The sequence below is a fragment of the Acidithiobacillus ferridurans genome, from assembly GCF_003966655.1.
Taxonomy (GTDB): Bacteria; Pseudomonadota; Gammaproteobacteria; order Acidithiobacillales; family Acidithiobacillaceae; genus Acidithiobacillus; species Acidithiobacillus ferridurans.
In genome coordinates, this window is record NZ_AP018795.1 from 1567501 (window position 1) to 1622949 (window position 55449).

Genomic DNA, 55449 nt, shown 5'->3' on the forward strand with positions numbered 1-55449 from the left:
AAGCATGCTGGAGGTATCCGAAGTGCGAATGCTGACATGAGTAGCGATAAAGGGTGTGAAAACCACCCTCGCCGTAAGCCCAAGGGTTCCTGCGTCAAGTCAATCTGCGCAGGGTGAGTCGGCCCCTAAGGCGAGGCCGAGAGGCGTAGCTGATGGGAAATCGGTTAATATTCCGATACTGTTACAAGATGCGATGGAGTGACGGAGAAAGGTAGCTCAGCCGGGTGTTGGATGTCCTGGTTTAAGCGTGTAGGGAGTCTTCTTTGGCAAATCCGGGAAGGCAATCTCAAGGCGTGATGACGATCCTCTACGGAGGAGAAGTGAGTGAACCTACGCTTCCAGGAAAAGCTTCTAAGCTCTAGTCTTGTGATGACCGTACCCCAAACCGACACAGGTGGGCAGGAAGAATATTCCAAGGCGCTTGAGAGACCTCGGGTGAAGGAACTCGGCAAATTGACACCGTAACTTCGGAAGAAGGTGTGCCCTGATAGGTTGTACTCCCTTGCGGAGGAAGGCCGAAGGGGTCGCAGAGAATCGGTGGCTGCAACTGTTTAACAAAAACACAGGGCTCTGCAAAGACGAAAGTCGACGTATAGGGTCTGACGCCTGCCCGGTGCCGGAAGGTTAAGTGAGGGGGTGCAAGCTCTTGATCGAAGCCCCGGTAAACGGCGGCCGTAACTATAACGGTCCTAAGGTAGCGAAATTCCTTGTCGGGTAAGTTCCGACCTGCACGAATGGCGTAATGATGGCCACACTGTCTCCACCCGAGACTCAGCGAAGTTGAAGTCGCTGTGAAGATACAGCGTTCCCGTGGCAAGACGGAAAGACCCCGTGCACCTTTACTACAACTTAGCATGGGACCTTGAGATGATTTGTGTAGGATAGGTGGGAGGCTGTGAAACCGGGACGCTAGTTCTGGTGGAGCCGTCCTTGAAATACCACCCTGGTGATCTTGGGGTTCTAACCTCGGTCCGTGATCCGGATCAGGGACAGTGTTTGGTGGGTAGTTTGACTGGGGCGGTCTCCTCCCAAAGAGTAACGGAGGAGCACGAAGGTACCCTCAGCGCGGTCGGAAATCGCGCAGTGAGTGCAAAGGCACAAGGGTGCTTGACTGCGAGACAGACAAGTCGAGCAGGTGCGAAAGCAGGTCTTAGTGATCCGGTGGTTCTGTATGGAAGGGCCATCGCTCAACGGATAAAAGGTACGCCGGGGATAACAGGCTGATTCCCCCCAAGAGTTCACATCGACGGGGGAGTTTGGCACCTCGATGTCGGCTCATCGCATCCTGGGGCTGTAGCCGGTCCCAAGGGTATGGCTGTTCGCCATTTAAAGCGGTACGCGAGCTGGGTTCAGAACGTCGTGAGACAGTTCGGTCCCTATCTGCCATGGGCGTTGGAGATTTGAAGGAAGCTGCTCCTAGTACGAGAGGACCGGAGTGGACGTACCTCTGGTGTTCCGGTTGTTCTGCCAAGGGCATTGCCGGGTAGCTATGTACGGTCGGGATAACCGCTGAAAGCATCTAAGCGGGAAGCCCATCCTAAGATGAGATCTCCCGGGGCTTAAAGCCCCCTGAAGGGCCGTGGAAGACTACCACGTTGATAGGCTCTCTGTGGAAGCGCAGTAATGCGTGTAGCTAAGGAGTACTAATCGCCCGTGCGGCTTGACCATATATCACCCAAGCATCCAACTGAAAACCTTCCCTTCTGATACACCCTGAGACCAAATCTCAGGCAGACCAGTTTAACCTTGTCTGGCGGCCATAGCGCAGTGGAACCACCCCTTCCCATCCCGAACAGGACCGTGAAACGCTGCAGCGCCTATGATAGTTGGGGGTCTCCCTCCGCGAAAGTCGGTCACCGCCAGACACCTATTCCCATAACCCCGCCTCCGCATCATCGAGGCGGGGTTGTTTTTTGACGCGATCCTGCGTATGATGCGCCAAAAAGTGGGCCAAGTGCCCACTTTTTGTTTCTGTGCAGGGAATGGTGAACGTGGAAGATCGACTGTATGAAGGAATTGCGCAACAAGCCGGGATTGCGGGATGCGCCCTGGTAGACGCACGCATGGTGCGCACGGGGCGCGCAGTGGCGTTACAGGTCTTCATAGAAAAGAATGAAACCACTGCGGTTACCATTGAGGATTGTGCGGCGGTGAGTCGCCAGCTCAGCCTGTGGCTCGATGTGGAAAATCCGATCCATGGCGCCTACCGCCTCGAAGTTTCCAGCCCCGGCCTGGATAGGCCGCTAAAAAATTTACACGACTTTGAACGATTTAAGGGGTCTCAGGCCGAGATTCATCTGCACGGGTTGACGCAAGGGCGGCGCCGCTTGCAGGGTGAGCTGCTGGGCGTTGAAGATCAGAAAATTGTATTAAAAAATACCGAAGGGCGCTGGACCTTCGCCCTGGATGATATCCACAAGGCAAGGCTGGTTCCGCAATGGTGAGTCGACGGAACATGCAGAGAGGAGCAGGTCAATGAGTCGTGAACTTCTTTATCTGGCGGATGCCGTCGCCCATGAGAAGGATGTGGACCGGGAAGTCATTTTCCTGGCGCTGGAGGCATCTCTGGTTTCCGCATCCAAAAAGAAATACGGACAGGACTGGCATATCGCGGTGGATGTGGATCGTAAGACCGGAGATTATGTAACCCGCCGGCTATGGGAAGTAGTTGCGGATGATGTCGCGGATTATGACGCGGATCAGCAGATCCGTCTGAGCGATGCCCGGAAAACCCGTCCCGATGTGGAGCTAGGCGGCTACCTCGAAGAAGTGTTGCCACCCGTCGAATTTGGGCGGATCGCGGCACAAACGGCCAAACAGGTGATTGTGCAGAAAGTGCGGGATGCCGAGCGCGACCGGATCGTATCGGACTTTGCGATACGCAAGGGAGATATCGTCAGCGGTCTGGTCAAACGCATGGAAAAAGGCAACGCCATCGTCGACATGGGGCGCGCCGAGGCCATTCTGCCAAAAGAGGAGATGATGCCGCGTGAGGCCATTCGCCCCGGTGATCGGGTGAAGGCACATCTTCAGGATGTACGCCGTGTGCAGCGGGGGCCGCAGCTATTTTTGTCGCGGACCAGTCCTGAGTTGCTGATCAAGCTGTTCGCCCAGGAAGTGCCGGAAATCGGGAACGGGATGATCGAAATCATGGGTGCGGCGCGTGATCCGGGACTACGGGCGAAACTGGCCGTGCGTTCCAATGACCCGCGTGTGGACCCCGTGGGGGCTTGTGTGGGTCTGCGCGGCAACCGGGTACAGACGGTTATCAATGAGTTGAAAGGCGAGCGGATTGACATTGTGATCTGGGCAGCCGATCCGGCCAGCTATGTGATCAACGCCCTTTCACCCGCGGAAGTGTCCAGCATCGTGGTCGACGAGAACACGCACAGTATGGATGTGGTGGTCGGACCGGAGCACTTGTCCCAGGCCATCGGGCGGGCCGGGCAGAATGTACGGCTGGCGACGCAGTTGACGGGCTGGACCATCAACATTCTGACCGAGGAAGAGGCTCAGGCCAAGCGGGAAGAGGAAGAGTCGACCTTTCTCAACCACTTCATCCGGGATCTGGGCGTGGATGAGGACTTGGCCGCCCTGTTGGTCAGCGAGGGTTTTACCTCCATTGAGGAGGTGGCCTATGTTCCGGTTGCCGAAATGATGGAAATCGAGGGTCTGGACGAAAACCTCGTCGGCGAATTGCGGCGCCGTGCGCGTGACGTCCTGCTCAATAAGGCCATTGCCCAGGAAGAGCAGGTGGCGCTCAGTGAACCCGCGGAAGACTTGTTGTCCCTGAAGGGTATGGATAAGGGTTTAGCGCACTTACTGGCCAGTAAAGGTGTTGTCACTTCCGAGGACCTGGCGGAACTGGCTGCGAGCGAGCTATGCGAGATGGTCGGTGTGGATGAAGAGCGGGCCAAAGCTCTCATTCTGGAGGCGCGTGCGCCCTGGTTTGCTTGATACAGACCCTGGCCCGGCGATGTATGTCGCGGGGTAGCGGTTTCGGAGAATGAGGATTATGACGGTAACTGTCGCCAATTTTGCTGCTGAATTGGGTGTAACGAATGCTCGGTTGTTGGAGCAGTTGAACGCTGCGGGCATTTCCAAGAATGCGGCCGAGGATGTGGTCACTGAGGACGACAAACATCGTCTTCTGGCTTCGTTGCGCAGTGCGCACGGAGAGGGTGGCGGTGAACCGCGCCGTATTACGCTCAACCGCACCAGTACCACCGAAATCAAACAGTCCGTAGGCGCAGGCAAGTCGCGCACGGTACAAGTGGAAGTGCGCCGCAAACGGACTTACGTCAAACGGGAAGCGATAGCCGAAGAGGCCACCGAGTCTGCTATACCGGAACAGTTGCCGGTCGATGCTCAGGTGGCCGCTGCTTTGCAGGAATTCGCGCCGGCCGTGGAAGCGGTCGCTGCAGGCGGCCCCGCGACGGTTTCTGGGGAGTCGGAGCCTGCGGAGGAGGTTGTCGATCAGCCGCAGCAGGTGCCGTACGATGCGACGGCCGCGAGCGAAGAGGTGGCGGCGGTACAAGAGGCGCCACGTTCCGAAGTGAAGCTTGCGGCAACTCCCTCACGCATTCCCGAGCGACCTGCCCTGGATCGTGGCAGGACATCGGCGGTCGGCACGGATCGTGCGCGTCCCACAGCACCGCCGGCTAGCAGAGCGCCCGCGGCAGCGCCGCCGCCAAAAGGCAAAAAAGCGGGGCCGACGGGGCGCGGCGACGACGACGCCCGCCGTGGCGGTGCTGCCCGGCGGGGCGGGCGGCGTAGTGAAGACGGTGGCAATGCCGATGCCCTGGCTCTGGCACGGCGCCGTAAGTCCGCAGACAAACGAAACCGCGGCAGGGGTGGTCCTGCGGTCAGCGAGTGGGCGGTGGCACCGGTCATCCGCGAAGTGGCGCTCCCGGAAACGATCACCGTGGGTGAACTGGCCAGCCGGATGGCGATCAAGGCTACCGATGTGATCAAAACGATGATGAAGATGGGCGTGATGGCCACCATCAATCAGGTGATCGATCAGGAAACCGCCGCAATCGTCGTGGAAGAGTTGGGACACAAGGTGAAGCTGGTGGGAATCACCAGCCCCGAGGCTTTTTTGACGGAAGAAGGGGCGGCAGAGACGCCGGTCATGGGCCGTCGGCCCCCCGTGGTGACCGTCATGGGACATGTGGATCATGGTAAAACGTCGCTGTTGGACCGAATTCGCTCTACCCAGGTAGCGAGTGGTGAGGCCGGGGGTATTACCCAGCACATCGGTGCCTACCACGTGGAGACGCCCAAGGGCATGGTGACCTTCCTCGATACGCCTGGCCATGAGGCGTTTACGGCGATGCGGGCCCGCGGCGCGCAGGCGACGGATATCGTCGTGCTGGTGGTGGCGGCCGATGACGGGGTGATGCCCCAGACGATCGAGGCGATTCACCACGCCAAGGCGGCCAAGGTGCCCATTGTGGTGGCCGTCAACAAGATCGATAAACCCTCCGTGGATCCGGAACGCATACGCCAGGAACTCGCCGGCCATGAAGTGGTGCCCGAGGAGTGGGGCGGTGACGCGCAATTTGTGAATGTTTCGGCAAAGACCGGGTTGCATATCGATGATCTGCTGGACGCCATTTTGTTGCAGGCGGAGATGCTGGATCTGGATGTGCAGATCAACGGTCCGGCGAAGGGCGTGGTCATCGAGTCCCGGCTGGATCGTGGACGTGGTGTCGTGGCATCGGTGCTGGTCCGTCAGGGCACCCTGCATACGGGTGATATGCTTCTGGCCGGCGCGCAATTTGGACGTGTCCGGGCGCTGGTGGATGATGCCGGGCGACCTACACAATTGGTGGCTCCGGGCATGCCGGCAGAGGTGCTCGGGCTGGGAGATGTTCCCCAGGCCGGTGATGAGGTGGTCGTGGTGGCGGATGAACGCAAGGCTCGCGAAGTGGCGCTCTTTCGCCAGGGCAAGTTCCGTGATGTACGTCTGGCGAAGAGTCAGAAAGCGACGCTGGAGAGCCTGTTCGAGGCGGCAGCGGATGGACAGTTGCAGCAGTTGAATCTGCTGATCAAGGCGGACGTACAGGGTTCCGCCGAGGCTTTGACCACTACCTTGGAACGCCTTTCCACCGCAGAGGTCAAGGTCAATGTCATCCACTCCGGGGTCGGTGGAATCACGGAGTCCGATGTGAATCTTGCCGCGGCGTCACAGGCGGTTATCATCGGCTTCAACGTGCGTGCGGAAGCTCCGGCGCGGCGCCTGATCGAACATAGCGGGGTGGATGTTCGTTACCACAGTATCATTTACGACGCGGTGGACGAGGTGAAGGCCGCCATGAGTGGTATGCTCGCGCCGGAAATCCGTGAGCGTATCCTGGGTCATGCGCAGGTGCGTGAGACATTCCGGGTGCCCAAGGTGGGCATGGTCGCGGGTTGTATGGTTACCGACGGCCTCCTGCGGCGCAGCGCGAAGGTTCGGGTGATCCGTCAGGATGTGGTCATCTATTCCGGAGAAATGGACTCACTGCGGCGTTTCAAGGAAGACGTCAAGGAAGTGCGTGAAGGCTTTGAGTGTGGTGTGGGTATCCGCAACTTCAATGACCTGAAGAATGGTGACATCATCGAGGTGTTTGAAACCACTGAAGTGGCGCGAACGGTCTAGGAGGCAATGTTGCACGGTTCTCATCGCCCCTACCCGCGCGGCGCCAGGGTGGCTCATTTGCTCCGGGAAGAGATAGCGGCGGTGTTGCCGCGTCTGCACGGCATGTCTTCCGGGTTGTCTCCGCTACCCCCCAGCATCACGATGGTGGATTTGCCGACGGACATGCGCTCGGCAACCGTATATTTTTCGTTGATGGATGGCCCCGATCGGGCCGATACGGTGCGCAAAACTCTGCAGGACCATGCCGGCGAGATCCGGCAGATGCTGGGAAGGCGGTTGGCGTTGAGGCGCATCCCACCACTGCAATTTGTCTACGACGCGCGTTTTGACCGTGGTGCGGAAATGGCGGAACTCCTGGCCCATCTTCCGCCCGCGCCGGAGGACCTGCCATGAGTTGTCAACATGGTCTGCTGCTCCTCGACAAGGCGGCGGGTCTGACATCCAACGCCGCTCTGCAACGGGCCAAGCGTCTGCTCGGCCTAAAAAAGGGCGGGCATACGGGAAGTCTCGACCCCATCGCCACCGGACTGCTGGTCCTGCTCTTTGGCGAGGCCACCAAGGTCTCGGATTATATTCTCAATGCGGACAAGTCCTATCGGGCGACCCTGCGGCTGGGCCAGACCACGACCACCGGCGACAGCGAAGGCAGTGTGCTGGAAGAACGGCCTGTTGCGGTCAGCGAAGCGCAGGTGCGCGCGGTGCTGCCGCAGTTTCTCGGAGAGATTGCGCAGATTCCGCCCATGTATTCGGCGATCAAGCAGGGGGGCAGGCCGCTTTACGAATTGGCGCGCAAGGGGCTGGAGGTGGAGCGGGCGCCACGCCAGGTACGCATCGACGCCCTCGACCTGGTTTCCCTGGACGGTGACCGTTTGGTGCTGGACGTGCGCTGTTCCAAGGGTACCTACATCCGCAGTCTGGCGGAGGACATCGGTGCGGCTCTGGAGTGCGGTGCGCATGTGGAAGAATTGCGGCGCACGTCCACCGGTCCTTTCGATGTCGCGCAGGCGCTGACCCTGGAAGGGCTCGCCGACGTGCTCGGACGGGGCGAGTGCCCCCTCAAGGCCATGGATCTGGCTCTGGAATATTTACCGGCGGTGACCCTGACGGAGAACACCGCCTATTATCTGCGTCAGGGGCAGGGGGTCGTGGTCGCCCATGCGCCTCCTCTCGGGCGCATTCGTCTCTACGGGCCGGGGGAGCAGTTTCTCGGTCTGGGAGAGGTGATGGACGATGGAAAGGTGGCGCCTCGCCGCCTCATGAGCGTAAACTAGGGGTTTATATTTTTCAGAATTTCCAAGGAGTAGGAATTATGGCGTTGTCTCATGATGTCAAAGCAGAAGTTGTCCAGGGTTATGCCACCCATGTGGGGGATACGGGTTCTCCGGAAGTGCAGGTTGCCCTGCTGACCACCCGAATCGAAGGGCTGACAGATCATTTCAAGGTAAACAAGCATGATCACCATTCCCGTCAGGGGCTTCTGCGGATGGTCGGCCAGCGCCGCAAGTTGCTGGACTACCTGAAGAAGCGGGATGTGAATCGCTATCGCACGCTGATCGAACGTCTGGGTCTGCGCAAGTAAGGAGAGAGTTTTGACCATGATTCGGAAAGAAGTAGATTTTGGCGGCCGCCGCCTGCAACTGGAGACGGGCCGCATGGCGCGTCAGGCGGACGGTGCGGTGCTGGTTTCCAGCGGAGACACGGTCGTTCTGGTGACGGCAGTGGGCCGCCGGGAGATGAAGCCGGGCCAGGATTTCTTTCCGCTGACGGTCAACTATCAGGAGAAGGCCTACGCCGCGGGCAAAATTCCCGGTGGTTTCTTCAAGCGGGAAGGGCGCCCCACGGAAAAGGAGACGCTGACGTCGCGTCTGATCGATCGCCCTATCCGGCCGCTCTTCCCCAAGGGCTTCATGAACGAAGTGCAGGTGATCGCTACGGTGGTGTCGGTGGATCGAGATAACGATCCCGATATTCTGGCACTGGTGGGTGCCTCGGCGGCTCTGGCAGTTTCCGGTATTCCGTTCAGTGGCCCGATCGGCGCGGCCCGGGTGGCTTACATCGACGGGCAATATGTGCTCAACCCCAGTTACGCACAACTGACTACTTCGCAACTGGATCTCGTGGTGGCGGGAACCCGGCAGGCCGTACTCATGGTCGAGTCCGAGGCGCAGCAGTTGTCCGAAGAGGTCATGCTGGAAGCGGTGATGTTCGGTCACGCGCAGTTCCAGCCCGTCATCGACACCATTGAAGCGCTGGCGCGCGAGGCCGGCAAACCGCGCTGGGAGTGGGTGGCGCCGGTGGCCGATGAAGCACTGGGTGTGCAGGTGCGCGAGAAAGCCACACCGCTTCTGCAGGAGGCCTATGCGCTGACGGAGAAGCAGGCGCGCAGCAAGCGGCTGGAAGAGGTGCAGCAGGCCATGGCGATCGAGTTTGGCGGTGACGATGCCGGACGCGGAGACATGGTTCGCGGATTTTTGAAAAAAATTGAAACCGGCATCGTGCGTGGACGTATTCTGGATGGCGCGCCCCGCATCGATGGCCGGGACAGCAAGACCGTGCGGCCCATCACCATCGAGGCGGGTGTGTTGCCGCGGACCCATGGTTCGGCGCTCTTCACCCGGGGGGAAACCCAGGCTCTGGTGGTGGCGACGTTGGGTACCAAGGGCGACGAGCAGATCATCGATGCCCTGCAAGGCGAAAGCCGTGACCGCTTTTTGCTGCATTACAACTTCCCGCCCTTCTCCACCGGTGAAACGGGTATGGTGGGTTCGCCCAAGCGCCGGGAGATCGGGCACGGGCGTCTGGCGAAGCGGGCGATAGCCGCGGTCCTGCCGACCGAAGGCGAATTCCCGTACAGCCTGCGGGTTGTTTCTGAAGTGCTGGAATCCAACGGCTCTTCCAGTATGGCGACTGTCTGTGGCGCCTCCCTGGCACTGATGGACGCGGGCGTACCCCTCAAGGCGCCGGTGGCGGGCGTGGCCATGGGCCTCATCAAGGAAGGAGAGCGTTTTGCCGTCCTCACCGACATCCTGGGCGATGAAGATCATCTGGGTGATATGGATTTCAAGGTGGCGGGCACGGTACAAGGGGTGACCGCCCTGCAGATGGATATCAAGATCGACGGGATTACCCGGGAAATCATGGCGCAGGCGCTCAAGCAGGCGCTGGCGGGGCGGCTGCATATCCTCGGACTGATGAATGGCGTGCTGTCCAGGGGGCGTGGCGAGTTGTCCGACTACGCACCGCGCATCATTACCATCCAGATCAATCCGGATCGCATCCGCGACGTCATCGGACCGGGCGGTAAAGTCATACGCGCCCTGACCGAAGAAACCGGCGCGACCATCGATATTCAGGACAACGGCACGGTAACCATCGCCTCGGTGGATGGTGAAGCCGGCGCCGCCGCGAAGCGACGTATCGAGTTGCTGACGGCGGATGTGCAGGTCGATGTCATTTACGACGGAAAGGTGGCCAAGATCATGGATTTTGGCGCCTTTGTGACGATTCTGCCGGGACGCGACGGTCTGCTGCACATTTCCCAGATCAGCAACGAACGGGTCAGCGATGTCCACGACCATCTCAAGGAAGGGCAAGCGGTGCATGTCAAAGTTCTGGAAGTGGATCGCCAGGGCAAGATCAAGCTGAGCATGAAGGGTATCCCGCAATAATCCGTCTACCGACATCCTTATCGACGTCGTTGAGCGCCAATGGCGACACAGGTGGACCGGTACGGTCCACTTTTGTTGTTGTCTCCTGACATGACGCGCGCCGTCGAACCTCTATGCACGACGCTGGATAACGGTGTGACCGTGATCAGCGAGCGACTGCCCGGGCGTCGGAGTGTGGCTTTGTCCCTGACCGTCGGCAACGGCAGCCGGGATCAGGCCCCGGACGAAAACGGCTTTGCCCATCTGCTGGAGCATATGCTCTTCAAAGGCAGCACGGAGCGCGATGGCGATGCGCTCAATGCGGCCATGGAGTCGCTGGGCGGTACCATCAATGCGTTTACAGATCGGGAAAGCACGGTGTTTCACGGGACGGTACTGGCGGAGGATGCCGCTGACGCCTTCACGCTGCTGACCGAGCTGTTGACGAAGCCGCGCTTCGACCACGCCGATCTGCGCCTGGAAAAGCGCGTGGTTGCTCAGGAAGCGGCCATGGCGGCAGAGGATGTGGAGGATTGGGCTCAGGAGCGCGCCCTCGCGGAAATCTGGGGAACCCATCCCCTGGCCTGGCCGGTGCTGGGGAATGCACGATGCATCCGGTCCGCCAGTCGCAAGCGCCTGCAAGCCTATCACCAGCGGATCCTCGCCGAATCGCCGCTGATCATTACCGCCGTCGGAGAAGTGGAGCATGGGGCGCTCTGCACCTGGGCGCAGGCCGCCTTCCGGGGGCGCGTGGGGCGGGCTCGTAGCGCAGCGCCCGCCCCACGGTTTCATGGCGGACAGAAACGGCTGCGCCGCGCCCAGGCGCAGCAGGCGCACCTGATCTGGATGGCGCCTGGGTGCAGCGTCGCCGCGGAGGACTATCTGGCCCATGTGGTGGCCAACGCCATACTGGGCGGTGGTACGGCCTCCTATCTGTTCCGCGAGTTGCGTGAGAAGCGCGGGCTGGCCTACCAGGTATTCTCCCATCTTGATCCCCTCCGTGACTGCGGCGAATGGACGCTCTATGCGGCCGCGCCGGGCGCGCAGCACGTTCAGGCGGCAGCGGCGATGGCAGAGGTCCTGGCGATGTTGCTGGAGCATGGACCGACCGTAGCGGATATGATCTGGGCCAAGCGCAGCCTACGGATTCAGCTCCTCCTCGGGCAGGAGGATGCGGAAATTCGCATGAGCCGCCTGACGCGGCAATGGCTCTACCTAGGGCGTCTGGTCCCGGCGGAAGAGTCTCTCCGGACCCTTGCGGCGGTGGACGCCGACGCCGTCCTGCGGGTTTTGCGCAAGGCCTGGACCGAGCGTTTCGAGGGGTTGTGCCTGCCGGCGCGGCGCTGATCTCAGGAAAAGTGGTCTTTCCAGCGGCGCAGGGCGCTGAAGACGCGGACAGGGTCGTCCCCCGTAGCAGGATCGAAGACGTTGGCGCTGCGGATCAGAGCGGGCTCGCGGCACCGCAGAAAAGGGTTGCTGGCGCGTTCCAGGGCCATGCCGGAGGGTAAGGTGGGTTCGTTGCGCGCGCGCTGTGCGATGGCTTCCTGCTGGCGCTGCACTATGACCGGATTGTCCGGGTCGGCCTGGGCCGCGAAGTGCAGATTCGTGAGGGTGTATTCATGGGCGCAGTAGACGGCGGTGTGATCAGGTAGCGCCGCGAGGCGTTGCAGACTATGAAACATCTGCGCTGCGGTACCCTCGAAGAGGCGCCCGCAGCCTGCGGCGAAGAGGGTGTCTCCGCAGAAAAGGACATTTTTCCACCAATACGCGATATGATCGCGGGTATGGCCGGGCACCTCCAGCACCGTGAGCATCTCCGCATCCAGCGTCAGGCGACCCTCGGCCACGGCATGGGTCAGCCCCGGAATGCGCCGGTTGGCGCCGTATACGGGAATACCGAAATGCTGCGCCAGCGCTTCCACGCCTCCGGTGTGATCCGCATGATGGTGGGTACAGAGAATGGCGCTCGGGCGGAGCGTATGTTCAGCGCACCAGTCAAGGACGGGTTCCGCGCAACCGGGGTCGATAATCCACGCCCCTTCGGGCGTTTCGGCGACGTAGATGTAGTTATCCGTAAAGGCGGGAATAAAATGAACAGGCATTTTTGCATCTCCCTTCGGGCAAGGTACCATAGGCCCATTATGGCATTGAAGCGGGGTGGTGGACGTTAGTGTTTTCCTTTTTCGCCGCCGCAAGGCTCTTGCGCTGATATGCAACATCCAGGATGCCAAAGTCGACCACGGCAACAACGCGCCGCCGTCTGGTGGAATGGCCGCAGCGGCCGCCTTCTGCTCGACCGTGCCCGGGATATGCTGCCGCACTGGATAGAACGCCTGCAGCCGGAGACCATTCTGCAGCTCGGACAACCCGTTTTCTGGGGACTGCCGCCCGAACGCGAGCATACTTGGGTATTGCTCAATGACGGCTTTGCCCTGCCTTCCGACGAGTATCTGCAGGCCTACGGTGTCTGTGAAGCGATGCCTTTCGCGGCCATGCGTTTCGACCTGGTGATCGTCCCCTTTTGTCTGACCCGCATGGCCAATCCGCAGGCGGTGCTGGAGGAGTGCTGGCGGGTCCTGCGTCCCGAAGGCCATGTGCTGATCATGGACTTCAATCCGGGGGGGAGCCTGAGCGTGGTACGCCGTTGGCATCTCTGGCGCAGGGACCGCGCCTGGCCATGGCTGCGTCCCTTCCTGCCGCCGGGGCGACTGCGTAGTCTGCTCAAGGGGCAGGGTTTCGTGCTTCGCGAGGGACGTTATTTTCAATACACCGTTCCGGGTCTGAGGCGCAACGCGCAGTGGATGGAGCTGGTGGGCGACCGCTGGTGGCCGGCAGGGGCCAACGCTTATCTGATACTGGCCCAGCGGCGGGATCCCGAGCGGCCGCTGGTGGGTGCGGTCCGGCCATTCAACGTGCGTTCCGGGCGGCAGAAGGTCCGGTCCGAAGCCCCTGTTGCCTATGCTGGTCCCGACCCTGAGAACACCGCCCCATGCCCGAAAAAGTCATAGACCTCTTTACCGATGGCGGGTGCCGCGGTAACCCCGGGATCGGCGCCTGGGGCGTGTGGCTGCGGCTGGCCGGGCAGGAGCGGGTCTTATGGGGCTTCGCCCCGGAAACGACGAACAACCGGATGGAGCTGACGGCGGCTTTGCGCGGTCTGGAGGCGCTCAAGCGACCCAGCGCCGTGCGGGTAACCAGTGATTCCCGTTATCTGCGGGATGGCATGACCCAGTGGCTGGCTGGCTGGCAGCGGCGGGGCTGGCGGACGGCGGGCGGGGAGGCGGTCAAAAATCGCGATATCTGGGAGTTGTTGGCGGTGGTGGCTGCCCGCCACCAGGTCCAGTGGGAGTGGGTGAGAGGCCACTCCGGGCATATCGAGAATGAACGGGTGGATGCATTGCTGAATCGGGTCATGGACCAGTATGCAGCGGGCGGGCAGGCGCGGGAGGGCGAAGGATGGCTGTGAGGCAAGTGGTGCTGGATACGGAAACCACGGGCATCGACTGGAAGCAGGGGCACCGGGTGATCGAAATCGGTGCCGTGGAGCTGATCGACCGGCGGGTGACGGGGGCGTATTACCAGCAATACCTCAATCCGCAGCGCAGCAGCGATCCCGAGGCGTTGCGGATACACGGACTGACCGACGAATTTTTGCAGGATCAGCCGGGCTTCGCGGAGGTGGCAGATGCCTTTCTGGAGTTTCTCGGTGACGCGGAGCTGATCATTCACAACGCGCCCTTCGACCTGGGATTCCTGAATCACGAACTGCAACTGGCGGGGAAGGCGCCTTTGCGACAGGCCGTCATGGATACGCTGGCGGATGCGCGCCGCCGTCATCCCGGCCAGAAAAATGATCTGGACAGTCTGTGCCGGCGTTACAGTGTGGAAAACCGCCATCGTGAACTGCATGGGGCCTTGCTGGACACCCGGATACTCGCCGAGGTCTACCTGGCGATGACTGGCGGGCAGGTGGATATGATGGGGATGCTGGGTGCCGCAGGTGGCCCCGCCGCAACGGAGATGCAGTCCGCGGGGGATGACCGTCGGAGTGAGGGCATTCCGGCGGCAGTGTCACGGCCACGGGGCCCCCTGCGGGTAATCCGTGCCAGTGCGGAGGAGTGCATGCTCCATCAGCAATATTTGCAGAATATGGGTGGTAACGCGTTATGGGAGCCGGAAAGCCAGGATATTCCACCGGCTTGACCGGCTAGATCGAGCCTTGCGGAATCCCAACAGGCCCTTCCATAGACCATCCGAAGCCTGGTGTCAGCAGGTCGCTGATGGCGCCTGCCGCGGGAATGCTCCTGAGCAACGCTAGGCTCCATTCCGGTCCATCGCCATAGCCGATAACGATCAGCGCCGCATATTCCCCCGCCTGGATCATGAGGGCGTAGCCATTGCGCCCTTTCATCACCAGTTGTTCTAGGTTGCCGAGTTTGAACTCGCGCATTGCACGGTCGGCCAGGGAGGATATGGACGCCATCACCGCACCTGCCCGGTCTTCACTCACCTCTCCGGATATGGCGGAGGCGAGCATCAGGCCCTCGGTGGAGATGATCGCGGAGGCGTCTATGTCGGCTGAACCATCATTCAGTTCAGCGAGAATGGATTGCATCTTTTTGGTGCGCAAAATTCCTCCTGGCGATCTCTAGCACTACCCGAGAACATGGCAAATTTACGGGAGCTTGTATCCTGCTTGCCAGCTGTCAGGCCGGATGTTCGGCAAAGTCTGCTTTGCGCTCGATCAACTCGATGCGGTAGCCGTCGGGGTCTTCCACGAAGGCGATAACGGTGTTGCCGTGCTTCATGGGTCCCGCCTCGCGCACCACCTTTCCGCCCCGCTGGCGGATGCCGTCGCAGGCCGCCACGGCATCCTCAACTTCTATGGCGATATGTCCGAAGCCGTCGCCGAGGTCGTACCGTTCCACGCCCCAGTTATAGGTCAGCTCAATTACCGCCCCGGCATTCTCGTTCTGATAACCGACGAAGGCCAGGGTAAATTTGCCTTCGGGATAATCGTTACGGCGCAGGAGTTGCATGCCGAGTACCTCCGTGTAGAAGGCAATGGCGCGGTCCAGATCGGCGACGCGCAGCATGGTGTGCAATATGCGCATGAGAAGAATCTCCTTAACTTGAAAGCAGGTAATCCAGAGGCTCCACCACTTCCAGGCGGTAGCTCTGGCTGGCAGGAATGACCATGCTGTCGCCAGCATGCAACTCCTGAACGTCATTGCCCCCTCGGCATGGTAGTAGGCCATCCCGCTGAGTACCCGGATGGTCTCCGCCACTTCGCTGCTCAAAGTATAGACGCCCGGGTGCAGAAGGGTGAGGCTGTGCATGCTGCCATCGGCGAGAATGACGCTGCGCTCGCTACGTCGCCCGTCCAGAGAGATGCGGCTGGTTTTGCCCAGTGCGTTGACTGGCAGATGCTGGTCGGGTGCCATCCGACTTAACCCTGCAAACGTTTTTCGATGCGCAGACGCAGCGCATTGAGCTTGATGAAGCCCCCTGCGTCCTTCTGATTGTAGGCGCCGGCATCATCTTCAAAGGTGGCGATACGTGGGTCAAAGAGGCTCTCCTGCGACTTCCGTCCCACCACCATACAATTCCCCTTGTAGAGTTTGAGGCGCACCACGCCGTTGACCAGTCGCTGGCTCTGATCGATGAGCGTCTGCAGGGCGCGGCGCTCCGGGCTCCACCAGAAGCCGTTGTAGATGATGCTGGCGTAGCGCGGCATGAGTTCATCCTTGATGTGGGCGACCTCCCGGTCCAGGGTGATGGATTCGATGGCGCGATGGGCCTTGAGCAGAATGGTGCCGCCGGGAGTCTCGTAGCAGCCCCGGGATTTCATGCCGACGTAACGGTTTTCGACGATGTCCAGGCGGCCGATGCCATGCTCGCCGCCGACGGTGTTGAGGTGCGCCAGCAACTGCGCGGGATTGAGCGGCTCCCCGTCGACGGCGATGGGGTCGCCGTGGGCGTAGGTGATCTCCAGATAACGGGGCTGGTCCGACGCTTGTTCCGGCGCCGTGGTCCAGCGCCACATGCTGTCTTCGGGCTCCGCCCAGGGATCTTCGAGAACGCCGCCTTCATAAGAAATATGCAGCAGGTTGGCATCCATGGAGTAGGGGGATTTCTTGCCGTGACGTTCCACCGGAATGCCGCGCTGTTCGGCATAGGCGAGGAGCTTTTCGCGGGAGTTCAGATCCCATTCCCGCCAAGGGGCGATGACCTGAATGTCGGGATTGAGGGCGTAGGCGCCCAGTTCAAAACGTACCTGATCATTGCCCTTGCCGGTGGCCCCATGGGCGACGGCATCGGCGCCCACGTCGGCGGCGATTTCCACCATGCGCTTGGCGATGAGGGGCCGGGCGATGGAGGTGCCCAGCAGGTACTCGCCCTCGTAGAGGGTGTTGGCGCGGAACATGGGGAACACGTAATCCTGGACGAATTCCTGGCGCAGATCATCGATGAAGATTTCCCTGGCGCCGAGCTTCTCGGCCTTGGCGCGCGCCGGTTCCAGCTCTTCACCCTGACCGATGTCGGCGGTGAAGGTGACCACGTCGCACTGGTACTGGTCCTGCAGCCACTTGAGGATGACCGAGGTATCCAGACCACCGGAATAGGCGAGAACGACTTTCTTGACCATGCGTCAATCTCCTTGCAGTGCGGCCACGGGGCCGATGCCGAATAAAAATTCCATCAGGGCTTTCTGGGCGTGCAGGCGGTTTTCCGCCTCTTCCCAGACGACGGATCGGGGTCCGTCGATGACTTCGGCGCTGACCTCCTCGCCACGGTGGGCGGGGAGGCAGTGCATGAACAAGGCATCCGGCGCGGCGGCGGCCATGAGTGTGGCGTTGACCTGGAAGGGGGCGAGAATCGCCTTGCGCGCGGCGGCCTCCTCTTCCTGACCCATGCTGGTCCAGACGTCGGTGACAATCAGGTTTGCCCCGCGCACAGCGGCCACCGCATCATGCAGGACCGTGACCTGAGCGCCGCCGCTCTGCAACATTCCGGCGCTGGGCACATACCCCGCCGGGCTGCCGATGCGCAGCCGAAAGTCGAAAATCTGCGCGGCTTCCATCCAGGAGTGGGCCATATTATTGCTGCCGTCGCCGATATAGGCCACGGTCCTGCCGCGCAGATCACCCCAGTGTTCCGTTGCCGTCATCAGATCGGCGAGAAGCTGACAGGGGTGATGGTCGTCGGAGAGACCGTTGATCACCGGCACCCGCGAAGCGGCAGCGAAGCGGAGGAGGTTGTCGTGGCCGAAGGTGCGGATCATCACCATATCGACCATGCGGGAAATGACCCTGGCCGTGTCCTCGACGCTCTCGCCGCGCCCCAGTTGGGTATCCCGCGGCGAGAGGAAAAGGGCGTGGCCGCCCAATTGGGCCATGCCCGTCTCGAAGGATACCCGGGTGCGGGTGGAGGATTTCTCGAAGATCATCGCCAGGGTCCGGCCCGCGCAAGGGGCGTAACGTTCGCCGTCCCGCTGGATTTGTTTCAGGACGATGGCACGTTGCAGGAGCGCCCGCAGTTCGCTGGGGCTGAGGTCGGAGAGGCGCAGAAAGTGACGGACGTTCATGATGCGGATTCCAGAAGGCTGGACAGGCCAGCGACGAGAAGATCGATTTCTGCCTCCTGCAGAATCAGCGGGGGCAGCAGACGAATGACTTTTTCAGCCGTGACGTTGATGAGCAGGCCAGCCTCCAGGGCGCGTTCCACCAGACGTTCGGGTTTATGGGCCAGTTCGATGCCCACCATCAGGCCCATGCCGCGTATCTCCAGCACCTCGGGGTGCCCGCCAAGGCGCTTCTGCAGGCGCTGCCGGAGCAGGGCGCCCATCCGCCCGGCGTGGGCGGGGATGGCCTCTTGCTGCATGGTGTCGAGCACCGCCTGGGCAGCGGCGCAGACCAGCGGCCCGCCGCCGAAGGTGGTGCCGTGTTTGCCCGGCCCGAAGAGCGCGGCGGTCGGCTGGCGGGCCAGCATGGCGCCGATCGGTACCCCGTTGCCCAGCCCCTTGGCCAGGCTAAGCACGTCGGGGCGCAAGCCGGGAATCTGCTGGTAGGCGAAGAAGGCCCCGGTACGGCCTATGCCCGTCTGCACCTCATCCAGCATCAGGAGCAGGCCGTGCGCGTCGCAGACCTCCCTCAGCCCGGTCAGGAAGCCTTCCGGTGCCGGACGCACCCCGCCTTCGCCCTGAAGAGGCTCGGCGAGAATGGCGCATATGCCGGGGTTGGCCTGAACCAGGGCGCGGACGGTAGGGAGATCACCATAGGGGGCGCGCACGAACCCCGGCAGCAGGGGGCTGAAGCCTTCCTGGATGCGGAAATTGCCGGTGGCCGTGAGGGTCGCCAGGGTACGGCCATGAAAGGCGTTGCTGAACACCAGAATCTGCGGTTCGGCGATGCCCTTGCCATGACCATGGAGACGAGCGATTTTGATCGCCGCTTCATTGGCCTCTGCGCCGCTGTTGCAGAAAAATGCCGCATCCATGCCGCTGACGGCGCAGAGGGTATCGGACAGCTTTTCCTGCGCCGGAATACGGTAGAGATTGGACGTGTGCAACAGTTGCCCAGCCTGGGTCTGCAGGGCGCGGGTGACGGCCGGGTGGCTGTGCCCCAGGCCGCAGACGGCGATCCCCGCCAGGGCGTCCAGATAACGGCGCCCCTCGGTATCATAAAGCCAGACGCCCTCACCCCTTGCAAAAGCGACCGGTAACCGAGCGTAAGTGGACATGAGTGGCATCAGGCGGGTGCCTCCCCGTCCAGGGCGAAAGCTGCGTGCAACGCCCGCACCGCGAGTTCCAGATATTTTTCTTCGATGACGACGGAAATCTTGATCTCGGAGGTGGAAATCATCTGGATGTTGATGTTTTCCCGCGCCAGGGTTTCAAACATGGTGGCGGCGATGCCGGCGTGGGAGCGCATCCCGACGCCTACCACGGAAACCTTGACGATATGGGTGTCGCCCCGCACGTCCTCGGCGCCAAGACCCCGCGCCACGCTCTGGAGAATATCGCGGGACTTGGCGAAATCATTGCGGTCCACCGTGAAGGTAAAGTCGGTTTTGCCCGCTTCCGAGACATTCTGGAGAATCACGTCCACATTGATATTGGCCGCGGAAATCGGACCCAGAATGGCGGAGGCGATACCCGGATGGTCGGGCACGCCGACCACGGTGATCTTGGCTTCATTGCGGGAGAAGGCGATGCCGGAGACGCGGGGAGCTTCCACAGAATTTTCCTCATTGGTGACCAGGGTGCCGGGACCATCCTGAAAAGACGACAAGACCCGCACGGGAACATGGTACTTCATGGCGAATTCGACGGAGCGGGTTTGCAGGACCTTGGCACCGAGGCTGGCCATTTCCAGCATTTCTTCAAAGGTGATGCGATCCAGACGGCGCGCCCGGGTTTCCACCCGCGGGTCGGTGGTGTAAATGCCATCCACATCGGTGAAGATATCGCATTCATCGGCATGCAGGGCGGCCGCCAGTGCCACGGCGGTGGTGTCGGAACCGCCGCGACCCAGGGTGGTGATATTGCCATGGGGATCGACCCCCTGGAAGCCCGCCACGACCACGATCCTGCCGGCATCCAGCGCCGCGCGGATCTTGTGATCGTCGATGTGCTCGATGCGCGCCCGGTTATGGGCGGAATCGGTCCTGATGGCGACCTGCCCGCCGGTGAACGAAATGGCGGGTTGACCGATACCTTCCAGCGCCATGCTCAGCAGCGCGATGGCCACCTGCTCGCCGGTGCTGAGCAGGGTGTCCAGTTCGCGTTCCGCCGGGGTATCGGCCAGGGCGCGCGCCAGTTGCAGGAGGCGGTCCGTCTCGCCCGACATGGCGGAAACCACCACCACCACTTGGTGGCCGGCGCGATGACTGGCCGTGACCCGTTCCGCGACGGCCCGGATGCGTTCCACACTGCCCACGGAAGTACCGCCGAATTTCTGTACGATCAGTGCCATTTGTGTGATTTTGTGATTTTGTCAAAATGAAGGACTAATTAAATCATAAAGCGCCGGTCATGGGTATGCGTGGCGGCGGGTGCCGCACGAGGAGTGTCGTCATGGCCTCACGACCCGGTCGGACCTTTGCAACAGCCAGGAACGGCTTTGTTGCCTCGCACCAGGGGGCGGATAGGGGCTTGCCCCATGGCGCTGAGCCGGCTCAGTGGACGGTGGGGGTGCTGTTGCCGCTCTTTTTGCGGCCGTCCAAGAAGGCATAAACGGGACAGTAGCCAAAAATCCCCGTAGCGATGAGGAGATAGCCGGACAGCGTCCATTCCCAGAATGGCCAGGGGTACCAGAGCAGAACGGCGGCGATTATGGCGCCGAAGTAAATACGCAGCCAGCGCTCGGTGGTGTTCATGTTTTTGATGACTTTCACGGTCCTGCTCCTCCGTAAATCAGAGAACCATATGTGAATTGCACTATAGGTCTGATCGGGGCGCCCTGCAACAGCATCGCCGACTCCGCCAGGTGCCATCCCGGATTGGCTGGACGCGCGGGCCTTCTGCCCCGTTTGCCCGCTTACCCCGGCAGTAGCGCATCTACCCGGTGCCGGGCGATGGAGTGGCCGTGGGCGGCGGCCTTCGAGGGCCACTTCAGGCCCAGGGCGTTTTTCGCCGCGGGGTCGCCCTCGTCGGCATGAATGATGTGCTGGACGATCTGCTCGCCCAGCGTCAGGGGGATTCGCCCTTTCAGGCTGTCCAGGGCACCTTCCAGACGACGTCCGTTGCCCCGCGTCGGCCCGCGCATTGTTCTCCGGTCATGGTACCGTCTTCTATCCATCTCAGGATGGAGCGGGTCGTGACCCTCGCCAGCATTGCGGCGGTGGGGGTGCGGATGGCGGGGCTATCCAGGGGAGGGGCATCACATCCTCCAAATGCGCATGTCGCCGTCTGCGCGGCTCTGCTTGGTAAAGCGCGTCGTGTCCGTCAAATCTTCCGGCAGTACGCGGGACAAAATTATGTTCCCGTATATTGGCGCATTACGACAACGGCTTCCGCACATTTTTTAACGCGTTGCACGGACGGTTTTGTCGATACCGAACGTCATGGCGCTTGCAGTGATGAAAAGGTATATACTGTGCGAGTGTCCAGCCATATCCCGGATGAGGGCCGCGCAAGCAATCCCGTACCAGCGCATTCACTTTGTTCCGTATCCCAGCGCTGGTTTCTTTTCCGTGACGACACTAAGCGTGAAACCGCCATCCCTATGTTTTTATGATGGTATCGCTGTAACAGGCCACCATCGCGTCATGAGTGATCAGTCGCATAGGTTCGACAAGCGCTTGCGCGACCAGAATTCGGTCGAACGGATCGGCGTGATGTGCCGGCAAGTCCTCGACGGCCGCCGCATGCTCGGGCTCGACCGGCAAGAAACGGTAACCAGATTCACCAAAGTAGCGCATCGCCTCCTGGCTGGATACCGGCATGTCGCCGCGTCCAAGACTGCGCTTGATGGCGATCTCCCAGATAGTCGCGGCGCTGATCCAGATCGAAGACTTCGGCAACTCGATCATCTCCCGTGCCTTTTTCGATAACTTCGGGCTGTCGGTAATCGCCCAAAGGGCGACATGGGTATCCAGCAAGAGATTCAGGATTGCTCACCGAAAAACATGCGGGCCACTTCGGCATTGTGGGTATCGATGCTGTCCGGCACATCGAATTTGCCTTTGGCAACACCGATGCGCTTACCACCTGGCGATGTTTCCATGGGCACGAGCTTAGCTGCTGGACGGCCGTTACGGGCAATAACGATTTCACGCTCCTGCCCCTTCTCGATGGCGTCCACCAAGCGGGACAGCGAGGACTTCGCTTGTAGCATGTTGACTGAGTGCATCCTAATTCTCCAGCTTCGGCAACCCCATCACATTTTCGGCGCGGAATGGTTGACCTTCTCCACGAGACCACACTTAGTCTAGTTTAGCTAATAGCCAAACGCAATATGCTTAACCTCGGTCCGCGATCTGCATTCCGCAAGCCGTTTGGTACTCGTACCGGGTTTCCTGAATTATAAGCCCCTGACATAATGGCCTTATGGATGTGTATGGATCCTGACCATTCTGGCCACACCCTCATCGAACTCATGGACATCACCGCCATCATCGACAATCCAGCGGCGGTCGCCATTCCCAAATATTTTCGCAGCATCCAAATCGCCAGCGCCCTATCCGTCATCGGCCATTTCCGCATCGCGGCGGGCATCCTCACGTGGTGCGCAGCGAGTTGCAGGCGCTGTATGAAGTTGGACTGCGGCAGGCACCTTCCTTGCCCGACTGTGGTCTACACTGAAGATCAGAGAGGTATCGGGCAGTTCGGCGGAATCACGTCAGGAGAACCAGCATGGCAACGGATTTACGGGCACTCAGGAAGCAGATCGGACAAAGCATCTGGCTGGACAATCTATCGCGCACCCTCATCCACGACGACATTCTGCGGCGTTATATCGACGAGGACGGGATCAGCGGGGTGACGTCCAACCCCAGCATCTTTCAGAAGGCGATTCACTCCAGCCCCTACTATCGGGACGACCTTTGCCGGCCCGCGGACTCCGCGGAAGAGTTGTACGAGCGTCTGGTGGTGGAGGATCTGCGTAACGCCTGCGATCTGTTGCGGGCGGTGCATGTGGAAACGGACGGCGACGACGGCTGGGTGAGCTGGGAGGAGTCGCCGCGGCTGGGCCAGGATGAGGCCGCCACGGTGGCCGAGGCGCTGCGGCTGCGCGGGCTGGTGCAGCGGGATAACCTGTTGATCAAGGTGCCGGCCACGCCCGCCGGTATCCGCGCCTTCGCCACACTCATCGGTCAGGGGGTGTCGATCAATGTGACCCTGATGTTCGGGCTGAAGCATGTTCATGAGGTGTTGGCGGCCTATCAGAAGGGCTTGACGCAGTGGGTGGTGGGCGGCGGTGATCCGCGTAAGGTGAAGGCGGTCGCCAGTCTCTTCCTGTCGCGGGTGGATACGCTGGTCGATCAAAAGCTGGAGGCCATCGGCACGCCGGAGGCGCTGGCGCTGCGGGGCAAGGCGGCGGTGGCGATGGCGAAGTCGGCATACGCCATCTATCAGGATGTTTTTCACGGTGCGGGCTTTGCGGCGTTGCGCGCTGCGGGCGGGCGGCCCCAGTATCTGCTCTGGGCGAGCACCAGCACCAAAAATCCGGCCTACCCCGATCTGCTCTATGTCGAGCCGCTGATGGGGCCGGAAACGATCAACACCTTGCCCGACGACACGCTGGCCCGGCTCCGTGACCACGGCAGCCTGGTGGCCCGGGTCGAAGACGGCAGGGTCGAGGCGCAGCGGACCATGGCGCAACTGGCCAGCCTGGGAGTCGATATGGACGGCGCCGTGGCGGAGCAGTTGCAGACCGAAGGCCTGGCCGCTTTTGCCAAGAGTTTCGAGGAGATGCTTGCGGAGGTGAAGCGCGCGATGGGGTGAGACGCGCCGCATCGACCGATACGGCTCAGAAGCCGACGGTGTTGAACCCGGCGTCCACGTAGGTGATCTCGCCAGTGATGCCGGAGGCGAGGTCGGAGCAGAGGAAGGCGGCGGCGTTGCCGACTTCTTCCTGAGTCACGTTGCGGCGCAGGGGCGCTTGTTCTGCATAGTGTTCCAGAATCTTGCGGAAATCACTGATACCGCTGGCCGCGAGGGTGCGGATGGGGCCGGCGGAAACGGCGTTGACGCGGATGCCGTCCGCACCCAGCGAGTAGGCGAGATAACGGATGCTGGCCTCGAGACTGGCCTTGGCGAGCCCCATCACGTTGTAGTTGGTCATGGCGCGCTGGGCGCCGAGGTAGCTGAGGGCCAGCAAGGCGCCCTGCCGACCCTGCATGAGCGGGCGCATGGCCCGGGCCATGGCGGTGAAGCTGTAGGAGGATACCTCGTGGGCGATGCGAAAGCCCTCGCGGGTGGTGGCGTCCAGATAGCTGCCGCTGAGTTCCTCTTTGGGCGCGAAGGCGGCACCGTGAACGCCGATGTCGACGCCGCCCCAGAGCGCTCCGACCTTCTGCATGGCGGCGGCCAGTTGCGCTTCATCCATCAGGTCGAGTTCCAGCGGCGTCGGCGCCCCGATCTGGGCGGCCAGTTCCTCCACCCGGCTTTTGGTGCGTTCGCCCTGATAGGTGAGCAGCACTTCCGCACCCTGGCGGCGCATGGCCTGGGCGATGCCCCAGCAGATGGAACGGTCATTGGCCACGCCGACGATCAGCGCCTTTTTCCCTACCATGAAACCCATTGCAAAACCCCCTATGACAGAATGATCAGCGCGTATAAATGGTAAGGCGTGAGCCCGGTTGAATTTCGCTGGCGGAGGCCAGGCGATTCCACTGAATCAGCGATTTGGGCTGGACATGGAACTGCTGGGCGATCTGCCAGAGCGTGTCGCCCGGACGCACCACGTAAGTCGTGGTTCGCGCCAGGCTGGCGGCGCGCTCCTGGCGGTGGCTGATGGCGGCGACCATGGTCTGTGCCGGGATGTTCAGCACCTGTCCGGGATGGAGAATGGACCGTTGGGTGAGGTGGTTGGCGCGGGCCAGCAGAGAGACGCCGACTCCAGCGCGCTGGGCGATTTGCCAAAGACTTTCACCGGGCCGCACGGTGAGGCGCCGGTTGCCGCGCGCGGCGGTATAGACCTGTGCGGGCATGCTGCCGCCGCCACCCGGGATATGCAGAGTTTCGCCGATCTGCAGGTCACGCGCGGAACGGATGTGGTTCCAGCGCATGAGGTCCTTGACGCTGACCCCGGCCCGTTGCGCGAGCTGGGAGAGCGTGTTGCCGGGACGCACGGTGAGCGCCCGCGTCCGGCTCCGGGCATAGACGGCGTTTTGCAGATGGCCGGACCCGCCGGCGCCGTAGACGACCAGGTGCTGCCCGACCTGCAGGTCGCGCGCGGAACGGAGGTGATTCCAGCGTTTGAGGCTGGCGACGCTGACCCCGGCCCGTTGCGCCAGATGCCAGAGCGTCTCACCGGGGCGGAGGGTGAGGCGACGGAAGGCCGGGCGGGGCACCGGTTGCGGCGCAACGACGGGCTGGGCGGCGGCTTCCTGGGGCATGGTCAGCAGCGCGCTCTTTAGGGTGGCGGCCTTGTCTTTGGGCACCACCAGATGGTAGTCGGCCGGGGCGACGCCGTAGCTCAGCCCGGCATTGAGGTGTTGCAGTTCGCTGACCGGCATGTTCATCAGGTTCGCCGCCACGTTCAGGGCCACGGATTTGGGCGTGGTCACGACCGCGATGTGTGCCGCGTTGGGAATGGAGGGCAGGGAGACATGGTAGGCCTTGGCATTGCGGATGACCTGCGCTAGGGCGAGGAGTTCGGCCACGTAGTCTTCGGTCTGCTGCGGCAGGGCGAGATCCCAGAAATCGGTGGGCTTGCCTGCCGCGACATTCTGTTGGATGGCGGCGGAAACGGTACCCTGCCCGGCATTGTAGGAGGCGATGGCGAGGAGCCAGTTGCCGCCGAAATAGTTGTAGAGATAGGAGAGATAATCGAGGGCCGCGTTGGTGGAGGCGATGAGACTCAGGCGAGGGTCGCCATAGCGGGTGTTTTGCAGGCCGAAATTGCGTGCGGTGCCGGGTATGAATTGCCAGAGGCCCGCCGCGGCAGCCGGGGAGTAGGCCCTGGGGTTGTAACCGCTCTCGATGGCCGGCAGCAGCGCCAGCTCCATGGGCATGCCGCGTTCCGCAACGGCGTTCACCACGTAATATAGGAAGGGGCGGGAGTTGTCGAGGATCTGTTCCAGCTTGCCCTGATGTTGCAGGAACCAGGTGCGCCATTTATCCACTTCCACGCGGGAGACGTCGCTGATGCGCAGGCCGTCGTCGATATGGGTCCAGACATTGCCGGTTCCCGTCTGGTTGCCAAAGGCGCCCGATGCCTCGAACCGCTGCAGAGTGGCCGACAGGCCGGAGACGGTGCCGACCGGCCCCGCTACCGGTTCGCTGCTTTGCAGGTCCACGTTCTGCGCGCCGGCGTTCAGGGCCTGTGCTACGCCGCTCTGGAGGTCACCTTGTTGCAGGCCTATGGTTTGGCTATCCGCCCATGCCATAGGAATGCCGCCGAGTGCCACCAGCGTGGCCATAGCGATAACTCGCTTCTTCATACTCCCTCCTGGCGGGCCGGAACCACAAGGGGTGTCCCGCAGATATAATGCCTTATACAAGGATATCATTGTAAACATGGGGTTGGCATCAGGCTTGCTGACTGCTATCCCGATAGTAAGCAAAATGGATGCCTTCCGTCAAACGATGTTCGTCGCTCCGCGCAGGATACCGGCGAGTCGGAGAGGCTGTTATCATCGCCCTTTTAGCCGCCTCAGGTTGCGCATCATGTCCGTCCGTACCCGTTTTGCTCCCAGTCCCACCGGTTATCTGCATATTGGCGGTGTCCGCACCGCACTCTACTCGTGGTTGCACGCGCGTCAGCAGGGGGGGCGTTTCATTTTGCGTATCGAGGATACGGACGTGGAGCGTTCGACGCCGGAAGCAACAGTCGCCATTCTGGAGGGAATGGCCTGGCTGGGGCTGGACTGGGACGAGGGACCGTTCTATCAGATGCGGCGCATGGACCGCTACCGGGAAGTGCTGGCGCAGATGCTGGCGGCGGGAACGGCCTACCATTGCTATTGCAGTCGGGAAGAAGTGGAGGCCATGCGCGAGGATCAGCGCCAGCGCGGCGAGAAACCGCGCTATGACGGCCGTTGCCGGCAGCGCACGACGGCGCCGGAGGGGGTTGCGCCGGTGATCCGCTTCCGCAGCCCGGACGACGGCGAAACGGTGGTGGAAGACCTGATTCACGGTACGGTGCGCTTTCAGAATAGCGAAATGGACGACCTGATCATCGCCCGCTCCGACGGAACGCCGACCTACAATTTCTGCGTGGTGGTGGATGACTGGGATATGGGCATCACCCATGTGATCCGCGGCGACGATCATCTCAACAACACCCCGCGGCAGATGCAGATTCTGCAGGCGCTGGGCGCGCGGGTGCCGGTTTATGCCCATGTGCCGATGATTCTCGGTCCGGACAAGCAGAAGCTGTCCAAGCGTCACGGGGCGGTGAGCGTGCTGGAATATCGTGAGCAAGGCTTCCTGCCCGACGCGCTGCTCAATTTTCTGGTGCGGCTGGGCTGGTCCCATGGCGATCAGGAAATTTTCACCCGCGAGGAAATGGTGGAATTTTTCCGCATCGACGCGGTGAACAAGGCGGCATCGGCCTTCAACGCGGAGAAGCTGCTGTGGATCAATGCCCAGCATATGCAGCGGCTGACGCCGGAGGGGTTGGCGCAGCATCTGCTGCCTTACCTCGCCGCCGTGGGCGTAACCGAGTCTTTGCTGGTGGCCGGGCCGGAGCTTTCGGCGGTGGTGGCGCTGTTGCAGGAGCGCTCCAAGACCTTGGTGGAGATGGCTGCGGCGGCGGCGATGTTTTATGTGGCGCCGGTGGCCGGTGAACCCAAAGATGTGGAGAAGCATCTGCGCGGACAGGGCGCCTTGCTGGTAATCCTGGCGCAGGCGCTGGACGTGTTGCCGAACTGGGAGGCGGCGGCGATTCACAGCGTGATTCAGGAACTGGCGGTGACCCATGCCGACGGCAAGATGGGCAAGGTCGCGCAACCCCTGCGGGTGGCGGTGGCCGGGCGGGCGGTGTCACCACCCATCGATGCGACCCTGGCCTTATTGGGTAAGGAAGAGACGTTGGCGCGTCTGCGGCGGGCGGGACGATGGGCGTGACGTGCGGCGGCGGAGCGTGGGGCGACAATGCGGGGAAACGCGATGGCGACTAACAGGCCGAACAGTTTCGGTATTCGCGACAACCGCACGCATGGCAAAGTTGCGGACTTTCTGGTCGAGAAGATCAATGCCGGCAGCCATTTATCGGTTGTCTCGGCATATTTCACCATCTATGCCTATGAGGCGCTGTCAGCCGAGCTGGAGGATATCGGGCATCTGAACTTTCTTTTTGGCGAACCACGATAACTCGTCAACTTCTGGCCGATGCCTCAGAGCAGGTAAAACACACTTCGGATTTTGACCTTATCACGTGGTTGGTCATCAAGTAACATTGAGCCAGCGGGAATATCGCTGATGGATTTTCGCCATTGTGCGGACCAGAAGGAGAAGGATGATGAACAATCTAGTTGAAGCAATCGACAAGGAAGCCAGCACGCTGCCACCGGAGTTTCAGCGAGAAGTGCTCGATTTCATCGGTTATTTGCACGCAAAAAGCAAGCGCAAATTCGATCCGGCATGGCTGGAACGGGCATGGGGCGCCGCACCCGACTTCCCGGACCGGCCGCAACAGCTTCCACTATCTGACATACAAGGACTGTGATGGGCTATCTTCTTGACACCAACGTCTGTATTGAAATTTTGCGTGGGCGCAATTCGGCTTTAAAAGCGCGCCTTGCGACCAAGGCCTGAATGAATTGGTGTTGTGCAGCGTGGTATGGGCGGAATTGCAATGCGGCGCTCGTCTTGCGCAAAATCCGCCGCAAGAACTGTCAAGGCTACAAGATGCGTTTGGTCATTGGCCGCGCCAGCCATTCGACGATTCGGCAGCCGAAGCTTATGGAGAAATTCGCGCACACCTCCAGCGCGCTGGTCGCCTGATCGGTGGAAACGACTTGCTGATTGCGGCAATTGCCCATACAAATAGACTGACCCTGGTGACGCACAACACCGGCGAATTCACCCGTGTGCCCACCTTGCCCGTTGAAGACTGGCAGGCATGAGCATGACAAAGCCGGAACGATAAATTGGCGAGTGATAATCAACTACGCACACGCCTTGAAGATGCCCTGAAGTCAACGGCCACCGGCGACTTGCGCACAAGCGCCCTCGAATTGCTCTCAATGCTCGGCTACGCCAGCAACAAAACCTTGGACTGGCCCACGCAGCAAAAAATTCGTTCCATCCAGCTTCGAGCAGTTGTACAAGGCTTGGATGACCGTGCTGGACGTCAAGGCGCTGAACGAGAAGTTCTACCAGGAGTTGGCAGACTGGTACTACTGGGCGCTACGAAAAGAAACAGGGGTGTGCTTTCCCAAAGGCCAGCCGCTGGATGATTCGCACGATCCAGCCACCACTGGCCGCCCATCGGTTGCGATGATCCGCCTGCCTGAACCAGAACCAGATGGCGGACACGTTCCTCACCACCAAACAGAACGCCGGCCAGCACCTCCGCAACCTCTTCGCCGATGGGGAGCTGGCACCAGAGTCAGTTGTAGAGGATTCCTTTTGGGCCACCCAGCAGTTGCGTGGCTACCTGGTCAAGGGTTTTGCGCTCGCTGCGGATACTTGGCGCGGGGCGGTGCTTTTGCGATGATGGAGGCACCCGTTGTTCCCGACGATTTCCCGTAGATCAGGAGATGCAGTTCATGGCCATGAATGTCACCCAGAAGATTATTGCCGCGCATTTGGTCAGTGGCGCGCTGGAAGCGGGGAGCCCTATCGCTATCCGTATCGACCAGACCTTGACCCAGGACGCCACGGGGACCATGGCCTATCTGCAATTCGAGGCCCTCGGCTTGCCGCGCGTGCGCACGGAACTCTCGGTGTCCTATGTGGACCACAACATGCTCCAGTCGGGTTTCGAGAACGCCGACGATCATCGTTTTCTGCAAAGCTTTGCCGCGAAATATGGCGTGCATTTCTCGCGTCCCGGCAACGGCATCTGTCATCAGGTGCATCTGGAACGCTTTTCCCGGCCGGGTGGTACCCTGCTGGGTTCCGATTCCCACACGCCGACTTCCGGCGGAGCGGGCATGCTGGCCATTGGTGCGGGCGGTCTCGACATTGCCCTGGCCATGGGTGGCTTGCCTTTCAACCTCAATATGCCGCAGGTGGTCGGGGTCAAGCTGACCGGCCGCTTGCAGCCTTTCGTCAGCGCCAAGGACATCATCCTCGAAGTGCTGCGCCACAAGACGGTGAAGGGCGGCGTCGGCAAGGTGTTCGAGTATTTCGGGCCGGGCGTCGCCCACCTCAGCGTGCCGGAGCGGGCGACCATCACCAACATGGGCGCCGAATTGGGCGCCACCACCAGTATCTTCCCCAGTGATACGGTGACCCGCCGTTATCTGGCGGCGCAGGGGCGCGATGCCTCGTGGTCGGAGTGGGTGGCGGATGCCGATGCCCGTTATGACGAGGTGCTGGAAATCGACCTCGACCAGTTGGAGCCCCTCATCGCCTGTCCGCACAGCCCGGACAACGTCCGGAAAGTGCGCGAGGTGGCGGGAACGCCCGTGGCGCAGGTGGCCATCGGATCCTGCACCAACTCGTCCTATACGGATTTGATGACCGTGGCAAGCATGCTCAAGGGAAAGGTCGTCGCTGACGGCGTCAGTCTGGGGGTGTCGCCCGGCTCCCGTCAGGTGATGGAGATGGTGACCAGGGATGGCGGCCTGCTGGACTTCATCGGGGCCGGGTCGCGCATTCTGGAATCAGCCTGCGGACCCTGCATCGGCATGGGCTTCGCGCCGCCCACGGAAGGCGTCTCGGTGCGTTCCTTCAACCGCAATTTCTATGGACGTTCCGGTACCAAGAATGCGGCGGTGTATCTGGCGAGCCCGGAAACCTGCGCCGCCTGCGCCCTGACCGGGGTGATCACTGATCCCCGCGACCTGGGGCTGGCGCCCATTCATGTGCCGGTGCCGGAGCGTTTTCTGGTCGATGACCGGATGGTGCTCGCTCCCGCCGCCGAAGGTAGTCCGGTGGACATCATCCGCGGCCCCAACATCGCCAAACTCCCCACCGGCCAGGCCGCTCCGGCAAGATTGCGGGGCGAGGTGCTGATTCGGCTGGAAGATGACATCACCACCGACCACATCATGCCGGCGGGGGCCAAGGTGCTGCCGCTGCGCTCCAATCTGCCGGCCATTTCGGAGTTTGTCTTCCACATGGTGGATGAGACTTTCCCGGCCCGCGCCAAGGCTGCCGGGGGCGGCTTTATCGTGGCGGGTCACAATTACGGGCAGGGTTCCAGCCGTGAACATGCGGCGCTGGCGCCCCGTTATCTCGGCGTGCGCGCGGTGCTGGTCAAGTCCTTTGCGCGCATTCACCTGGCCAATCTCGTCAACTTCGGTATTTTGCCCCTGACCTTCGTGGACGCGGCGGATTATGCCAGGGTGCAGGCGGGGGATCAGCTCAGCGTGGAGCTCGGTGGGCTGGCGCTGAACAAGGCACTGACCGTGCGCGACGAAACCGGGGGATTCGAGATTTCCGTGATGCCGCAGTTGGCGAGCGCCCGGGACCTGGAGTTGATCCTCAAGGGGGGCGCCCTGTCCTGGGCGCGTGAACAACTGGAGAAGGCATCGTGACCATGACGCATGTTCAGATTCCGGCTCAGGGGAAGCCCATCACCCAGGTGGACGGGGTGCTGCAGGTGCCCGATCAACCCATCATTCCCTTCATCGAGGGGGACGGGATCGGCTGCGATGTCACGCCGGCCATGCGTGGGGTGGTGGATGCGGCGGTGCAGGCCGCCTATGGCGGTCAGCGGCGGATCGCCTGGATGGAGCTTTTTGCCGGGCAGAAGGCGGTGACGCTCTATGGTGCGGGACAGTATTTGCCCGAAGAGACCATGGCCGCTATCCGCGAGTATAAGATCGCCATCAAGGGGCCGCTGGAAACCCCGGTGGGTGGTGGAATCCGCAGCCTCAATGTGGCGCTGCGCCAGGATCTGGATCTTTACGTCTGCCTGCGGCCGGTGCGTTATTTTACGGGCACGCCCAGCCCGGTATGCCACCCGGAGAAGGTCGACATGGTCATCTTCCGGGAAAACGCCGAGGATATCTACGCGGGTATCGAGTGGCCGGCGGGCAGTCCGGAAGCCGAAAAAATCATCCGCTTTTTACAGGACGAGATGGGGGTCAGCAAAATCCGCTTCCCCGCCAGTTCCGCCATCGGCATCAAGCCGGTGTCGGTGGAGGGGTCCGAGCGTCTGGTGCGTCGCGCCATCCAGTATGCGCTGGAGCATGGCAAACCTTCGCTGAGTCTGGTGCACAAGGGCAATATCATGAAGTTCACCGAGGGCGGTTTTCGTGACTGGGGCTATGCCCTGGCCGAGCGCGAGTTCGCCGGACGGGTCTTCACCTGGCGGCAGAAGGCGGCGATCAGCAAGGCGGAGGGCAAGGCAATGGCGCAGCAGGCCGAGCAGCGGGCCGCCGCCGATGGCAAGCTGATCATCAAGGACGTCATCGCCGACAACTTCCTGCAGCAGATTCTACTGCGGCCGGAAGATTATGCCGTGGTGGCCACGCTCAACCTCAACGGCGACTATATTTCCGATGCGCTGGCGGCGGAAGTGGGCGGCATCGGCATGGCGCCGGGGGCGAATCTCTCCGATACCCATGCGATTTTTGAGGCCACCCACGGGACGGCGCCGGACATCGCCGGGCAGGGTAAGGCCAATCCCAGTTCGCTGATTTTGTCGGCGGTGATGATGCTGGAGCATATGGGTTGGGGCGAGGCGGCGACGCGCATCATGGCGGCCATGAACGCGGCCATCGCTGGCGGCGAAGTGACCGGTGATCTGGCGGCGTTGCGCGGTGACGTGCCCGCCCTGAGTACCGCGGAGTTCAGTGCGGCGCTGATGCGTCGTTTGTGAGGAAATATCATGAATTTGCATGAGTATCAGGCCAAGCGCCTGCTTGCCGAGGAAGGGGTGCCGGTGCCTCGCGCCATTCCCGCCTTCTCGGTGCGGGAGGCCGTCAATCAGGCCCGTGAACTGGGTGGCCCGGCCTGGGTTGTCAAGGCGCAGGTGCATGCCGGTGGACGCGGCAAGGCCGGTGGCGTGCGGATGGTGGACAGCATTGCCCAGGTGGAAAAGGCCGCCCAGGAGCTGCTGGGCAAACCGCTGGTCACGGCGCAGACCGGCCCGCAGGGGCAGCACGTGGCGGCTTTGCTGATCGAGGAGCCGAGCCGCATCGCCCGCGAGCTTTATCTGGCCCTGATGGTAGACCGTGGGCAGGCGCGGATCACCTTTCTGGCGACCCGTGAAGGCGGTGTGGACATTGAGGAGCTGGCGGCCTCCCGGCCCGAGGCGCTGCATCGGGTGGTGGTCGAACCCAGTACGGGCTTTCTGCCTTTTCAGGCGCGCCAGATCGGTTTCCGCTTCGGGCTGGACGCCAGCCAGGTGCAACAGCTTACGCGCATCATGCAGGGCATGTATCGCCTGGCGCAACGGCTCGATGCCCTGATGGTGGAGATCAATCCTCTCGCCATCACCGCTGAAGGCAGGCTGCTGGCCCTGGATGCCAAGGTGGTGATGGACGATAATGCCCTATACCGCCACCCCGAGTCCGACGAACTCTTTGACTCTACCCAGCAGGACGGGCGGGAGATCACCGCGCGGCAGTTCGGGCTGAATTACATCTCCCTGGAAGGTAACATCGGCTGCATGGTCAACGGTGCGGGTCTGGCCATGGCGACCATGGACCTGATCAAGCTGCATGGCGGCGATCCCGCCAACTTTCTGGATGTGGGCGGGGGCGCGGCCGCGGACAAGGTCAACCAGGCCTTCAAACTCATCCTCTCGGATACCCGGGTCAAGGCCATACTGGTCAATATCTTCGGAGGCATCACCCGCTGTGATCTGCTGGCGGAGGGCATCATCCAGGCGGCGGCGGAGGTGGGCCTTCACCTGCCGGTGGTGGTGCGTCTGGAAGGAACCCGGAAGGAGGAGGGCATGGCGTTGTTGCGGGGGAGCGGGCTGTCCCTGATCACCGCCGATGGTCTCGCCGATGCGGCGATGAAGGCCGTGGCGGCGGCACAAGGCTGACGTGTCCATCAATATCTTCTGGTTGCAGCGTCTGTGGCCGATGCTGCGCAATTCCGGCCCGCTGATTTCGCGTCTGGCCGACGCTTATGTGAAGCGCGGCGCGGATCAGAAAAGCGCCGAGGTGATGGCGGAAATGGCCGTGCTGCTCGATCAGATCCTCGACGAGCGGCTCAAATCCGTGGCGCAGGCGGGCGATGTGCAGGCACTGCAGCAGGATCTGGCGGCCTTGCGGTCCGAGGTCGCCAAAATTCATCCAGCGCCCCGGCGCAATCCCTATGTGCTTCTCCTGCTTCTGGGAGAGGCGTTGATCGTTGTTCTTCTTATCCTGATTCTGGTGCATCTATGAGCATATTGCTGTCCCGCGACACCCGTGTGATCTGCCAGGGCTTTACCGGCAAGCAGGGGACATTTCACTCGCAGCAGGCCGTGGCTTACGGCACTCGCATGGTGGGCGGCGTGACCCCCGGCAAGGGCGGCAGCCGCCATCTCGATCTGCCGGTGTTTGATACGGTGGCTGACGCTGTGCAGAACACCGGGGCTGAGGCCAGTGTGATCTATGTACCCTCACCTTTCGCCGCCGACGCCATTATCGAGGCGGCTGCCGCCGGTATTCAACTCATCGTCTGCATCACCGAGGGCATTCCCGTGCATGACATGCTGATGGTCAAGCATTATCTGGCAGGCACGGCGGTACGGCTCATCGGTCCCAACTGTCCGGGGATCATCACGCCCGGACAGTCCAAGATCGGGATCATGCCCGGCGCCATTCACCAGCCCGGACGGGTAGGTATCGTCTCCCGCTCCGGCACCCTCACCTATGAAGCGGTGGAACAGACCACCCGTCTGGGCTTGGGGCAGAGTACCTGCGTGGGTATCGGCGGCGATCCGCTGATCGGTATGAGCTTCATCGAGGTCTTGGCGCTTTTTGAGGCGGACCCGCAGACCGAGGTGATCGTCATGGTGGGCGAGATCGGCGGACGTATGGAGGAAGACGCGGCGGGCTTTATCCAGGCGCATGTCCGTAAGCCGGTGGTGGCTTTCGTTGCCGGCTCCACGGCACCCAAGGGCAAGCGCATGGGCCACGCGGGGGCGATCATCGATGGCGGTGCAGGGACGGCGGCGGCCAAATATGCGGTACTGGAAGCGGCGGGCGTCCATTGTGTGCATTCCCCCGCCGATTTGGGTTCCCGGGCCGCCGAGGTGCTGGGGCGCTGATGCGTATCGCCCTGGCGCAGGTCAACTGCCGGGTCGGCGATGTGGCGGGCAACGCCGATCGTCTGCTGGCCGCCGCCGCCGAGGCGCAGGCGGCTGGCGCCGATCTGCTGCTGACGCCGGAGCTGGCGCTCAGTGGTTACCCTCCCGAAGATCTGCTCCTGCGTACCGACTTTCTGCAGGCCTGCGACGCCGCCATGCAGCGTCTCGCCGCGGAAGCGCCCCTGCCCATGCTGGTGGGCCACCCCCGGCGTGTGCAGGAGCACCTCTACAACAGCGCCGGTCTGCTCCGTGGGGGTCATGCCGAGGACTTTTACCACAAGCATTGTTTGCCGAATTACGCGGTATTCGATGAGGTGCGTTATTTCACGCCGGGGGCGCAGTCGCTGGTGTTCGCCTGCGCCGGGATCCGCTGTGGCGTGGCCATCTGTGAGGATGTCTGGTGCGGGCCGGGAGTGGCGCAGGCGGCTCAGGCGCAGGGTGCCGAGTTGCTGCTGGTGCTCAACGCCTCGCCCTATCATCTGAACAAGCAGCGTGTCCGCGAGGATGAGGTGGGCGCCCTGGCGGCCCGCTGTCATCTGCCCATCGTCTATGTGAACCTGGTGGGGGGGCAGGATGAACTGGTCTTCGACGGCCAGTCCTTCGCCGTCGACCGGAACGGGCTGCTGGTCCTGCGCGCCGCCCGTTGCGCCGAAGCGCTGGTGCTGCTGGAGGTGGACCGGGATGACGCCGGCATCCGTTTGCAGGCGGATCAGCCATTGCCACCGGTGCCCGACGAGAGCGCGGAAGTCTACGATGTGCTGCGTCTGGGTGTACACGATTATGTGGAAAAAAACGGCTTTCCCGGCGCGGTGCTGGGCCTGTCCGGCGGGGTGGACTCGGCGCTGACCCTGGCGGTGGCGGTGGACGCCCTCGGGGCGGAGCGGGTTCACGCCTTGATTATGCCCTCCCGCTATACGGCGGAGATGAGCATCGCGGATGCCGTGGCCGAGGCCCGGAGCCTCGGGGTGGGCACCGACATCGTCTCCATTGAGGGGCCGTTCCATAGTTATCTGGAGACCTTGGCGCCCCTGTTCGCCGGGCGTGCGGCCGACACCACGGAGGAGAATCTGCAGGCGCGCATCCGCGCCGCGTTGCTCATGGCCTATTCCAACAAGTTCGGCCACCTGCTGCTGACCACGGGCAACAAGAGCGAAATCGCCGTCGGCTACGCAACCCTGTATGGTGACATGGCCGGCGGTTTTGCGGTCATCAAGGATTGCCCCAAGACGCTGGTCTATCGCCTCGCCCGCTATCGCAATAGCCTGGGTCCGGTGATTCCGGAGCGGGTGCTGACCCGGCCACCATCGGCGGAGCTGGCGCCGGACCAGCGTGATCAGGACAGCCTGCCGCCTTATGAGATGCTGGATGCCATCATCGCCGCCTATGTGGAAGAAGACCACGGTGCCGTGGACCTCATCGCCGCCGGTTTTCCGGCGGAAACGGTGATGCGGGTGCTGCGCCTTATCGACCGTGCTGAATATAAACGGCGTCAGGCTGCGCCCGGTGTGCGGATCAGCGCCCGCGCATTCGGCAAGGATCGGCGTTATCCTATCACCAATGGCTACCATTCCTGGGAAGCTGTGTTGTCTGCGCGAGGAGCTCTGCTATGAAGAAGATTGAGGCGATCATCAAGCCGTTCAAACTGGATGATGTGCGCGAGGCCCTTCAGGAGATGGGGCTGGCCGGCATGACGGTTACCGAAGTCAAGGGTTTCGGCCGTCAGAAGGGGCATACGGAGCTTTATCGCGGTGCCGAGTATGTGGTGGACTTCCTGCCCAAGCTCAAGCTGGAGGTGGTGGTCAGCGACGACATGGCGGATCGCGCCATCGAAGCCATCCAACAGGCGGCGCGGACCGGCAAGATCGGTGACGGCAAGATTTTCGTCGGCTCGGTGGAGCGGGTGATCCGCATCCGTACCGGAGAAGAGGGCGACGAGGCGGTCTGACCGGGGCGGGGGCGGCAATCGCCCCCAACTGGGTCAGCCGGGCTTTGCGCTGCTGCCGAGATCGGCAAGATACTTGCTTCCCGGGTAGTTGTAGGCAAGCACCGCGGCGGTGGTCTGCGCCAGTTGCGGCAGGTTCAGGTGCCGGTAGTCCCGCGTCAGATAGTAGAGCGCCTCTTCCCGCGCCGCGCTCAACTGGTAGCGGGTGATTACCGTGTTGCAGCGGTTTGCCGAGGCGACGTAGGCGTGACGCACATAGTAGAACTTGCAGATATCCAGATTGCGCTGACCGAGGATGTTGATGATCTTGGCTATGCGCAGGCGGGCGTCGGCGGCGTAAACGCTGTGCGGCCAGCGTTTGGCCAGCGTGTCGAGGGTGCTGAGGGCCTCCTCGGCGGGTCGGGGATTTTCCTGTGCTCCCTGAATGGCCTGATAATGGGCGATGCCTTTCAGATACCAGGCGTAATCCACATAGGGATTGGCCGGGTGCAGCTTGATGAAGCGTTCGGCCGCCGCCACCGCCGCCTCGGAATCTCCGCGTTGGTAATAACTATAGGCCGTATCGAGTTGCGCCTGTTCGGCGTAAGGGCCGTAGGGGTAGCGAGTCTCCAGGTCTTCAAAAAGCTTGATGGCGGCGGCGTAGTCGCCGCGATCCATGGCGTGTTTGGCGGGCTGGAACAGCGCCCGGGCGGATTCGTGGCTGACGGTAGAGCTGTCATGGTTGTTCGGAGTGCTGGCGCAACCGGCGATCAGGGCGGTACAGCATAGGGACATCAGTATGCGTTTGCTCATGAAGGACAATAGTCTATAGTGGCGAGCCATGAGCGACGATAGTACGGGACTTCCCATGATTTTGCCAGAGGAGCAGGTCGGCGAGCGCCTCGACACGGTGTTGAGCCAGTTGCTGCCGGAAACCAGCCGCAGCCGTATCCAGGCCTTGCTGCGCGATGGCCGGATTCTGGTGGATGGCGTGCCCGAAAAGCCCAGTGCGCGGGTGCGCGGCGGTGAGCAGGTGATGGTCGACTGGCCGCAGATCGAACCCAGCAACTGGTTGGCCGAGACCCTGCCCCTGCATATTCTGCATGAGGACGCGGATATTCTTGTCGTGCACAAGCCGGCGGGGCAGCTTACCCACCCCGGCGCCGGTCATCCCGACGGCACGTTGGTCAACGGCGTGCTGGCCCATGTGCCGGAGAACGCCTATCTGCCCCGCGGCGGTATCGTCCATCGGCTGGACAAGGACACGACCGGTCTGCTGGTGGTGGCAAAAACGGAAATGGCGCGGCAATCGCTGATCGATCAGCTCGGTGACCACACCATGCACCGCGAGTATCTCGCGCTGGTGACGGGGGCAATGACCGGAGGTGGCCGGGTGGACGCGCCCATCGGCCGGCACGCTCAGGATCGTCTGCGGATGACGGTGCGTGATGACGGCCGGCCGGCGCAGACCGACTACCGGCTGGTGGAGCGCTTCCCCCGTCACAGCTATCTGCGCCTGCGCCTGGCGACGGGGCGCACCCATCAGATTCGTGTGCATATGACGCATATCGGCCACCCGCTGGTGGGCGATCCGGTCTATGGGGGGCGGAGGACGGTGCCGAAAGGACTGGATGAGGCTGCGCTGGCCCGCTGGCGGCAGTTCCGTCGCCAGGCGTTGCATGCCTGGCGCCTGCGTCTTTACCATCCCGCAAGCGGAGAGCTGATGACCTGGGAAAGCCCGCTGCCCGACGACATGACCGAATTGCTGGCGCTGCTGCGCCGTGCGCGTGATGGTGACTGAAGAGGCCGGTTATTGGGTGCCGGACTGGCCCGCGCCCGAGCGGGTGCACGGCGCCGTCACCCTGCGCGGTGGCGGAGTCAGCCGGGGGCCTACGCCTCCTTCAATCTTGGTGATCATGTGGGCGATGCACGGGAGGCGGTGGCAGGGAATCGGGAACGGCTGCGGGCCGTGCTGAAATTGCCCGGGGAACCCTGCTGGCTGCGGCAGGTGCATGGCACGGAGGTCGCCACCCTGCCGGCGGCGCCGGCCCGTATCCCGGAGGCGGATGGCGCGGTCACCGGCACGCCGGGTGTGGTGCTGGCGGTGCTCACGGCTGATTGCCTGCCGGTCCTGGCCTGCAGTCGGGATGGCCGGCAGGTCGGCGTTTTCCACGCCGGCTGGCGAGGGCTGCTGGCGGGTATCCTGGAACGCGGCGTGGCGGCCATGCGGGTGGCACCGGAGGAGATTCTGATATACTTGGGACCAGCCATCGGGCCCGATCATTTCGAGGTCGGGCCGGAAGTCCGGGCGGCTTTTCTGGCGGCGGACGCCGGAGCGGCAGGGGCCTTTCGCCGTGGGTCCGGCGATCGCTGGCTGGCAAATATTTATGAGCTGGCGCGGCGGCGTTTACGGGGGGCCGGGGTGCGGGCCATTTTTGGCGGTGATCTGTGTACGGTGGCGGACCCCGCGCGTTATTTTTCTTATCGGCGCGACGGCGTTACCGGGCGAATGGCTTCTCTGATCTGGAAGGAGGGCGGTTAGCATGGCGGCTTTGCAATATGCGGAAACGGTGCAGCGGATCACGGATACGGCGCGGATCGCCGCCACGCTGGCGCCTCTGGGCGTCACCTTGCAGGCGATTCCGGTGACCGGCGCGGGGGCCGCGGCGCTGCTGACCGAGCTGCAACCCGATCCGGAGGCACAGGCGGCGTTGCTGACGGCCCTGGATGACGTCTTCCGGCGTTTGCAGCGGGAGAGGGGCTATCAGGAGCGGGATCTGGTGGTGTTGTATCCCCGGCATCCGCAGTTGGCGGAGCTCACCGCCCGTTTTCATCGCGCGCATACCCATGACGATGAAGAGGTGCGCTATATCGTGGACGGGGAAGGCGTTTTCGGCTTCGTTCTGGAAGACGGCGCGCAAGTCGAGTTGACCGTGCATGCAGGGGATTATGTCCATATCCCGGCTGGGGTGGAGCACTGGTTTCGTCTCACGGATGCGCAACGGATCAAGGCGGTGCGCTACTTCAGCGCGCGCGGCGGCTGGACACCGCATTATACCGATCGCGCCCTGCGGTCTTTTCCCAACCCATGACGGCATTCATTGAGGTCGATTACCGGTTTCCCGCCGGGGTGGACGCCCGCTCACAGGCGCAGGCCATCGCCATCGGCCAGACGGCCGGAAGCTGGGATGCGCACTTTCAGCACCGGGAGGCGCAGTTGCGCGGCCATCTGGGGAAGGTGACCGCCGTTACCGAACTGGCGGACGGGTGTCATCAGGCCACGGTGCGCTTCCCCGCCGCCAATGTGGACGGCCGCCTCGGCAGCCTGCTCACCATGATTTTCGGCAAATATTCCCTGGCGGGTCCTGCCAAGGTGGCGGCAATCCGTTTGCCGGAGCACTTCGGACGTTTGCCGCGCTTTGGGCTGGAGGGCATCCGCGCACGATTGGGGGTGCAGGAACGGCCCTTGGTCATGGCCATTTTCAAGCCGGCGCTGGGGCTGACGGCTGAGGACCATGCCGAAATTCTGGCAAAGGTTGCCGTTGCCGGGCTGGATATCATCAAGGATGACGAAATCCTCCCGGACCTGCCGATGGCTGCGGCCCTGGCGCGCTGGGAGGCTTGTGCGCCGGTGATCGAGGCGCGGCGGGATCAGACGGGTCGTGACCTGCTCTATGCGGTGAATCTCTCGGGGGATGCACGCCAGGTGCAAACGCTCGCGCTGCAACTGGTGGCCGCCGGTGCCAATGCGCTGCTCCTGAATGTGCTGGCATATGGTTTCCCGGTACTGGAGGCGTTGGTCGCCGATCCGGACATCGACGTGCCGATCTTCGCCCATCCGTCTCTGGCGGGTGCCTGGTGCGGCGCGCCGGATTACGGGTTTTCTTATGGGACTCTGCTCGGTACGTTGATGACCTATGGGGGGGCCGATGCGGTGCTCTATCCGGCGCAGTACGGCAGCCTGCCCTTCGCCGCGGCGGACGAATGGGCCATCGTCGAAGCGCTGCGGGCGCGGGGCGTGGCACCGGTGCCTTCATCGGGCGTGCATCCCGGCATGGTTGGGCGCATCCTCGACGACTATGGTGCGGAGGTCATTCTCAATGCGGGGACCGGGATCATGGACCATCCCCAGGGCCCCGCCAGCGGCGTGCTGGCCTTTCGCGAAGCCATCGAGCGCTGGCAGAACGCAGCACCGCGCGCTCTGGAAGATCTGCCCGCCGGGCCCTTGCGGGCAGCGGTGGAAAAATGGGGACAGGGTTGATGCAACGAGCCATCTTTTGCGACTTCGACGGCACCATCGCCCGGAGCGAAGTTTTCGTGGCCCTGATGCGTCATTTTGCGCCGCAGGCTGCCGCCCGGATACTGCCGGAAATCTACGCGCAGCGCCTGACCCTGCGTGACGGCTTGCCGCAGGTGCTGGGCACCATCCCTTCGTGGCGCTGGCCGGAACTGGAGGATTTCGTGCGGGATACGGAGATCCGTCCGGGACTCGACGGGCTACTGGCTCATGCCAACCAGGCCGGTATTCCTTTTATCGTCGTCACCGGCGGCTTCACGCGCATGGCCGAGATCGTCCTCGCCCCTTACCGCCAGGAAATTTACGCCATCCATGGCCTCGAGGTGGATACCACGGGCGAATGGCTGCGGGTGTCCTCCCCCTGGCAGGATGATCACGAACTGGTGGCCAAGGCCGCCGTGGTCGCACACTACCATCCCCGGGATGCCGTTTGTATCGGGGATTCCATCACCGATCTGCGGGTCGCCCGGCAGTGTCCTCTGGTCTGTGCGCGGGACCGCCTCGCGGAATATCTGCGCGCCGAGGGGAGAGATTTCCTGCCCTTCGACGATTTCGCGGACGTGAGCGCCGCTCTCGATCAACGCGGCTGGTGGCGGGAGCCTGCCCATGCAGGATGATCCGCGCACCCATCTCGCTGCGGCGGCCCGCGATTTTTATGCGCGGGGCTGGATGCTGGGCACCGCTGGCAACCTGTCGGCACGCCGCGATACCGATACCTTCTGGATCACTGCCAGCGGCCGCCCCAAGGATCGGCTGGACGCCGGGGATTTCGTTCTGGTGGATCTGCAGGGTCAGGTGGTGCAGGCCCCACCGGGACGCCAGCCTTCGGCCGAGGCCGCCATCCATGAGACGATCTACCGGCACGTGCCCGACGCCCGGGTCATATTCCACGTCCATTCCATCGAGGCCAATCTTTGCGGACACTTCGCGCGGCGGGGCCGGTTGCGTCTGCCGTCGCTCGAAATGCTCAAAGGTCTGGGCGTGCCCGATGCCGAGCCGCACGTGGACCTGCCGGTCTTCGCCAATCATCTGAACGTCGCGCGGATTGCCGAAGATATGGACAGAGAGTTTACCGGGGCACTGCCATGTGTCCCCGGCGCGCTGATTCACCTCCATGGAGTGACGGCCTGGGGCCCGGACTTTCTGGCGGCCAGACACCATCTTGAATTGCTGGAATACTGTTTTCGTTATCTCGTGCAGGCGAAAATCCTCGCCATAGGAGTCTAGGATGAGTCAAGCCCTTCTTACGGTCATCGGCGAGGATCGCCCCGGTATCGTCGCCGCGGTCACTCAGGCCCTGTACACCGCGGACTGCTCCATCGGGGACGCCTCGATGATGCGTCTCGGCGGTTACTTCACCATCATGCAGATCATCGATTACCCGCGTGATCTGGGCTCCGTGGAAATGGCGCTGGACCCGGCCATCAAACGCCTCAATCTGCGCGTACATCTGGACCCCGTCTCCAGTGTCGCGCCGACCGCGGATATGCCGAATACCCGGGTCACGGTCTACGGGGCCGATCATCCGGGCATCGTCGCGGGTGTCACCGGAGCGCTGGCGGCTATCGGGTTCAATGTGATCGACCTGGAAAGCGAGAGCACCGGTAGCCCCGAGCGGCCCCTCTACGTGATGGTCATTCAGGGCTACGCTCCGGAGGGTACGGAGAGCGTCCGCAAGGTCGTAGCGCCGTTGCGCGAAAAGGAAGGGGTGGACATCGGTGTGCATCCCATCGAGTCGGCGGTGTTCTGATGGCCGTACTCCCGATTCTGACTTATCCGGACTCCCGGCTGCAGCGCAAGGCCGATCCGGTCAGCGTATTCGACGACGATCTGCGCCGCTTTATCGATGATCTGACCGAGACCATGTATGCCGGTCCGGGGGGAGTAGGTATTGCGGCGCCGCAGGTGGACCGCGCGCAACGTATCGTGATCGTCGATGTGCGCCCCAAACTGGGAGACGACTGCCATGGGCCTATGGTGCTGATCAATCCCGAACTGGCGGCGTGGGAGGGCATGGCGGTGGGCCGGGAAGGCTGCATGTCGGTGCCGGATTTCACGGGCAATGTCATTCGCGCGGAACGCATACAGCTGCAGGCCCAGGATGTCCTGGGACGGGAGCGGAGTTACGAGTGCGAAGGCTTCGAGGCCAGGGCGGTCCAACATGAAATGGACCATCTCGACGGCCTGCTGTTTCTCGACCGGCTGGTCTCACGGAAGGTCGATCTGTTCCGGCGCAAAAATTACAGGAAGTAGACGGGCAACTACGCTTTGCTCTGCTCGTGCCGGAACACCCGCCGGGGATGGTGGTGTTTCGTGCGAAGCTACAGTTCCACTCCTTCTTTGTTCATGACCGAGAAGTACTCGGATATCTGGCTGTCGGGCACCGTCACCTTCAACGCCCAGACCATGGAGATGAGCGCCAGCACTGCAACGGCCACCATGGACCAGTAAAAGGGGATGACTCCCTGGCCCCCAATACCTTGGGTCCAAACCAGGAAAGCACCCAGAGCCCTAAAAAATAAGGGAATATCCAGGTGATATGCTTGAACCCCAGGGGAGTGCCAGCACGGCTGCCGCGAATCCTGTATACGATGCCATATATGATCAGGATGGCGAACAGCGTGCCGAAGATGTAAGTCAACGCCTTGAAACCGCCCCAGTAGGCGACGAGTGAAGAAAGGATAAACGCAATGGGCGCGATGATCTGCGCGCCCCACAAGCGGAAAGGTCTTTCCAGGTCAGGCAGGGAACGGCGCAATTGCAGCAGGACGATAGGTCCGATACCGTAGGTGATCACCGAGATGGTCGTAATAAAACCCACCAGTTTCTGCCAGGAAGGAAAGGGTAGGAAGTAGACGCACCCGATCACATAGGCGACGATGATCCCCACCCAGGGCACCCCCCCCTCGGTGATCCTGGTAAAGAAGCTGGGGCCTGCCCCGACTTCGCCGTTGGCGACCACGGCGCGGGCCGCAGATGTGGCATATACCAGAGCGGTGCCTCCCGGAGAGATCAAGGCGTCGGCATAAATCAGGACCGCCAGCCAGCCTATTCCCAAAAGCGAGGCAATGGCGGCGAAAGGACCAAATACCCCGGAAAAACTCAGTTTGGTCCAGCCTTGGGTCAGTTGTGACGGGGGCAAGCTGACCAAAAAGGCCCATTGCAGACCGACGTAAATAATCGCACCGATCACGATGGCACCAATTACCGCCAGGGGAATATGTTTGCCAGGTTCGCGGCTTTCACCACCCAGTTCGATCGCCTGTCGAAAACCCAGGTAGCTGAAGACAATGCCCGATGATGCGACGGCAACGAACATGCCATGCACGTTTTCATGCCAGTGGAGGACATGCAAATTTTCGGGATGATAGGAGAATACGACGAGGACGATCATGGTAAGGACGGGTACGGCCAGTTTCCACCAGCCCAGTCCGGTAAAAATGTTGGCTATCCGGCGAATACCTAAGAAATTGAGCAGGAACATGAACCCCAGAAGCACTACGGAGCTGATGAGTCCCGGGCCGCTCAGCAGGCCGGTGTCGCCTACCAACAGTCCGGGAATATAATTGTTGGCATAGGTCAGTACGGCGACCACCTCCACTGGAGCGATGGCGATGTAGAACATAAACAACAGCCACGCCCAGATCTTACCGAGTAGATTGCCATGTACTACGTTGGCAATATGTGTCGCGGCACCTGCTTTTGGAAATAAAGGTCCGACCTCGGCATAAGTCAGGCCGAGAAACAAAATGGTGATGGCGCCGATCAGCCATGAATAAATACTGAGGGGTCCGGCCACCTGCGCTGCAGCCAGCGGACCAAATAGCCAGCCGGAGCCGATGATTCCACCCAGACTGGCGAAAATGAGCCCTGAAAATCCTACCTCTCTCTTTAGCTTCCCAGCCATGATCGATTGCCTCTTTGAAAGGGTTTTCTGCACCAATACGGTGCTCTTCCAGCACAAAATTGGGTGCTATGCCAAACGCCTTCCAAATGAAGGATTCCATGAGATCACTGTTGCATACGTCCCGTGGCGAGGTGGAAGCCATAAGGCAGGAACCTCGGCGGCTACGCTTTAAGCGCCCCCGTACTGCACATCCAGCCATTCCTGATAACTCCCATCCATGACTTTCTGCCACCACTGCGGATGCTCCAGGTACCAGCGGATGGTCTGACGGATGCCGGTGGGGAAGTCTACGGCGGGTTTGAATCCAAGCTCCCGGGTGATTTTCGTGGCGTCGATGGCATAGCGGCGGTCATGGCCGGGCCGGTCACGGACATGCTGGATGAGATCGGCATTTTTCCGCCCCTGCGCCGCCGCCGAATGAGGAAATGCCTGCAGCCATCGCGGATCTTCGGCGAAGAGTTCGTCCATGATCTCGCCGATGAGCCGCACGATGTCGATGTTGGCCCACTCGTTGCAGCCGCCGATGTTATAGCTTTCCCCTTCCTGTCCCTGTTCCAGGATCGTTGCGATACCCCGGCAATGGTCTTCCACATAGAGCCAGTCACGGATCTGCCGGCCATCGCCATAGATCGGCAGGGGCTTGTTGTGAAGGATGTTGACGATGATGAGGGGAATCAGCTTCTCGGGAAAGTGATAGGGCCCGTAGTTGTTGGAGCAGTTGCTGGTGGTGGTGCTGAGCCCGTAGGTGTGCCGATAGGCGCGGACCAGGTGATCCGCTCCTGCCTTGCTGGCGGCATAGGGGGAGTTGGGGGCGTAAGGAGTCTCTTCGCGAAAGGCGGGATCCTGCGGACCGAGGGTGCCGTATACCTCATCGGTGGAAATATGGTGAAAGCGGTGGGGTATCCATCCCTGCGGTCCGTCCAGCCAGATCGCCCTGGCGATGCGCAACAGATTGTGGGTACCGAGGATGTTGGTCCGGATGAAGGCGTCGGGATCGTGGATGGAGCGGTCCACATGGCTCTCGGCGGCGAAGTGGACGATGACGTTGAGGTGATGGTCGGTCATGACCCGCTCTACCAGCAGGGCATCATTGATGTCGCCCTGTACGAAGCGGAAACCACTGTGCTGTTCCAGCCCTTCCAGATTATGACGGTTGCCGGCGTAGGTGAGGGCGTCCAGGGCGATGAGCGTGGCGCGGGGATGTTGCTGCAGCCAGTAGTGGCAGAAGTTGGCGCCGATGAAGCCGGCAGCTCCGGTCACCAGCAGGCGTTTTTCGACGATGGAGTCAGCGGTAACGGACATTGGGTGTTCCTTGAAAGGGTCAGATGACTTCGGGTTCGGTCAGCATCCGGCGCAACGCTGCGCGCCAATGGGGCGCAGCGCCCAGCGCGGCGTAACTGGCGGTTTTGTCCAGTATGGCACAGGCGGGACGGCGGGCGGGGGTAGGGTAGGCGCTGGCGGGGATCATTTCGATGGGAATGGCGCGGTGCAATCGCCCGGCGGCCACCGCTTCTTCCTGGATGGCCACGGCAAAATCATACCAGGACGCCACCCCGGCATCGGTCCAGTGCTGAATACCGGTAAAGCCGGGGTGATCCAGGGTACTCCAGATGGCGCGGGCGAGACCCGCCGCCCAGGTCGGGGTACCGATCTGGTCTCCCACCACCCGCAACACGTCCCGCTCGGCCAGGAGACGCAGCATGGTTTTGACGAAGTTGCTGCCGTGGGCACTATAGACCCAGGCGGTACGCAGGATGAGTGCGGTATCACCGAGGGTGGCCTGTACCTGCCGCTCACCCTCAGCCTTGCTGGCGCCATAGACGCCGAGGGGCGCCGGAGGCGCGTCCGGCGAGTACGGCGTGGCCTGGGTACCAGCAAAGACAAAATCGGTAGAAAGGTGGATCAGGCGGGCGCCGCAGGCCCGGGCGGCCAGGGAGCAGTGGGCCGCTCCATCGCGGTTCACGGCGTAGGCGAGTGCGGATTCCGACTCGGCGCGGTCCACGGCGGTGTAAGCGGCGGCATTGATGATGGCGTCAGGCCGGAAGGATTCCGCCATCTCGCGAACCTGGGCGGCGTCCAGAATGTCGAGATCCCGGCGTCCCAGCGCACACAGTTCCACCGACGCAGGCCGACTGCGTTGCAGTTCCCAGCCCACCTGGCCCTGAGCGCCGAGCAGCAGTACACGATACATGTCAGTTTCTCCGGGCTTGCATCGCCCACTCAGTCTGCGCGCCCGACAGGGGCGTAGAGATATTCATAAAAGTTGTCCATGGCGATGCCCTGGGTGTCATAGCCGGTGACCCCAATCATATCACCATGGACTCCTATGGCGATCATGCAGGCGTGCTGCGCCGGGAGCGCACCGGCAGCGACGAAAGCCGGACCACCATGGCCACAGGCGTTGCCGGGATATTCCCGATTCAAACGCGAGATCAGCGTCCCTGCCATCTGCCGGGCTTGTTGAGTCGAAGCGGCGGCGAAGGCACGTTCGTTGCGCCAGGCGTTTACTATGGTTTGGCGTTCCTGCGCACTGGTGGTCTGGGACAAAGCTTCCCGATGCAGTTGATCCAGCGTCTGTAAGGCGACATAGAGGTCCGCACGCGCACCGCTTTGCTGGTCGATGATGTGCACGCTCAGGGCGATGCTAAGGGCGCCATAGACGGCAATGACGATGCCGAGTATCCAGGCGAAACGCAGACGGGCGGATGCCGATGGACGGTCTGCCATCAGGGGCGCCGGCGCCGTGTCCCGCAGGGTCGTCGGGCGGGTTGCGGCGCCAGGCGATCGGAGATGCTGCCTTCTTCGTGCCGCACCTGCAGGCGATTCTCGGCGGCGAAACGCATGATTTCTGCAAAGGCTTCCGGGCGAATCTCCTCGAGGCTCTCGTCCATGATGATCGCCGCATTGCCGTTGATGGTGGCGGGTTCGATGAGAGGCAGGTAGTGAATTTTATGATCCGCGCCGAAATGCGCCAGCCCGACCCCTTCGATGAGCATCTCCGCCCAGGCCGATGGGCGGAATTTGCCGCCATTTTCGGTGATTCCGTCGATGATGATCATGGATGCAAGCGCTCCTCGGGGAAGCGGGCGATGATAGCGCCCATTCCGGAGAGAATGAAGGGGGTCACGGAAGGGTCTCGGCCGACGCCTGGGGCTCGCAAATGCTGTCCATGTACCGGGTGAAATCGGCACCTACCTCAGGGTGTAGTTTGCCGAAGGCGATGGTCGCCTTCAGATAGCCGAGCTTGTCGCCGCAGTCAAAGCGCTGCCCGGAAAAAAGATAGGCCAGCACCTGCCGTTCGTTCAACAGGTGGGCGATGGCGTCCGTCAGTTGAATCTCGCCGCCTGCGCCCTGCCGGGTCTGCTCCAGAATGTGGAATATCTGCGCGGGGAGGATGTAGCGTCCCACTACTCCCAGATTGGATGGAGCATCCTCGGGTTTGGGCTTTTCGACGATGCCGCTGACCTGGTAGATACGATCATCCCAGGGCCGCGCATCGACTACGCCGTAGCGGGTGGAATGTTCCCGCGGGATTTCTTCGACGCCGAGGATGCCTGTCTGATAGCGACGGTACTGTTCCACCATTTGCGCAAGCACGGGAGGCTCACTCAGCATCAGATCGTCCGCCAGCAAGACCGCAAAGGGTTCGTCACCCACCACTGGACGGGCCATCAGCACGGCATGTCCGAGGCCGAGAGGGTAGGGCTGGCGCAGAAAAATGGTACTGACGTGACTGGGCAGAATGCCCTGTACCTGCTTCAGCAAATCCGCCTTGCCGCGTTTTTCCAGCTCGATTTCCAGTTCGTAGGAAACGTCGAAGTGGTCTTCGATAGCACGCTTGCCACGTCCACTGATGAAAATGAGCTGATCGCAGCCTGCGGCGATGGCTTCCTCCACAGCATACTGAATGAGCGGCTTGTCCACTATCGGCATCATTTCCTTGGCGCTCGCCTTGGTGGCCGGGAGAAAACGGGTGCCCAGACCGGCCACGGGGAATACTGCCTTGCGCACTTCAGCCATACTTCGTCTCCTTATGCTGTGCCAAGAGTATAACGAAAACTGCAGGTTTGCCGCAAAGTGCCGGCTAAACAGGGCCGTTATTGGTCCGGTTCCGGATGACGGCTTGCCGTCGGTCTGGCTGATTCAGAACTGCCGCCCGGCTTCTCGCGGATGGCTTTTCCGCCGCCCACCCCGCCCGCCATGGCGAAGCGCAGGGCCTGTTGCGGAGTGAGGTCGGGCAGGGGGATGACTTTGTCGCGTGGCACGAGGCAGGTAAAGCCGCCGATGCCGTAGCTCATGGGGATAAACACCGCGACGCAATCCTCGGGCAGGTGCGGTAATTCGCTGAGGGTGTCCCGTGTGATCAGACCGACGATATAGCCCATGTCGCCACCTTGGCGCACCAGCACGGCGCTGCGGAAACCGCGGTCCTTTCCGCCAAACAGCAGACCTACCGTTTCGTGAATGGTGCTATAGAGGCTATGCAGTACGGGAATGCGTCCGAGCACGGCATTCAGTTTTTCAAAAATCCAGGCGGTCAGGACGTGGGAGGCGAGGAAGCCGACACCGAGAATGATCAGCAGCGTCAGCAATAGGCCCAGACCGGGGATATCGATACCAAAAATCGCCCTGATCGGCGCCTCGAAAAGACTGTTCAGCCAGCCGCCAATCCACAATACCACGTAAACCGTCAGCCCGATAGGCAGCGAGATGAGCAAACCCTGAACGAACCAGCGGCGCAGGTGAATACGCTGGAAGAGGGATTTCTCGCTGACGGGAACGGGTAGTGTCATTAGGCTGTTGACGGAGTCAAAGTGGGCACAGTGTAGCAAGATCGGCGATGGGGGCAAAGCACCGGCCTGAGGCTATTCCTCATCCCGGTCCTCGGGATTCTTGAAAAGTTGCGGAGCCAGACTGTGCTTACGCATCAGCTTGTAAAGATCCGTCCGGTGTCGGCCGGCAATGCGTGCGGCACGGGAGATGTTGCCATCCGTCGCGCGCAGCAGATTTTCCAGGTAGCCGCGCTCAAAGGCGGCCTTGGCGTCCTGCAGTGGAGGAAAGGCACTCTGGCCACCCTGGCGGCCGTTGTCGGGGATGGCGTCGGCGGCGACCCAGCCTTTTTCGGTGACCGCCGCGGCAAAGGTGACGGCATTCTCCAACTCCCGGACATTACCGGGCCAGGATCGTTGCATCAGCTTGTCGAGGGCCTCGGGACTGAACCCCAGGATATCCCGGTTCATGCGTTGACTCTCCCGATCCAGAAAGTGCTGGGCCAGCAGCAGGATGTCTTCCGCTCTTTCGCTCAGACTGGGAACCCGTAGCGGGATGACATGCAGGCGATAGTAAAGATCCTCGCGGAAGGTACCGTCGGCAGTAAGGGCGTGAATGTCCTGATGGGTGGCACTGATGACCCGCAGGTCGACCGAAATTTCCGTTTTGGCGCCGACGGGGCGCAAGGTACCTTCCTGAAGGACACGGAGCAATTTGACCTGCAGGGCGAGAGGCAGGTCGGCGATTTCATCGAGGAACAGCGTGCCGCCGCTGGCGCTGCGGATCAAACCGGTGTGATCCTGGGTGGCACCGGTGAAGGCGCCCTTGACATGGCCGAAGAGTTCGCTCTCCGCCAGCCCGGCGGAGATGGCACCGCAATTGACCGCAATGAACGGGCCGTCACGGCGCGGGCTGGCGTCGTGGATGGCGCGAGCGACACGTTCCTTGCCGGAACCGCTTTCTCCGGAAAGGAAAACGCTGGCTTTCGAGTCGGCAACGCACGCCAGCTCATCCACCAGCGCCGCCATGGCGGGGCTGCGATGGAGGATGCTCTGCCCGGCCTGTTGCCGCAACGCCGCCCGGAGTTTGCGGGTTTCCTGCCCGGCGTGGCGCTGCGCCAGGGCGGCGGTGGTCAACTCCTGGAGCTCTTCGTTGCTGAAGGGTTTGCTCAGATATCCGAACGCCTGGGCACGCATGGCTGCCACGGCGTTGGGGATGCTGCCGTGGGCGGTGAGGAGGATGACGGGGAGGTCGGGATCGAGGGCCTGCACCGTCTCCAGCACGGCCATTCCATCCATGCCCGGCATGCGCAGATCGGTGATGACCAGATCCGGCATGGCCGTCTGCAACGTCTGCATGCCCTGTACGGGATCACTGCTGGCCAGGACCTGGTATCCCTCACTTTCCAGCCAGAGGCCGAGCAGGCGCAGAAAGTCGGGATCATCGTCAATGGTGAGGATGATGGGAACTGGTCTGGGCATGTCAGGGCTGCCTGAGAACATGGTGGTCAAGCGATTTTTCGGCATGGTCGTGAAGGAGGTTTTCCAGGCGGTCCAGGCGTGCCTGCACGACGGCGGATTGTGCCTGCACCTTTTTCAGCCGGGCCACGCACGCATCCCCACCAGCCCTGCGCTCCTGCAGGGCGTGTACGACGCGACGCAGGGGAAGCGTGCCGGCGCCCACTTCGTTATTCTGGGCGGCGAGATCCAGTTCCCTCGCGGCGTTTCCCAGTGCGGAGGTGTCCAGGGCGCCGTGGGTCAGATAAACCTCGGCCAACGCCGCATGGATGCGCGCGCATGCCGTGGATGCGGGCAATCCACAATGGGCGAGATCGCTGAGTAGTGTATTACGTGTCATGCCGGAAGAGTACAGACGGGACGGCGGGGCGACGGGCGTGGCTGCCTGCGGCGTGAGCTGTGCGCAGGCAGCCAGCGCTGCGGCGAGACCCGGCGCAGCGAGGATCGGAAAGAACCGGGTGAACCAGCGCATCAGACCGTTCCGGCATTGCGTGCGGCGGGCAGCCAGATCTCGGCGCAGAGACCGCCTCCGGAGCGATTGTGCATGCGGATCCAGCCGCCCTGGGCGCTCACAAGTTCGCGGGTGATGGCAAGCCCCAGACCCGTACCGCGGGGCAGGCGGTTGCTGACCGGCACCTGATAGAAGCGTTCAAAGACCCGTTCCAGCAAGGCATCGGGAATGCCGGGACCATTGTCGCTGACGCAAAAAAGGATACCCCCCTGCTGCGCCGTCGCGCGAACCTCGATCCGCCCGCCCGCCGGACTGTACTTGTGGGCGTTGCTGACCAGGTTGGTGAGGATCTGGCGCAGTCTCTGGGGATCGGCATAGACGCCGAGTTCCTTCGACCCGCCACAGTCCAGTATTTGATTTTTTTTGTCGGTCAGTGGTTGCATGCGTTTTTGCAGGTCGAGCAGCACGTCGGCGACCGCGATGTCCTGTGGTGAGAAGTCCAGGGAACGCGATTGCAGGGCATGCATATCCAGCATTTCCTGGATGGCGGCGTACAACTCCTTGACCTGGCGGACGATGATTTCGAGTACTTCGCGCTGTCGCGGCAAGAGCGGACCGATGCGTTCACTGAGCAGGAGCTCGCTGCCGGAGCGTGCCGACGCCAGCGGCGTGATCAGCTCGTGAGACACCTGGCTGAGAAATTCATGCCGCAAACGTTCCTCTTCCTGCAGCCGGGTCTGCATGCTCTCGATGCTCCGGGCGAGATCGCGGAGCTCCTGGGGACCTTCGCTGGCGACATTCGTCAGTTTGCCCGCGCCAATATCCTCGACGGCGCGACGAAAAGCCCTGAGGGGCCGGGTCAGGGCGCTGGCTACCCGCCAGGGAATGAGTATGCTGAGCAGAGCGGTAATGAAGACCAGCGCATAGAGGAGCTGCACGGCGCGGGTTCGTGCCGCCGCCGCCGCCGCGCCCTGGCGGATCAGGAGATTTGTCATCGCCAGATGTACAGCCTCGAACTTTTCTTCGACGGCGGCTTTGCTCGCCGCCTCGGTCACGCTGCCACCCGTGGTCTGCGCATAGGCGGTCAGACTGCTTTGCAACTGTTGTATGGCCACCGTGAGGGCGGGGTGGTCGCGAGTGGCGCGTTGCAGTGTCTGCAGGTCACGCTCTTCGCTGGTCACCAGTTGGACGAAGGTCTTTTCATAACCAGCCTGCGGCAGCACCTGGGCAAGCCGACGAAAAAATTCCGCCTGATGCTGGGTGTTCTTGATCTGCAGCAGCTGTTTTTGCAGGGGCAACCCGACCTGAACGAGGGTATCGCTGCTGTTGCCGAGGGTGTGAATGGAGCGAACCGCGACGTAGACCACACCGCCCACCAGCATCAGTATCGCCAAAGCGACCACCAGTACCCGCCGCGGAATGGAGTCGGCTCGGTGATGTTCGACGCGCGTCGGAACGGCTGACTCGCGATCTGTGCTGTGTCCTTCCATGAAATCGGCCGCCATCGGTTCTCCGGCATGGGACACGCAATTGCGCGCCCGGAATATCCCTTGATAGCCAGAGTGTAAGCGACCCTGGCGTCAAGGCCTAGTGTAGGCCATTGGCTACGCTTGAACACCTCTTGAACGGGGGCGGGTGGGCGTTGTTGGGCCTGGTTTGGGCCGCCGGGCTCAGGATTCGGCGCCGGCCAGCAAGGCAGCGGCCGCCTGGGTAACCGCATCATTGATTTCAATGCCGCCCAGCATGCGGGCAATTTCCTGGCGGCGATCGGAATCGCCCAGGGTATGAACCTTGCTGAGGGTCTGACCGTCGACGACCTGTTTTTCCACCCGGAGGTGCTGGTGCCCCTGGGCCGCCACCTGCGCCAGATGGGTGACGCAGAGGACTTGCTGATGGGCGCCGAGGCGGCGCAGCAGGCGTCCGACCCGTTCGGCGACGGCACCGCCGATACCCACGTCCACTTCGTCGAAAATCAGGGTGTCGATGCGTTCCGGCGCGGCGAGGATGACCTGCAGCGCAAGGCCGATGCGTGACAGTTCGCCGCCTGAGGCAACCCGGGCCAAGGGTTGGGCGGGATGGCCGGGGTTGGCGGTAATCCAGATTTCCACCTGATCCCACCCGGTATCCCGCCATTGTTTTTCGGCTTCGGGATGGCTGTACAGGCGTAGCTCGATAGCGGCGTGGGGCATGCCCAGTTGCTGGATCTGCGCAATGATGGCCTGGGCCAGTGCGTCCTGCTGTCGCTGGCGTGCGTCGCTGAGGGCGGCGCAGTCCTCGACGTACGCCGCACGCGCCTGGACCAACTCGCGTTCGGCGGCGCGGCGTTCCGCGTCCAAATCTGCGCTGCTCAGCAATTCCCGGCGCAGTGACTCCCGCTTGGCGAGCAGGCCGGCCATATCGCAGTGGTGCTTACGTTGCAGATCCTGCAGGAGTTGCAGGCGCTGCGCGATACTTTCGAGCCGTTCCGGATCGGCCTCCAGGTCGGTGGCGTAGGTGCGCAGGCTGGTAATGGCTTCTTCGGTCTGAATCATGGCCGAGTTGAGCAGTTCATCGCAGTCAGTTAGGCGGGAATCGTGGGCGCGGGCGGCATGCACATGGCGTTGCGCTTCGGCGATGGCGCGGCTGGCGGCGCTGTCTTCTCCATCCAGGCGGGCGAGAGCGGCTAGTACGTCTTCCCGCAACTTTTCCACAGCGCCGAGGCGCTGCTCTTCGGCGCGCAGGTTTTCCCATTCATCGGCCTGCAAGTCGGCGGCTTCCAGCTCGGTGAGCAGAAAGCGCTGCCAGTCTTCCTGCTCATGTTGCATGTTCTGCTGTTCCTGTAACACGGCGCAATGTTGGGCGGCCTGGTGCCATTGCCGATAGCGGTCGGCAACGGCGCTCAGATTGGTCTCCAATCCCGCGAAACGATCCAGCAGGAACAGTTGGCGTTCCGGCTGAAGCAGGCTTTGGTGGGCATGCTGGCCGAGGAGTTCGACCAAGGTTTCACCGAATTCCCGGAGCTGGCCGTTGGTGACACTGCAACCGTTGATGAAGGCACGGCTACGGCCGTTGCGCTGAATGATGCGGCGCAGGAGGCAGACATCCTCGTCCTCGATTTCCTGTTCGCGCAGCCACCGACGCGCGGGGTGTTCCGGGCTGAGACCGTATTCGGCGCTGATTTCCGCTTGCTCGGCGCCATGGCGGATGTCTTCAGCGTGGCCTTTGTCGCCGAGGAGCAGGGCGATGGCATCCACCAGAATGGACTTGCCCGCTC

General features: G+C 62.1%; 57 protein-coding genes, 2 rRNA genes and 1 pseudogene (2 of these 60 cut by a window edge). 35 read left to right on the forward strand and 25 right to left on the reverse strand.

Going from position 1 to position 55449, the window contains the following annotated elements:
- From AFERRID_RS08110 to AFERRID_RS08155, 10 genes are all read left to right on the forward strand, one after another.
- Positions 1–1668: ribosomal RNA gene (locus AFERRID_RS08110) — 23S ribosomal RNA — on the forward strand (it extends 1222 nt beyond the left edge of the window).
- 81 nt (positions 1669–1749) lie between these two features.
- Positions 1750–1865: ribosomal RNA gene (gene rrf / locus AFERRID_RS08115) — 5S ribosomal RNA — on the forward strand.
- Between the two features lie 117 nt (positions 1866–1982).
- A complete protein-coding gene (locus AFERRID_RS08120; protein WP_126604836.1) occupies positions 1983–2444 on the forward strand; it encodes a ribosome maturation factor RimP in 462 nt (153 codons plus the stop codon).
- A gap of 31 nt (positions 2445–2475) precedes the next feature.
- Positions 2476–3957 (forward strand): transcription termination factor NusA, encoded by a 1482-nt coding sequence (gene nusA, locus AFERRID_RS08125; protein ID WP_113526949.1) that lies wholly within the window; start codon positions 2476–2478, stop codon positions 3955–3957.
- 58 nt (positions 3958–4015) lie between these two features.
- Positions 4016–6646 (forward strand): translation initiation factor IF-2, encoded by a 2631-nt coding sequence (gene infB / locus AFERRID_RS08130; protein WP_126604837.1) that lies wholly within the window; start codon positions 4016–4018, stop codon positions 6644–6646.
- A 6-nt stretch (positions 6647–6652) separates the two neighbouring features.
- Positions 6653–7039, forward strand: a complete 387-nt coding sequence (locus tag AFERRID_RS08135; protein ID WP_113526947.1) for a ribosome-binding factor A — start codon at positions 6653–6655, stop codon at positions 7037–7039.
- Positions 7036–7917 (forward strand): tRNA pseudouridine(55) synthase TruB, encoded by an 882-nt coding sequence (gene truB, locus AFERRID_RS08140; RefSeq protein ID WP_126604839.1) that lies wholly within the window; start codon positions 7036–7038, stop codon positions 7915–7917. Before AFERRID_RS08135 ends, truB begins: the two co-directional genes overlap by 4 nt.
- Before the next feature lie 38 nt (positions 7918–7955).
- The gene (rpsO, locus tag AFERRID_RS08145; RefSeq protein WP_113526945.1) at positions 7956–8225 is read left to right on the forward strand and encodes a 30S ribosomal protein S15; all 270 of its coding nucleotides are present in this window, start codon (positions 7956–7958) and stop codon (positions 8223–8225) included.
- Between the two features lie 16 nt (positions 8226–8241).
- Complete coding sequence (gene pnp, locus AFERRID_RS08150; protein WP_126604841.1) at positions 8242–10314, forward strand: polyribonucleotide nucleotidyltransferase; 2073 nt, start codon at positions 8242–8244, stop codon at positions 10312–10314.
- Positions 10315–10353: 39 nt separating this feature from the next.
- Positions 10354–11640 carry a M16 family metallopeptidase gene (locus AFERRID_RS08155; RefSeq protein ID WP_126604843.1) on the forward strand — a complete coding sequence of 429 codons (1287 nt, stop codon included), beginning with the start codon at positions 10354–10356 and terminating at the stop codon, positions 11638–11640.
- Between the two features lie 2 nt (positions 11641–11642).
- Here the strand turns inward: AFERRID_RS08155 and gloB are convergent, their stop codons facing one another.
- Positions 11643–12395, reverse strand: a complete 753-nt coding sequence (gene gloB / locus AFERRID_RS08160) for a hydroxyacylglutathione hydrolase (protein ID WP_126604845.1) — start codon at positions 12393–12395, stop codon at positions 11643–11645.
- A 108-nt stretch (positions 12396–12503) separates the two neighbouring features.
- Between gloB and AFERRID_RS08165 the strand changes: the two genes are divergently transcribed.
- From AFERRID_RS08165 to dnaQ, 3 genes are read left to right on the forward strand one after another with little or no spacing between them, the layout of a single operon-like run.
- A complete protein-coding gene (locus tag AFERRID_RS08165; RefSeq protein ID WP_126604847.1) occupies positions 12504–13301 on the forward strand; it encodes a class I SAM-dependent methyltransferase in 798 nt (265 codons plus the stop codon).
- Positions 13283–13759: a ribonuclease HI gene (rnhA, locus tag AFERRID_RS08170; protein WP_126604849.1), complete on the forward strand. Its 477-nt coding sequence runs from the start codon at positions 13283–13285 to the stop codon at positions 13757–13759. The genes AFERRID_RS08165 and rnhA overlap by 19 nt, the downstream gene beginning before the upstream one ends.
- A complete protein-coding gene (dnaQ, locus tag AFERRID_RS08175; RefSeq protein ID WP_126604851.1) occupies positions 13750–14496 on the forward strand; it encodes a DNA polymerase III subunit epsilon in 747 nt (248 codons plus the stop codon). The genes rnhA and dnaQ overlap by 10 nt, the downstream gene beginning before the upstream one ends.
- 4 nt (positions 14497–14500) lie before the next feature.
- On the opposite strand, the gene AFERRID_RS08180 is transcribed toward dnaQ, so the two are convergent.
- From AFERRID_RS08180 to AFERRID_RS08220, 8 genes are all read right to left on the reverse strand, one after another.
- Positions 14501–14923, reverse strand: a complete 423-nt coding sequence (locus AFERRID_RS08180; protein WP_225981914.1) for a roadblock/LC7 domain-containing protein — start codon at positions 14921–14923, stop codon at positions 14501–14503.
- A gap of 76 nt (positions 14924–14999) precedes the next feature.
- A complete protein-coding gene (gene gloA, locus AFERRID_RS16355; RefSeq protein ID WP_269149194.1) occupies positions 15000–15737 on the reverse strand; it encodes a lactoylglutathione lyase in 738 nt (245 codons plus the stop codon).
- A 5-nt stretch (positions 15738–15742) separates the two neighbouring features.
- On the reverse strand, positions 15743–16942 hold the full coding sequence (locus AFERRID_RS08195) for an argininosuccinate synthase (RefSeq protein WP_113526936.1): 1200 nt from the start codon (positions 16940–16942) through the stop codon (positions 15743–15745).
- 3 nt (positions 16943–16945) lie between these two features.
- Positions 16946–17881, reverse strand: a complete 936-nt coding sequence (gene argF / locus AFERRID_RS08200) for an ornithine carbamoyltransferase (protein WP_126604853.1) — start codon at positions 17879–17881, stop codon at positions 16946–16948.
- Positions 17878–19044, reverse strand: a complete 1167-nt coding sequence (locus tag AFERRID_RS08205; protein WP_126604854.1) for an aspartate aminotransferase family protein — start codon at positions 19042–19044, stop codon at positions 17878–17880. The genes argF and AFERRID_RS08205 overlap by 4 nt, the downstream gene beginning before the upstream one ends.
- Positions 19044–20270, reverse strand: a complete 1227-nt coding sequence (locus AFERRID_RS08210; protein WP_126604856.1) for an aspartate kinase — start codon at positions 20268–20270, stop codon at positions 19044–19046. Before AFERRID_RS08210 ends, AFERRID_RS08205 begins: the two co-directional genes overlap by 1 nt.
- A 202-nt stretch (positions 20271–20472) precedes the next feature.
- Positions 20473–20691 (reverse strand): YgaP family membrane protein, encoded by a 219-nt coding sequence (locus tag AFERRID_RS08215; RefSeq protein WP_126604858.1) that lies wholly within the window; start codon positions 20689–20691, stop codon positions 20473–20475.
- Between the two features lie 143 nt (positions 20692–20834).
- Positions 20835–21062, reverse strand: a complete 228-nt coding sequence (locus tag AFERRID_RS08220) for a hypothetical protein (RefSeq protein ID WP_225981915.1) — start codon at positions 21060–21062, stop codon at positions 20835–20837.
- A gap of 51 nt (positions 21063–21113) precedes the next feature.
- Between AFERRID_RS08220 and AFERRID_RS08225 the strand changes: the two genes are divergently transcribed.
- Positions 21114–21533: a hypothetical protein gene (locus AFERRID_RS08225; RefSeq protein ID WP_126604860.1), complete on the forward strand. Its 420-nt coding sequence runs from the start codon at positions 21114–21116 to the stop codon at positions 21531–21533.
- Here AFERRID_RS08225 and AFERRID_RS08230 read toward each other — a convergent pair.
- Positions 21520–21897, reverse strand: coding sequence for a type II toxin-antitoxin system VapC family toxin (locus tag AFERRID_RS08230; protein WP_126604862.1), 378 nt, complete (start codon positions 21895–21897; stop codon positions 21520–21522). The two genes, AFERRID_RS08225 and AFERRID_RS08230, sit on opposite strands and share 14 nt — an antisense overlap.
- A 5-nt stretch (positions 21898–21902) precedes the next feature.
- Positions 21903–22148, reverse strand: coding sequence for a type II toxin-antitoxin system Phd/YefM family antitoxin (locus AFERRID_RS08235; RefSeq protein ID WP_113526930.1), 246 nt, complete (start codon positions 22146–22148; stop codon positions 21903–21905).
- Between the two features lie 503 nt (positions 22149–22651).
- On the opposite strand from AFERRID_RS08235, the gene tal reads away from it, so the two are divergent.
- Positions 22652–23743 (forward strand): transaldolase, encoded by a 1092-nt coding sequence (gene tal / locus AFERRID_RS08240; RefSeq protein ID WP_113526929.1) that lies wholly within the window; start codon positions 22652–22654, stop codon positions 23741–23743.
- 25 nt (positions 23744–23768) lie between these two features.
- Here tal and AFERRID_RS08245 read toward each other — a convergent pair whose 3' ends face one another.
- Together AFERRID_RS08245 and AFERRID_RS08250 are read right to left on the reverse strand one after the other, a co-directional pair.
- On the reverse strand, positions 23769–24542 hold the full coding sequence (locus tag AFERRID_RS08245; RefSeq protein ID WP_113526928.1) for an enoyl-ACP reductase FabI: 774 nt from the start codon (positions 24540–24542) through the stop codon (positions 23769–23771).
- A 25-nt stretch (positions 24543–24567) separates the two neighbouring features.
- Positions 24568–26406, reverse strand: coding sequence for a LysM peptidoglycan-binding domain-containing protein (locus tag AFERRID_RS08250; protein ID WP_113526927.1), 1839 nt, complete (start codon positions 26404–26406; stop codon positions 24568–24570).
- Between the two features lie 226 nt (positions 26407–26632).
- Between AFERRID_RS08250 and gltX the strand changes: the two genes are divergently transcribed.
- From gltX to AFERRID_RS08310, 12 genes are all read left to right on the forward strand, one after another.
- Entirely contained in the window at positions 26633–28033 is a 1401-nt protein-coding gene (gene gltX / locus AFERRID_RS08255; RefSeq protein ID WP_126604863.1) for a glutamate--tRNA ligase, read from the forward strand.
- 42 nt (positions 28034–28075) lie between these two features.
- The gene (locus tag AFERRID_RS08260) at positions 28076–28279 is read left to right on the forward strand and encodes a phospholipase D-like domain-containing protein (RefSeq protein WP_181710120.1); all 204 of its coding nucleotides are present in this window, start codon (positions 28076–28078) and stop codon (positions 28277–28279) included.
- A 145-nt stretch (positions 28280–28424) separates the two neighbouring features.
- Positions 28425–28634: a DUF2281 domain-containing protein gene (locus AFERRID_RS08265; protein WP_126604865.1), complete on the forward strand. Its 210-nt coding sequence runs from the start codon at positions 28425–28427 to the stop codon at positions 28632–28634.
- 97 nt (positions 28635–28731) lie between these two features.
- Complete coding sequence (locus AFERRID_RS08270) at positions 28732–29034, forward strand: type II toxin-antitoxin system VapC family toxin (RefSeq protein WP_225981916.1); 303 nt, start codon at positions 28732–28734, stop codon at positions 29032–29034.
- 401 nt (positions 29035–29435) lie between these two features.
- The gene (locus AFERRID_RS08275; RefSeq protein ID WP_126604867.1) at positions 29436–29627 is read left to right on the forward strand and encodes a hypothetical protein; all 192 of its coding nucleotides are present in this window, start codon (positions 29436–29438) and stop codon (positions 29625–29627) included.
- A 52-nt stretch (positions 29628–29679) separates the two neighbouring features.
- A complete protein-coding gene (locus tag AFERRID_RS08280; protein WP_113526961.1) occupies positions 29680–31617 on the forward strand; it encodes an aconitate hydratase in 1938 nt (645 codons plus the stop codon).
- Positions 31618–31619: 2 nt separating this feature from the next.
- Positions 31620–32906 (forward strand): NADP-dependent isocitrate dehydrogenase, encoded by a 1287-nt coding sequence (icd, locus tag AFERRID_RS08285; RefSeq protein ID WP_172959411.1) that lies wholly within the window; start codon positions 31620–31622, stop codon positions 32904–32906.
- 9 nt (positions 32907–32915) lie between these two features.
- Positions 32916–34079 carry an ADP-forming succinate--CoA ligase subunit beta gene (sucC, locus tag AFERRID_RS08290; protein ID WP_113526921.1) on the forward strand — a complete coding sequence of 388 codons (1164 nt, stop codon included), beginning with the start codon at positions 32916–32918 and terminating at the stop codon, positions 34077–34079.
- Between the two features lies 1 nt (position 34080).
- Positions 34081–34425, forward strand: coding sequence for a hypothetical protein (locus AFERRID_RS08295; protein ID WP_126604869.1), 345 nt, complete (start codon positions 34081–34083; stop codon positions 34423–34425).
- A complete protein-coding gene (sucD, locus tag AFERRID_RS08300) occupies positions 34422–35294 on the forward strand; it encodes a succinate--CoA ligase subunit alpha (protein WP_126604871.1) in 873 nt (290 codons plus the stop codon). The genes AFERRID_RS08295 and sucD overlap by 4 nt, the downstream gene beginning before the upstream one ends.
- Positions 35294–36943, forward strand: a complete 1650-nt coding sequence (locus AFERRID_RS08305; RefSeq protein WP_126604873.1) for an NAD+ synthase — start codon at positions 35294–35296, stop codon at positions 36941–36943. The genes sucD and AFERRID_RS08305 overlap by 1 nt, the downstream gene beginning before the upstream one ends.
- Complete coding sequence (locus AFERRID_RS08310) at positions 36940–37278, forward strand: P-II family nitrogen regulator (protein WP_113526917.1); 339 nt, start codon at positions 36940–36942, stop codon at positions 37276–37278. Before AFERRID_RS08305 ends, AFERRID_RS08310 begins: the two co-directional genes overlap by 4 nt.
- Positions 37279–37311: 33 nt before the next feature.
- Here AFERRID_RS08310 and AFERRID_RS08315 read toward each other — a convergent pair whose 3' ends face one another.
- Entirely contained in the window at positions 37312–38067 is a 756-nt protein-coding gene (locus AFERRID_RS08315; protein WP_126604875.1) for an outer membrane protein assembly factor BamD, read from the reverse strand.
- A gap of 28 nt (positions 38068–38095) precedes the next feature.
- Between AFERRID_RS08315 and rluD the strand changes: the two genes are divergently transcribed.
- Genes rluD through def form a run of 8 tightly spaced genes read left to right on the forward strand, consistent with a single transcriptional unit; the run spans position 38096 to position 43804 of the window.
- The gene (gene rluD, locus AFERRID_RS08320) at positions 38096–39055 is read left to right on the forward strand and encodes a 23S rRNA pseudouridine(1911/1915/1917) synthase RluD (RefSeq protein WP_126604877.1); all 960 of its coding nucleotides are present in this window, start codon (positions 38096–38098) and stop codon (positions 39053–39055) included.
- 12 nt (positions 39056–39067) lie between these two features.
- Positions 39068–39796, forward strand: coding sequence for a peptidoglycan editing factor PgeF (gene pgeF, locus AFERRID_RS08325; protein ID WP_232027418.1), 729 nt, complete (start codon positions 39068–39070; stop codon positions 39794–39796).
- Between the two features lies 1 nt (position 39797).
- On the forward strand, positions 39798–40346 hold the full coding sequence (locus AFERRID_RS08330) for a cupin domain-containing protein (protein ID WP_113526914.1): 549 nt from the start codon (positions 39798–39800) through the stop codon (positions 40344–40346).
- Positions 40343–41515, forward strand: coding sequence for a RuBisCO large subunit C-terminal-like domain-containing protein (locus AFERRID_RS08335; protein ID WP_126604879.1), 1173 nt, complete (start codon positions 40343–40345; stop codon positions 41513–41515). Before AFERRID_RS08330 ends, AFERRID_RS08335 begins: the two co-directional genes overlap by 4 nt.
- Entirely contained in the window at positions 41515–42168 is a 654-nt protein-coding gene (locus tag AFERRID_RS08340; protein WP_225981917.1) for an HAD-IB family phosphatase, read from the forward strand. The genes AFERRID_RS08335 and AFERRID_RS08340 overlap by 1 nt, the downstream gene beginning before the upstream one ends.
- Complete coding sequence (gene mtnB / locus AFERRID_RS08345; RefSeq protein WP_113526911.1) at positions 42158–42778, forward strand: methylthioribulose 1-phosphate dehydratase; 621 nt, start codon at positions 42158–42160, stop codon at positions 42776–42778. The genes AFERRID_RS08340 and mtnB overlap by 11 nt, the downstream gene beginning before the upstream one ends.
- A 1-nt stretch (position 42779) precedes the next feature.
- A complete protein-coding gene (locus AFERRID_RS08350) occupies positions 42780–43301 on the forward strand; it encodes a glycine cleavage system protein R (RefSeq protein WP_113526910.1) in 522 nt (173 codons plus the stop codon).
- On the forward strand, positions 43301–43804 hold the full coding sequence (gene def / locus AFERRID_RS08355; RefSeq protein ID WP_126604881.1) for a peptide deformylase: 504 nt from the start codon (positions 43301–43303) through the stop codon (positions 43802–43804). Before AFERRID_RS08350 ends, def begins: the two co-directional genes overlap by 1 nt.
- 68 nt (positions 43805–43872) lie before the next feature.
- Here the strand turns inward: def and AFERRID_RS08360 are convergent.
- The 11 genes and pseudogenes from AFERRID_RS08360 to recN all read right to left on the reverse strand — a co-directional run.
- Positions 43873–45458 (reverse strand): annotated as a pseudogene (locus AFERRID_RS08360) (APC family permease).
- A 168-nt stretch (positions 45459–45626) separates the two neighbouring features.
- On the reverse strand, positions 45627–46760 hold the full coding sequence (gene rfbB, locus AFERRID_RS08365; RefSeq protein WP_113526907.1) for a dTDP-glucose 4,6-dehydratase: 1134 nt from the start codon (positions 46758–46760) through the stop codon (positions 45627–45629).
- Positions 46761–46779: 19 nt separating this feature from the next.
- Positions 46780–47649: a dTDP-4-dehydrorhamnose reductase gene (gene rfbD, locus AFERRID_RS08370; protein WP_126604883.1), complete on the reverse strand. Its 870-nt coding sequence runs from the start codon at positions 47647–47649 to the stop codon at positions 46780–46782.
- A gap of 29 nt (positions 47650–47678) precedes the next feature.
- Complete coding sequence (locus AFERRID_RS08375) at positions 47679–48185, reverse strand: hypothetical protein (RefSeq protein ID WP_113526905.1); 507 nt, start codon at positions 48183–48185, stop codon at positions 47679–47681.
- A complete protein-coding gene (locus AFERRID_RS08380) occupies positions 48185–48517 on the reverse strand; it encodes a DUF3579 domain-containing protein (RefSeq protein ID WP_113526904.1) in 333 nt (110 codons plus the stop codon). The genes AFERRID_RS08375 and AFERRID_RS08380 overlap by 1 nt, the downstream gene beginning before the upstream one ends.
- Positions 48518–48581: 64 nt before the next feature.
- A complete protein-coding gene (gene galU / locus AFERRID_RS08385; protein WP_113526903.1) occupies positions 48582–49478 on the reverse strand; it encodes a UTP--glucose-1-phosphate uridylyltransferase GalU in 897 nt (298 codons plus the stop codon).
- A 77-nt stretch (positions 49479–49555) separates the two neighbouring features.
- Positions 49556–50251: a DUF502 domain-containing protein gene (locus AFERRID_RS08390; protein WP_113526902.1), complete on the reverse strand. Its 696-nt coding sequence runs from the start codon at positions 50249–50251 to the stop codon at positions 49556–49558.
- 72 nt (positions 50252–50323) lie between these two features.
- Positions 50324–51709, reverse strand: a complete 1386-nt coding sequence (locus AFERRID_RS08395) for a sigma-54-dependent transcriptional regulator (RefSeq protein WP_113526901.1) — start codon at positions 51707–51709, stop codon at positions 50324–50326.
- A 1-nt stretch (position 51710) separates the two neighbouring features.
- Positions 51711–52217 carry a hypothetical protein gene (locus AFERRID_RS08400; protein ID WP_113526900.1) on the reverse strand — a complete coding sequence of 169 codons (507 nt, stop codon included), beginning with the start codon at positions 52215–52217 and terminating at the stop codon, positions 51711–51713.
- Positions 52217–53701, reverse strand: a complete 1485-nt coding sequence (locus AFERRID_RS08405) for a HAMP domain-containing sensor histidine kinase (RefSeq protein WP_113526899.1) — start codon at positions 53699–53701, stop codon at positions 52217–52219. The genes AFERRID_RS08400 and AFERRID_RS08405 overlap by 1 nt, the downstream gene beginning before the upstream one ends.
- A gap of 165 nt (positions 53702–53866) precedes the next feature.
- Positions 53867–55449: the 3' portion of a DNA repair protein RecN gene (gene recN / locus AFERRID_RS08410; protein WP_126604884.1), read on the reverse strand. Its footprint extends 94 nt past the window's final position; only the last 1583 of its 1677 coding nucleotides appear in the window; its start codon lies off the right edge, out of view; it ends in the stop codon at positions 53867–53869.

What these genes read in the sequence shown, in the direction of transcription:
- AFERRID_RS08315 (WP_126604875.1), bottom strand. Translation starts at nt 38,067, where the DNA reads ATGAGCAAACGCATACTGATGTCCCTATGCTGTACCGCCCTGATCGCC.
- AFERRID_RS08210 (WP_126604856.1), bottom strand. Translation starts at nt 20,270, where the DNA reads ATGGCACTGATCGTACAGAAATTCGGCGGTACTTCCGTGGGCAGTGTG.
- AFERRID_RS08155 (WP_126604843.1), top strand. Translation starts at nt 10,354, where the DNA reads ATGGCGACACAGGTGGACCGGTACGGTCCACTTTTGTTGTTGTCTCCT.
- AFERRID_RS08335 (WP_126604879.1), top strand. Translation starts at nt 40,343, where the DNA reads ATGACGGCATTCATTGAGGTCGATTACCGGTTTCCCGCCGGGGTGGAC.
- AFERRID_RS08390 (WP_113526902.1), bottom strand. Translation starts at nt 50,251, where the DNA reads ATGACACTACCCGTTCCCGTCAGCGAGAAATCCCTCTTCCAGCGTATT.
- AFERRID_RS08350 (WP_113526910.1), top strand. Translation starts at nt 42,780, where the DNA reads ATGAGTCAAGCCCTTCTTACGGTCATCGGCGAGGATCGCCCCGGTATC.
- AFERRID_RS08205 (WP_126604854.1), bottom strand. Translation starts at nt 19,044, where the DNA reads ATGCCACTCATGTCCACTTACGCTCGGTTACCGGTCGCTTTTGCAAGG.
- AFERRID_RS08135 (WP_113526947.1), top strand. Translation starts at nt 6,653, where the DNA reads ATGTTGCACGGTTCTCATCGCCCCTACCCGCGCGGCGCCAGGGTGGCT.
- AFERRID_RS08250 (WP_113526927.1), bottom strand. Translation starts at nt 26,406, where the DNA reads ATGAAGAAGCGAGTTATCGCTATGGCCACGCTGGTGGCACTCGGCGGC.
- def (WP_126604881.1), top strand. Translation starts at nt 43,301, where the DNA reads ATGGCCGTACTCCCGATTCTGACTTATCCGGACTCCCGGCTGCAGCGC.
- sucC (WP_113526921.1), top strand. Translation starts at nt 32,916, where the DNA reads ATGAATTTGCATGAGTATCAGGCCAAGCGCCTGCTTGCCGAGGAAGGG.
- AFERRID_RS08330 (WP_113526914.1), top strand. Translation starts at nt 39,798, where the DNA reads ATGGCGGCTTTGCAATATGCGGAAACGGTGCAGCGGATCACGGATACG.
- rpsO (WP_113526945.1), top strand. Translation starts at nt 7,956, where the DNA reads ATGGCGTTGTCTCATGATGTCAAAGCAGAAGTTGTCCAGGGTTATGCC.
- tal (WP_113526929.1), top strand. Translation starts at nt 22,652, where the DNA reads ATGGCAACGGATTTACGGGCACTCAGGAAGCAGATCGGACAAAGCATC.
- AFERRID_RS08375 (WP_113526905.1), bottom strand. Translation starts at nt 48,185, where the DNA reads ATGGCAGACCGTCCATCGGCATCCGCCCGTCTGCGTTTCGCCTGGATA.
- rluD (WP_126604877.1), top strand. Translation starts at nt 38,096, where the DNA reads ATGAGCGACGATAGTACGGGACTTCCCATGATTTTGCCAGAGGAGCAG.
- AFERRID_RS08395 (WP_113526901.1), bottom strand. Translation starts at nt 51,709, where the DNA reads ATGCCCAGACCAGTTCCCATCATCCTCACCATTGACGATGATCCCGAC.
- AFERRID_RS08120 (WP_126604836.1), top strand. Translation starts at nt 1,983, where the DNA reads ATGGTGAACGTGGAAGATCGACTGTATGAAGGAATTGCGCAACAAGCC.
- AFERRID_RS08340 (WP_225981917.1), top strand. Translation starts at nt 41,515, where the DNA reads ATGCAACGAGCCATCTTTTGCGACTTCGACGGCACCATCGCCCGGAGC.
- AFERRID_RS08245 (WP_113526928.1), bottom strand. Translation starts at nt 24,542, where the DNA reads ATGGGTTTCATGGTAGGGAAAAAGGCGCTGATCGTCGGCGTGGCCAAT.
- nusA (WP_113526949.1), top strand. Translation starts at nt 2,476, where the DNA reads ATGAGTCGTGAACTTCTTTATCTGGCGGATGCCGTCGCCCATGAGAAG.
- gltX (WP_126604863.1), top strand. Translation starts at nt 26,633, where the DNA reads ATGTCCGTCCGTACCCGTTTTGCTCCCAGTCCCACCGGTTATCTGCAT.
- AFERRID_RS08405 (WP_113526899.1), bottom strand. Translation starts at nt 53,701, where the DNA reads ATGGCGGCCGATTTCATGGAAGGACACAGCACAGATCGCGAGTCAGCC.
- AFERRID_RS08280 (WP_113526961.1), top strand. Translation starts at nt 29,680, where the DNA reads ATGGCCATGAATGTCACCCAGAAGATTATTGCCGCGCATTTGGTCAGT.
- rnhA (WP_126604849.1), top strand. Translation starts at nt 13,283, where the DNA reads ATGCCCGAAAAAGTCATAGACCTCTTTACCGATGGCGGGTGCCGCGGT.
- infB (WP_126604837.1), top strand. Translation starts at nt 4,016, where the DNA reads ATGACGGTAACTGTCGCCAATTTTGCTGCTGAATTGGGTGTAACGAAT.
- rfbD (WP_126604883.1), bottom strand. Translation starts at nt 47,649, where the DNA reads ATGTATCGTGTACTGCTGCTCGGCGCTCAGGGCCAGGTGGGCTGGGAA.
- AFERRID_RS08165 (WP_126604847.1), top strand. Translation starts at nt 12,504, where the DNA reads ATGCAACATCCAGGATGCCAAAGTCGACCACGGCAACAACGCGCCGCC.
- AFERRID_RS08310 (WP_113526917.1), top strand. Translation starts at nt 36,940, where the DNA reads ATGAAGAAGATTGAGGCGATCATCAAGCCGTTCAAACTGGATGATGTG.
- AFERRID_RS08275 (WP_126604867.1), top strand. Translation starts at nt 29,436, where the DNA reads ATGGCGGACACGTTCCTCACCACCAAACAGAACGCCGGCCAGCACCTC.
- galU (WP_113526903.1), bottom strand. Translation starts at nt 49,478, where the DNA reads ATGGCTGAAGTGCGCAAGGCAGTATTCCCCGTGGCCGGTCTGGGCACC.
- mtnB (WP_113526911.1), top strand. Translation starts at nt 42,158, where the DNA reads ATGCAGGATGATCCGCGCACCCATCTCGCTGCGGCGGCCCGCGATTTT.
- icd (WP_172959411.1), top strand. Translation starts at nt 31,620, where the DNA reads ATGACGCATGTTCAGATTCCGGCTCAGGGGAAGCCCATCACCCAGGTG.
- pnp (WP_126604841.1), top strand. Translation starts at nt 8,242, where the DNA reads ATGATTCGGAAAGAAGTAGATTTTGGCGGCCGCCGCCTGCAACTGGAG.
- AFERRID_RS08195 (WP_113526936.1), bottom strand. Translation starts at nt 16,942, where the DNA reads ATGGTCAAGAAAGTCGTTCTCGCCTATTCCGGTGGTCTGGATACCTCG.
- AFERRID_RS08380 (WP_113526904.1), bottom strand. Translation starts at nt 48,517, where the DNA reads ATGATCATCATCGACGGAATCACCGAAAATGGCGGCAAATTCCGCCCA.
- rfbB (WP_113526907.1), bottom strand. Translation starts at nt 46,760, where the DNA reads ATGTCCGTTACCGCTGACTCCATCGTCGAAAAACGCCTGCTGGTGACC.
- dnaQ (WP_126604851.1), top strand. Translation starts at nt 13,750, where the DNA reads ATGGCTGTGAGGCAAGTGGTGCTGGATACGGAAACCACGGGCATCGAC.
- AFERRID_RS08235 (WP_113526930.1), bottom strand. Translation starts at nt 22,148, where the DNA reads ATGCACTCAGTCAACATGCTACAAGCGAAGTCCTCGCTGTCCCGCTTG.
- AFERRID_RS08305 (WP_126604873.1), top strand. Translation starts at nt 35,294, where the DNA reads ATGCGTATCGCCCTGGCGCAGGTCAACTGCCGGGTCGGCGATGTGGCG.
- truB (WP_126604839.1), top strand. Translation starts at nt 7,036, where the DNA reads ATGAGTTGTCAACATGGTCTGCTGCTCCTCGACAAGGCGGCGGGTCTG.
- AFERRID_RS08265 (WP_126604865.1), top strand. Translation starts at nt 28,425, where the DNA reads ATGATGAACAATCTAGTTGAAGCAATCGACAAGGAAGCCAGCACGCTG.
- gloA (WP_269149194.1), bottom strand. Translation starts at nt 15,737, where the DNA reads ATGGCACCCGACCAGCATCTGCCAGTCAACGCACTGGGCAAAACCAGC.
- AFERRID_RS08220 (WP_225981915.1), bottom strand. Translation starts at nt 21,062, where the DNA reads ATGCGCGGGCCGACGCGGGGCAACGGACGTCGTCTGGAAGGTGCCCTG.
- AFERRID_RS08260 (WP_181710120.1), top strand. Translation starts at nt 28,076, where the DNA reads ATGGCGACTAACAGGCCGAACAGTTTCGGTATTCGCGACAACCGCACG.
- AFERRID_RS08400 (WP_113526900.1), bottom strand. Translation starts at nt 52,217, where the DNA reads ATGCGCTGGTTCACCCGGTTCTTTCCGATCCTCGCTGCGCCGGGTCTC.
- argF (WP_126604853.1), bottom strand. Translation starts at nt 17,881, where the DNA reads ATGAACGTCCGTCACTTTCTGCGCCTCTCCGACCTCAGCCCCAGCGAA.
- sucD (WP_126604871.1), top strand. Translation starts at nt 34,422, where the DNA reads ATGAGCATATTGCTGTCCCGCGACACCCGTGTGATCTGCCAGGGCTTT.
- gloB (WP_126604845.1), bottom strand. Translation starts at nt 12,395, where the DNA reads ATGCCTGTTCATTTTATTCCCGCCTTTACGGATAACTACATCTACGTC.